The 56,819-nt window shown below is 63.1% G+C and carries 52 protein-coding genes (1 of these 52 cut by a window edge); 28 read left to right on the top strand and 24 right to left on the bottom strand.

What is annotated here, in order from left to right; genetic code table 11:
• On the top strand, positions 1-168 hold the end of the coding sequence (locus AC0L2H_RS03770) for a class II glutamine amidotransferase (protein WP_473588950.1). It extends 627 nt beyond the left edge of the window; only the last 168 of its 795 coding nucleotides appear in the window; its start codon lies off the left edge, out of view; it ends in the stop codon at positions 166-168.
• 39 nt (positions 169-207) lie between these two features.
• Here AC0L2H_RS03770 and AC0L2H_RS03765 read toward each other — a convergent pair whose 3' ends face one another.
• Both AC0L2H_RS03765 and AC0L2H_RS03760 read right to left on the bottom strand, forming a co-directional pair.
• Positions 208-1,284 carry an NAD(P)/FAD-dependent oxidoreductase gene (locus AC0L2H_RS03765; protein ID WP_473588949.1) on the bottom strand — a complete coding sequence of 359 codons (1,077 nt, stop codon included), beginning with the start codon at positions 1,282-1,284 and terminating at the stop codon, positions 208-210.
• Positions 1,285-1,434: 150 nt separating this feature from the next.
• Positions 1,435-3,249 carry a winged helix-turn-helix domain-containing protein gene (locus AC0L2H_RS03760; protein ID WP_473588948.1) on the bottom strand — a complete coding sequence of 605 codons (1,815 nt, stop codon included), beginning with the start codon at positions 3,247-3,249 and terminating at the stop codon, positions 1,435-1,437.
• A 181-nt stretch (positions 3,250-3,430) separates the two neighbouring features.
• On the opposite strand from AC0L2H_RS03760, the gene AC0L2H_RS03755 reads away from it, so the two are divergent.
• The 4 genes from AC0L2H_RS03755 (at position 3,431) to AC0L2H_RS03740 (ending at position 6,305) form a co-directional block, all read left to right on the top strand.
• The gene (locus AC0L2H_RS03755) at positions 3,431-3,718 is read left to right on the top strand and encodes a DUF4242 domain-containing protein (protein WP_473588947.1); all 288 of its coding nucleotides are present in this window, start codon (positions 3,431-3,433) and stop codon (positions 3,716-3,718) included.
• 5 nt (positions 3,719-3,723) lie between these two features.
• Positions 3,724-4,257: a hypothetical protein gene (locus AC0L2H_RS03750; RefSeq protein WP_473588946.1), complete on the top strand. Its 534-nt coding sequence runs from the start codon at positions 3,724-3,726 to the stop codon at positions 4,255-4,257.
• 82 nt (positions 4,258-4,339) lie between these two features.
• Positions 4,340-4,591 (top strand): DUF1127 domain-containing protein, encoded by a 252-nt coding sequence (locus AC0L2H_RS03745; protein WP_473588945.1) that lies wholly within the window; start codon positions 4,340-4,342, stop codon positions 4,589-4,591.
• A gap of 121 nt (positions 4,592-4,712) precedes the next feature.
• A complete protein-coding gene (locus AC0L2H_RS03740) occupies positions 4,713-6,305 on the top strand; it encodes a peptide chain release factor 3 (RefSeq protein ID WP_473588944.1) in 1,593 nt (530 codons plus the stop codon).
• Between the two features lie 70 nt (positions 6,306-6,375).
• Here the strand turns inward: AC0L2H_RS03740 and AC0L2H_RS03735 are convergent, their stop codons facing one another.
• Complete coding sequence (locus tag AC0L2H_RS03735; protein WP_473588943.1) at positions 6,376-6,846, bottom strand: VOC family protein; 471 nt, start codon at positions 6,844-6,846, stop codon at positions 6,376-6,378.
• Positions 6,847-7,094: 248 nt separating this feature from the next.
• Between AC0L2H_RS03735 and ilvD the strand changes: the two genes are divergently transcribed.
• Positions 7,095-8,939 carry a dihydroxy-acid dehydratase gene (gene ilvD, locus AC0L2H_RS03730; RefSeq protein WP_473588942.1) on the top strand — a complete coding sequence of 615 codons (1,845 nt, stop codon included), beginning with the start codon at positions 7,095-7,097 and terminating at the stop codon, positions 8,937-8,939.
• 34 nt (positions 8,940-8,973) lie between these two features.
• Here the strand turns inward: ilvD and AC0L2H_RS03725 are convergent, their stop codons facing one another.
• The gene (locus AC0L2H_RS03725) at positions 8,974-10,728 is read right to left on the bottom strand and encodes an ABC transporter ATP-binding protein (protein WP_473588941.1); all 1,755 of its coding nucleotides are present in this window, start codon (positions 10,726-10,728) and stop codon (positions 8,974-8,976) included.
• 177 nt (positions 10,729-10,905) lie between these two features.
• Here AC0L2H_RS03725 and AC0L2H_RS03720 point away from each other — a divergent pair, with 177 nt between their 5' ends.
• The 3 genes from AC0L2H_RS03720 (at position 10,906) to AC0L2H_RS03710 (ending at position 13,642) form a co-directional block, all read left to right on the top strand.
• Positions 10,906-12,189, top strand: a complete 1,284-nt coding sequence (locus AC0L2H_RS03720) for an amidohydrolase family protein (protein WP_473588940.1) — start codon at positions 10,906-10,908, stop codon at positions 12,187-12,189.
• 113 nt (positions 12,190-12,302) lie between these two features.
• Positions 12,303-12,557, top strand: a complete 255-nt coding sequence (locus AC0L2H_RS03715) for a hypothetical protein (protein ID WP_473588939.1) — start codon at positions 12,303-12,305, stop codon at positions 12,555-12,557.
• A gap of 161 nt (positions 12,558-12,718) precedes the next feature.
• A complete protein-coding gene (locus AC0L2H_RS03710; RefSeq protein WP_473588938.1) occupies positions 12,719-13,642 on the top strand; it encodes a DMT family transporter in 924 nt (307 codons plus the stop codon).
• Here the strand turns inward: AC0L2H_RS03710 and AC0L2H_RS03705 are convergent.
• Complete coding sequence (locus AC0L2H_RS03705) at positions 13,639-14,541, bottom strand: phosphotransferase (protein WP_473588937.1); 903 nt, start codon at positions 14,539-14,541, stop codon at positions 13,639-13,641. The genes AC0L2H_RS03710 and AC0L2H_RS03705 overlap by 4 nt on opposite strands.
• 115 nt (positions 14,542-14,656) lie before the next feature.
• On the opposite strand from AC0L2H_RS03705, the gene AC0L2H_RS03700 reads away from it, so the two are divergent.
• Positions 14,657-15,289 (top strand): class I SAM-dependent DNA methyltransferase, encoded by a 633-nt coding sequence (locus tag AC0L2H_RS03700; protein ID WP_473589456.1) that lies wholly within the window; start codon positions 14,657-14,659, stop codon positions 15,287-15,289.
• 2 nt (positions 15,290-15,291) lie between these two features.
• Here AC0L2H_RS03700 and AC0L2H_RS03695 read toward each other — a convergent pair whose 3' ends face one another.
• Both AC0L2H_RS03695 and AC0L2H_RS03690 read right to left on the bottom strand, forming a co-directional pair.
• A complete protein-coding gene (locus AC0L2H_RS03695; RefSeq protein WP_473588936.1) occupies positions 15,292-17,745 on the bottom strand; it encodes a GcvT family protein in 2,454 nt (817 codons plus the stop codon).
• Positions 17,742-18,629, bottom strand: a complete 888-nt coding sequence (locus AC0L2H_RS03690; RefSeq protein WP_473588935.1) for a phosphotransferase — start codon at positions 18,627-18,629, stop codon at positions 17,742-17,744. Before AC0L2H_RS03690 ends, AC0L2H_RS03695 begins: the two co-directional genes overlap by 4 nt.
• A gap of 437 nt (positions 18,630-19,066) precedes the next feature.
• Between AC0L2H_RS03690 and AC0L2H_RS03685 the strand changes: the two genes are divergently transcribed.
• The gene (locus tag AC0L2H_RS03685; RefSeq protein WP_473588934.1) at positions 19,067-19,843 is read left to right on the top strand and encodes a DeoR/GlpR family DNA-binding transcription regulator; all 777 of its coding nucleotides are present in this window, start codon (positions 19,067-19,069) and stop codon (positions 19,841-19,843) included.
• On the opposite strand, the gene AC0L2H_RS03680 is transcribed toward AC0L2H_RS03685, so the two are convergent.
• Entirely contained in the window at positions 19,840-20,757 is a 918-nt protein-coding gene (locus AC0L2H_RS03680) for an NAD(P)/FAD-dependent oxidoreductase (protein WP_473588933.1), read from the bottom strand. The two genes, AC0L2H_RS03685 and AC0L2H_RS03680, sit on opposite strands and share 4 nt — an antisense overlap.
• Complete coding sequence (locus AC0L2H_RS03675; protein WP_473588932.1) at positions 20,747-21,196, bottom strand: RrF2 family transcriptional regulator; 450 nt, start codon at positions 21,194-21,196, stop codon at positions 20,747-20,749. Before AC0L2H_RS03675 ends, AC0L2H_RS03680 begins: the two co-directional genes overlap by 11 nt.
• Before the next feature lie 88 nt (positions 21,197-21,284).
• Between AC0L2H_RS03675 and AC0L2H_RS03670 the strand changes: the two genes are divergently transcribed.
• From AC0L2H_RS03670 to AC0L2H_RS03645, 6 genes are all read left to right on the top strand, one after another.
• Positions 21,285-22,211, top strand: a complete 927-nt coding sequence (locus AC0L2H_RS03670; RefSeq protein WP_473589455.1) for a LysR family transcriptional regulator — start codon at positions 21,285-21,287, stop codon at positions 22,209-22,211.
• Positions 22,212-22,421: 210 nt separating this feature from the next.
• Entirely contained in the window at positions 22,422-23,576 is a 1,155-nt protein-coding gene (locus AC0L2H_RS03665; protein ID WP_473588931.1) for an ABC transporter substrate-binding protein, read from the top strand.
• A 195-nt stretch (positions 23,577-23,771) separates the two neighbouring features.
• Positions 23,772-24,770 (top strand): ABC transporter ATP-binding protein, encoded by a 999-nt coding sequence (locus AC0L2H_RS03660; RefSeq protein ID WP_473588930.1) that lies wholly within the window; start codon positions 23,772-23,774, stop codon positions 24,768-24,770.
• A 223-nt stretch (positions 24,771-24,993) separates the two neighbouring features.
• Positions 24,994-25,959 (top strand): ABC transporter permease, encoded by a 966-nt coding sequence (locus tag AC0L2H_RS03655; protein ID WP_473588929.1) that lies wholly within the window; start codon positions 24,994-24,996, stop codon positions 25,957-25,959.
• Positions 25,949-26,764, top strand: coding sequence for an ABC transporter permease (locus AC0L2H_RS03650; RefSeq protein ID WP_473588928.1), 816 nt, complete (start codon positions 25,949-25,951; stop codon positions 26,762-26,764). Before AC0L2H_RS03655 ends, AC0L2H_RS03650 begins: the two co-directional genes overlap by 11 nt.
• Positions 26,765-26,784: 20 nt before the next feature.
• Positions 26,785-28,212, top strand: coding sequence for a gamma-aminobutyraldehyde dehydrogenase (locus tag AC0L2H_RS03645; RefSeq protein WP_473588927.1), 1,428 nt, complete (start codon positions 26,785-26,787; stop codon positions 28,210-28,212).
• Between the two features lie 186 nt (positions 28,213-28,398).
• Here the strand turns inward: AC0L2H_RS03645 and AC0L2H_RS03640 are convergent, their stop codons facing one another.
• The 8 genes from AC0L2H_RS03640 to AC0L2H_RS03605 all read right to left on the bottom strand — a co-directional run bounded on the left by AC0L2H_RS03640 (position 28,399) and on the right by AC0L2H_RS03605 (position 36,551).
• Complete coding sequence (locus AC0L2H_RS03640) at positions 28,399-28,713, bottom strand: hypothetical protein (RefSeq protein WP_473588926.1); 315 nt, start codon at positions 28,711-28,713, stop codon at positions 28,399-28,401.
• 453 nt (positions 28,714-29,166) lie between these two features.
• Positions 29,167-29,481 carry a formate dehydrogenase subunit delta gene (locus AC0L2H_RS03635; RefSeq protein ID WP_473588925.1) on the bottom strand — a complete coding sequence of 105 codons (315 nt, stop codon included), beginning with the start codon at positions 29,479-29,481 and terminating at the stop codon, positions 29,167-29,169.
• Entirely contained in the window at positions 29,471-30,301 is an 831-nt protein-coding gene (gene fdhD, locus AC0L2H_RS03630) for a formate dehydrogenase accessory sulfurtransferase FdhD (protein WP_473588924.1), read from the bottom strand. Before fdhD ends, AC0L2H_RS03635 begins: the two co-directional genes overlap by 11 nt.
• Before the next feature lie 2 nt (positions 30,302-30,303).
• Positions 30,304-33,216: a formate dehydrogenase subunit alpha gene (gene fdhF, locus AC0L2H_RS03625; protein ID WP_473588923.1), complete on the bottom strand. Its 2,913-nt coding sequence runs from the start codon at positions 33,214-33,216 to the stop codon at positions 30,304-30,306.
• 10 nt (positions 33,217-33,226) lie between these two features.
• Positions 33,227-33,478, bottom strand: a complete 252-nt coding sequence (locus AC0L2H_RS03620; RefSeq protein ID WP_473588922.1) for a hypothetical protein — start codon at positions 33,476-33,478, stop codon at positions 33,227-33,229.
• Positions 33,479-33,483: 5 nt separating this feature from the next.
• Positions 33,484-35,040, bottom strand: a complete 1,557-nt coding sequence (locus AC0L2H_RS03615; protein WP_473588921.1) for a formate dehydrogenase beta subunit — start codon at positions 35,038-35,040, stop codon at positions 33,484-33,486.
• Entirely contained in the window at positions 35,037-35,516 is a 480-nt protein-coding gene (locus AC0L2H_RS03610) for a formate dehydrogenase subunit gamma (protein ID WP_473588920.1), read from the bottom strand. Before AC0L2H_RS03610 ends, AC0L2H_RS03615 begins: the two co-directional genes overlap by 4 nt.
• Before the next feature lie 135 nt (positions 35,517-35,651).
• Entirely contained in the window at positions 35,652-36,551 is a 900-nt protein-coding gene (locus tag AC0L2H_RS03605) for a LysR family transcriptional regulator (protein ID WP_473588919.1), read from the bottom strand.
• 158 nt (positions 36,552-36,709) lie between these two features.
• On the opposite strand from AC0L2H_RS03605, the gene AC0L2H_RS03600 reads away from it, so the two are divergent.
• Complete coding sequence (locus tag AC0L2H_RS03600) at positions 36,710-37,351, top strand: DUF47 domain-containing protein (protein ID WP_473588918.1); 642 nt, start codon at positions 36,710-36,712, stop codon at positions 37,349-37,351.
• Entirely contained in the window at positions 37,351-38,355 is a 1,005-nt protein-coding gene (locus AC0L2H_RS03595) for an anion permease (RefSeq protein WP_473588917.1), read from the top strand. The genes AC0L2H_RS03600 and AC0L2H_RS03595 overlap by 1 nt, the downstream gene beginning before the upstream one ends.
• Before the next feature lie 30 nt (positions 38,356-38,385).
• On the opposite strand, the gene AC0L2H_RS03590 is transcribed toward AC0L2H_RS03595, so the two are convergent.
• Complete coding sequence (locus AC0L2H_RS03590) at positions 38,386-38,763, bottom strand: VOC family protein (RefSeq protein WP_473588916.1); 378 nt, start codon at positions 38,761-38,763, stop codon at positions 38,386-38,388.
• A 241-nt stretch (positions 38,764-39,004) separates the two neighbouring features.
• On the opposite strand from AC0L2H_RS03590, the gene AC0L2H_RS03585 reads away from it, so the two are divergent.
• Positions 39,005-40,186 carry an Mrp/NBP35 family ATP-binding protein gene (locus AC0L2H_RS03585; RefSeq protein ID WP_473588915.1) on the top strand — a complete coding sequence of 394 codons (1,182 nt, stop codon included), beginning with the start codon at positions 39,005-39,007 and terminating at the stop codon, positions 40,184-40,186.
• A gap of 18 nt (positions 40,187-40,204) precedes the next feature.
• Here the strand turns inward: AC0L2H_RS03585 and AC0L2H_RS03580 are convergent, their stop codons facing one another.
• Positions 40,205-40,654, bottom strand: coding sequence for an SRPBCC family protein (locus AC0L2H_RS03580; protein ID WP_097574777.1), 450 nt, complete (start codon positions 40,652-40,654; stop codon positions 40,205-40,207).
• A gap of 149 nt (positions 40,655-40,803) precedes the next feature.
• Between AC0L2H_RS03580 and AC0L2H_RS03575 the strand changes: the two genes are divergently transcribed.
• Complete coding sequence (locus AC0L2H_RS03575) at positions 40,804-42,609, top strand: IlvD/Edd family dehydratase (protein WP_473588914.1); 1,806 nt, start codon at positions 40,804-40,806, stop codon at positions 42,607-42,609.
• Positions 42,610-42,679: 70 nt separating this feature from the next.
• Here AC0L2H_RS03575 and AC0L2H_RS03570 read toward each other — a convergent pair whose 3' ends face one another.
• Positions 42,680-43,099 carry a GFA family protein gene (locus AC0L2H_RS03570; protein ID WP_473588913.1) on the bottom strand — a complete coding sequence of 140 codons (420 nt, stop codon included), beginning with the start codon at positions 43,097-43,099 and terminating at the stop codon, positions 42,680-42,682.
• A 190-nt stretch (positions 43,100-43,289) separates the two neighbouring features.
• Here AC0L2H_RS03570 and AC0L2H_RS03565 point away from each other — a divergent pair, with 190 nt between their 5' ends.
• The 3 genes from AC0L2H_RS03565 (at position 43,290) to AC0L2H_RS03555 (ending at position 45,988) form a co-directional block, all read left to right on the top strand.
• Positions 43,290-44,108 carry a chromate resistance protein ChrB domain-containing protein gene (locus AC0L2H_RS03565; RefSeq protein ID WP_473588912.1) on the top strand — a complete coding sequence of 273 codons (819 nt, stop codon included), beginning with the start codon at positions 43,290-43,292 and terminating at the stop codon, positions 44,106-44,108.
• Complete coding sequence (chrA, locus tag AC0L2H_RS03560) at positions 44,105-45,511, top strand: chromate efflux transporter (protein WP_473588911.1); 1,407 nt, start codon at positions 44,105-44,107, stop codon at positions 45,509-45,511. Before AC0L2H_RS03565 ends, chrA begins: the two co-directional genes overlap by 4 nt.
• A 78-nt stretch (positions 45,512-45,589) precedes the next feature.
• Complete coding sequence (locus AC0L2H_RS03555; RefSeq protein ID WP_473588910.1) at positions 45,590-45,988, top strand: hypothetical protein; 399 nt, start codon at positions 45,590-45,592, stop codon at positions 45,986-45,988.
• Positions 45,989-46,007: 19 nt separating this feature from the next.
• On the opposite strand, the gene AC0L2H_RS03550 is transcribed toward AC0L2H_RS03555, so the two are convergent.
• Positions 46,008-47,597, bottom strand: coding sequence for a trimethylamine methyltransferase family protein (locus AC0L2H_RS03550; protein ID WP_473588909.1), 1,590 nt, complete (start codon positions 47,595-47,597; stop codon positions 46,008-46,010).
• A 196-nt stretch (positions 47,598-47,793) separates the two neighbouring features.
• Entirely contained in the window at positions 47,794-49,287 is a 1,494-nt protein-coding gene (gene pdxR, locus AC0L2H_RS03545; RefSeq protein ID WP_473588908.1) for a MocR-like pyridoxine biosynthesis transcription factor PdxR, read from the bottom strand.
• A 333-nt stretch (positions 49,288-49,620) separates the two neighbouring features.
• Here pdxR and pgi point away from each other — a divergent pair, with 333 nt between their 5' ends.
• Together pgi and AC0L2H_RS03535 are read left to right on the top strand one after the other, a co-directional pair.
• Entirely contained in the window at positions 49,621-51,264 is a 1,644-nt protein-coding gene (gene pgi / locus AC0L2H_RS03540; protein WP_473588907.1) for a glucose-6-phosphate isomerase, read from the top strand.
• Positions 51,265-51,268: 4 nt separating this feature from the next.
• Complete coding sequence (locus AC0L2H_RS03535) at positions 51,269-51,991, top strand: HAD family hydrolase (protein ID WP_473588906.1); 723 nt, start codon at positions 51,269-51,271, stop codon at positions 51,989-51,991.
• Here AC0L2H_RS03535 and AC0L2H_RS03530 read toward each other — a convergent pair.
• Positions 51,975-52,694: a class I SAM-dependent methyltransferase gene (locus AC0L2H_RS03530; RefSeq protein ID WP_473588905.1), complete on the bottom strand. Its 720-nt coding sequence runs from the start codon at positions 52,692-52,694 to the stop codon at positions 51,975-51,977. The genes AC0L2H_RS03535 and AC0L2H_RS03530 overlap by 17 nt on opposite strands.
• Positions 52,695-52,702: 8 nt before the next feature.
• Complete coding sequence (locus AC0L2H_RS03525) at positions 52,703-54,406, bottom strand: long-chain-fatty-acid--CoA ligase (protein ID WP_473588904.1); 1,704 nt, start codon at positions 54,404-54,406, stop codon at positions 52,703-52,705.
• A 4-nt stretch (positions 54,407-54,410) separates the two neighbouring features.
• Here AC0L2H_RS03525 and AC0L2H_RS03520 point away from each other — a divergent pair, with 4 nt between their 5' ends.
• Together AC0L2H_RS03520 and AC0L2H_RS03515 are read left to right on the top strand one after the other, a co-directional pair.
• The gene (locus AC0L2H_RS03520) at positions 54,411-54,917 is read left to right on the top strand and encodes a hypothetical protein (RefSeq protein ID WP_473588903.1); all 507 of its coding nucleotides are present in this window, start codon (positions 54,411-54,413) and stop codon (positions 54,915-54,917) included.
• A 194-nt stretch (positions 54,918-55,111) separates the two neighbouring features.
• Positions 55,112-56,704 carry an ABC transporter substrate-binding protein gene (locus tag AC0L2H_RS03515; protein WP_473588902.1) on the top strand — a complete coding sequence of 531 codons (1,593 nt, stop codon included), beginning with the start codon at positions 55,112-55,114 and terminating at the stop codon, positions 56,702-56,704.
• The last annotated feature ends 115 nt before the right edge of the window (positions 56,705-56,819 follow it).

Below are 56,819 nucleotides of genomic sequence, written 5' to 3'. Positions count from 1 at the left end.
TACACTGCTGCCCTGAGGGACGGTGGTCGCTGCATCGTTTCGGAGCCGTTCGACCGTGACGGCGAGTGGCAGATGATCCCACCGGCTAGCTTCGTCACCATCACGACATCAGGCATGAGAGTTCGACCCTTCGCTCCGGCCACAGCGAAACTCGCACTCGTTGGCTGAGCCCGCTAACCTTGTCATAATTGGTTCAATGCCTTCCGCCTACCGAGCAAAACGCGCCAAGCCATACGGCGTCAATAGCGGGTCGCGCTCGCCGTCGAGTATTTCGCGGGTAGCGAACAGGCCGACGGCTGGCGCCAGCGTGACACCGGAATGCATGACCGCGACGTATAGGCCGGGCACGCCCTCGGCGCGGCCGATGATCGGAAAGCCATCGATCGGCGTCGGCCGGTAGCCGACCGTATGGAAATCGAGTTCCAGTCCATCGGCGCCTCTCAACATGGCTTTCATCGCCGCGAACAGGTCGCGCGCGGTGGCTTCGGCATTCATGCCCGGATCGGCGCCGCCGAAATCCGAGCCCGCGATGATGCGGCCCTCCGCCGTCTGGCGCATATGCAACCGCTCTGCCAGAACCAGGCCGTTGAGCAATTTTTCAAAGGGGCGTGAATGGACGATCAGGCCTGGCGGGGTCTCGATCGGCAATTTTACGCCAGCCGTCGCGGCTATGTCCGGTGATCCGACACCGGCCGCGACCACCACTTCGTCGGCGGCAATCAGCCCGGAAGACGTGTCCACCCCCACAACCCTGCCGTTAGTCTGCGCCAGCGCGGTCACAGCCGCCCCGGCCAGGATGCGGGCGCCGCGCCGTTCGGCATCGGCCAGCAGGGCGCGCGTGGCGGCGACAGGTTCGGCGACACCTTCCCCAGGTACATAGAGGGCGAAATCTGGAAGTTCGGCCAGATTTGGCTCGATGCGCGCTGCCCGCGCACGGTCGACACGCTCCATGCCATAGCCCCAGGCGGAATGCTCGGTGGCATAGGCCTCGAGCTTGGCCGCTGGCAGATCCCAGCACAGGCCGCCGCACCAGGCGAGTGGCAGGCCGGGCAGGTCCTGCGCCAGCCGCGTCCATTCAGCCATCGCGCGGGTGCGCAGCCGAAAATAGGTCTCGGGATTGCCCCAACTGGCATTGATCCAGGCAAAGGAATTCGGCGTGGCGACGCCACCGGCGCCGCTGTCGGCAATCACCGTCACCTCCGCTCCGGCCACCGCCAGATGCCAGGCGATGGAAGCACCAATGATACCGGCGCCGATGACGATGATTTGTTTCGGATTGCTCATTTTTGGCCCCTGTCGGATCGGTCTTCGTCATGGCACTGCGCACGGTCGATCGCAACAGCAGCCGAGCTTTCGATGGTGGGGTTCGGCCGGCAGCCTGTCGATGGGGCTATAAGTCGTTGTCGGAAAGAAAACCCTAAGGTCTTTTACGCGCTACCCGAGCGCTTCGCTCTTCGCGCCGGAGAGCCCCTTCAGCTCATCGAGCCGCCGTATCAGCCGCGACGAGTCGACTTTCCTTGCGATCGTCAGCACGGTGCCGAGTTCCAATTCTGCTCCAGTGCTATCGCCCAATTGAATGAGCAGCGCCGCGAGCGACAGCCGCGCGTTGGCCGCATTGATTGCCGACCCGATTTCATTCCAGCGCGAACATGCAACTTGCAGTTCTCCGACAGCCTCTGCCAGACGGCCTTCCCGCATGAAGAGCTCGGCCTTGGCTTCCGAGGTAAGCGCCCGGATGGATGCCATCGGCCAGCGCTGGGGCTGCGTCTCCAATTCGGCAATGACCTCCTTCGCACGCTCCAGCCGATCCGTTCGTACCGCCACCTTGGCCAGGGTGGCGAGTATCAGACCTCGGCGCTGCAGCGTTGGCCATGCTGACCCGATCAGGGACCGCTCGAGAGCATTGAATGCTGCCTCCGCCTGTCCTTGCTCAAGTTGCAGCAGCGCGAGGCCCGGCTGTGGATCCCAGCCGACCGCATGGGCGCCACGATACGCAGCTTCCGCCTCGTTGAGGTCTCCTGCGGCAAGATGAATGTCGCCCAGTACACGCAACGCGTCGCCCGTCGCCCAAGGCGCGTCGAGCGCAAGTTGGTCGAGGGCGGCACGTACCAGTGCCTCCGCTTCCTTCAGCGTGCCGTGCACGCCGAGCACCTCGGCCCGATGCAGCCGGCACGAGCCCGACAGATCCTCTAGGCCATGGCCCCTGCACCAGTTCTCGTAGCCGAGGGTCCACTGGTTCGCTCTCGACCAGTCGCCGAAATTTCTGCAGGCCCAAAGAACGTTGCAATAGAGGATTCCGCCGACCACCGGATCGACGTCGCTGGACAAACCGAGCGCGGCGGCGAAGTCCTGGTCTTCGAGCCCGGATTGGGTCTCGCCAAGGCAAAGCTTGAAAAAACCGCGATAGATAAGGCCGAGGGACTCCACGACGGGATCTTCCAGGTGTTTGCCAACGACACAGGCCTGTTCGGCAAACGCCAGCGCCTGTTCCGGCTCCGCGTCCGCTGCCTTGATCCGCGACCCCATCCAGCACCACAGTCCGTGTTCCCGGCTATCGGTGGCGGTGCCGATCAATGCCGCCGCCCGCTGGTGCCAGCCTTTCGCGACAGCAAGCTCTCCTCGTTCCAGATGGATTCTTGCAAGTGTGATTGCCGGCGCTCCCGCCCGCGAACCCTCCCCGGCAATGCTGTATGCCCTCACCGCGCGCGTCAGCGGCGCAATGGCTTCGACCGGCCGTCCCATGCATTCCAAGGCTAGCGCCCACTCCTCGAGATCGGCCGTCAGCAACTCATCGGCGGCGTCCGCTTCGGCGAACGACGCCGAGGCTTCGTGCCATTTCCTGGCCGAAGCAGCTGCCCGCGCGGCCAGGATCCGGAGGCTAGGGGTCGAACCCACAATCGACGGATCTGGGAGATGGGACCCTCGCTCCGAAACTGCTGGGAGATCCACACACATCCGGTAGCCGAACCGGGGCAGGTTGCGTAGCGCCGCCTCCATGCCGCCCTGGCGAAGAATGCCGCGAGCCAGGCTGGCAACACGCTGCAGCGATGCCTCTGTCACCGTTACGCCTGGCCACAGTGTCTCGAGCAATTCCTCCTTGCTCAAGGCCCGGTCCTGATTGCGCAGAAGAATAGCCAGGAAATCGAACACCAGAGGCTGGACCTCGATCTCCCGGCCGGAGAGACGAAGGCTCCGGGATTCCTCGTTCAACTCGAAGTCGCCGAAGCAATAGACCCCCATCGGCAGCATTCCTCCTACGACAATAGGTAAAGATCAGAAGAAGATAAGAGCGGCGTAAGGACTGTAACCCGCCCCTCCTGCCATTCTCCATGTGCCTGGCGAGCCAAGGAGCATTCTAGCTCAGCAGCCCCGGCGATGTCACCGGCCGCGATTCCGGCAGCATCTGAACCCAACACAAGGAGATATGAAAATGCACAAATACATCATCGAACGGGAGATCCCGAAGGTCGGTACTTTCGAGCGTGAGCAGCTTCGCGAGGCATCCAAGGCCTCGAACGCCGTTCTCGCCGAACTCGGCCCGGAAATTCAATGGATCGAGTCATTCGTGGCGGACGACAAGACGTTTTGCGTCTACCTCGCGGAGGACGAAGCGATCATCCAGCGCCATGCCAAGATGAGCGGCTTCCCCGCCACAAAGATCACGCAGGTCAAGCGCCTGTTCGACCCGACCACTGCTTCCGATCGCGCTGGGGCATGAGGACCGTGAAACTCCTCGCAAACCTCATCCTCGGCATGGCGTTGTCGGGAGTCATTTGGGCCTCGGCACTCGCCTGCGGCACCACGGATGCCCATGACATGGCTGACCCGGTGCTCAATCGGTCCCGGGAAATGGCGGCGAAATACCTCAACATCGAGGTCGCCAAGGCCGACGGTTACCAGCAGCTGTTCGAATGCACCATGCATGACGAGCACGGCAACATGGGCGTGCACTTCATCCATCCTGGCCGTGCCGGCGACGGGAAGCTGGTGCTCGGCGAGCCGGACGTGCTGACCTACGAACCGGAGTCCGGCGGCTCCATGCAACTCGTTGGCATGGAATACATCGTCTTCGAGAAGGACTGGAAAGGCCAAGGCGTCCCCGAATTCCTCGGCCGCACCCTGCAGCGCAAGACGACGGTCGGCGTTCACCCCGTTGACCCCTACTACGAGCTCCACGTCTGGCACTGGCGGCACAATCCGGCCGGCATCTTCGCCGACTGGAACCCTTATGTGAGCTGCGAACACGACATGTCCTGACGGACGTGACGCGCGACACTTCCTGGGAGGTCATTTGCACGGCCCTCCCGATTTCTTAGTTCAAACAAAAGGAAACAAGACCATGCCAATCCTTCATTCGGGACCGGAATTCATCGTCCATCAGTCCGTCATCGGTCGCTTCTTCGCTGCAGCCATTGAAATATCTCGGTCGGGCCTCCGTATTCTCGCGCGTCTTCGGCGTATTTACAGGGACCGCGCATTGCTGGACGAATTGCCGGACTACCTGCTGCGCGATATCGGCATTGATCGATCCGAAATTTCGTCAGTCACCAGATTCGGTGCCAAGGGCGGTCTCCGCGGCTTACGGACTTGAAGGACGCGGTCTCTCTGCCAGCAGTCAATCTTGCAGTGGCGTTGATGCCGATGTGCCCAAAACCGTCGACAGGCCACAAAAGCGCTGCTAGAAGCCCGCGCCACAGACAGGATTCCACAAATTGGCTGAAGACATTGAAAACGCGGTATCGCGGCGCCGCACTTTCGCGATCATCGCGCACCCCGACGCCGGCAAGACGACGCTGACCGAAAAGCTGCTGCTGTTCGGTGGCGCCATCCAGCTTGCCGGCGAGGTCAAGGCCAAGAAGGACCGCATCCAGACCCGGTCCGACTGGATGAAGATCGAACGCGAGCGCGGCATTTCGGTCGTCACCTCGGTGATGACCTTCGAATATGAGGACAATGTCTTCAACTTGCTCGACACGCCCGGCCACGAGGATTTCGCCGACGATACCTATCGCACGCTCTCGGCGGTCGACTCCGCCGTGATGGTCATCGACGCCGCCAAGGGCATCGAGCCGCGCACGCTGAAACTGTTCGAGGTCTGCCGGCTGCGCGACATCCCGATCATTACCTTCGTCAACAAGATGGACCGCGAAAGCCGCGACCCGTTCGAGATCCTCGACGAGATCGAGCAAAAACTGGCGCTCGACACAGCCCCGATCACCTGGCCGATCGGCCGCGGCAAGACCTTTGCCGGCACCTACCATCTGGCGCTGAACGCCGTGCGCAGGGGCGACGCCGAAAAGGAGCGCACGCCGGTCAACGGTCCCGATTCCAACCGCGTCGCCGGTCTTTTGCCGGAAAACGAGCGCGAGGCCTTTATCGAGGAACTGGAACTCGCGCGCGAAGCTTGCCGTCCGCTCGATATCGATTCCTTCCGCGAAGGTCACCTGACGCCGGTCTATTTCGGCTCGGCGCTGCGCAATTACGGCGTGCGCGACTTGATCGAGGCGCTCGGCGCCTACGGACCACCGCCGCGCGCGCAGGAGGCCGACACCCGCAAGGTCGAGGCGACCGAAGAGAAGATGACCTCCTTCGTCTTCAAGATCCAGGCCAACATGGACCCCAATCACCGCGACCGCATCGCTTTCGTCCGCGTCTGCTCGGGCAAGCTCGAGCGCGGCATGAAGGCCAAGCTGGTGCGCACGGGAAAACCGATGAGCCTGTCGGCGCCGCAATTCTTCTTCGCCCGCACCCGCGTCACCGCCGACGAGGCCTTTGCCGGCGACGTCGTCGGCATTCCCAATCACGGCACGCTGCGCATCGGCGATACCTTGACTGAAGGCGAGGAAATCCTGTTCCGCGGCGTGCCCAACTTCGCTCCGGAAATCCTGCGCCGTGTCCGCCTTGGCGATGCCATGAAGGCCAAGAAACTCAAGGAAGCGCTGCATCAGATGGCCGAGGAAGGCGTGGTGCAGCTGTTCTCGCCGGAGGACGGCTCGCCGGCGATCGTCGGCGTTGTCGGCGCGCTGCAGCTCGACGTGCTCAAGGAGCGGCTGAACTTCGAATACACGCTGCCCGTCGATTTCGAGATGTCGCGCTTTTCCGTCTGCCGCTGGATCTCGGCCGACGACAAGGCCGAGGTGCAGCGCTTCATCGAGGCGCATCGCGGCGACATCGCCCGCGACCTCGACAACGACCCGGTGTTCCTCGCCCAGCACGCCTTCTCGCTCAACTACGAGGCCGAGCGCTGGAAGGCGATCCGTTTTGCGGCGGTCAAGGACTATCAGGTCCGTGACAAGGCGGCATGATTTTAGTCAGTAGTCAGTAGTCAGTAGTCAGTAGTCATTGGAGGCCTCACTACTCACTACTCACTTACTTTCACCCCTTCGCCGCCGCTTCGATCTTGGCGATGTCGATCTTGCTCATCTGCATCATCGCTGACATCACCCGGCCCGCCTTGGCCCGGTCCGGATCCAGAAGCAGGCGCGGCAGTTGCTCGGGCACGACTTGCCAGGAGATGCCGAATTTGTCCTTCAGCCAGCTGCATTGCGACGGTTCGCCGCCACCTTCGATGAGCCTGTCCCAGAAATAATCCACCTCTTCCTGCGTCTTGCAGTCGATCGACTGTGACATCGCCTCGTTGAACTTGAATTGCGGTCCGCCGTTGAGCGCCTGGAACTGCACGCCGTCGAGTTCGAACGTGGTCACCAGCACTTTGCCTTCATCGGCGTGGCCTTCGGGCCAGCGCATCACGCTCAGCACCTTCGAATTCTTGAAGATGGAGACGTAGAAATTCATCGCCTCTTCGGCCTGGCCGTCGAACCACAGGCAGGTGGTGATCTTTTGCATGTCTTGCTCCTCGGGCTGTTTCAGTTGGCTAGCACAATGAAACGGCTGGCTTGACGTCATTTGCCCTGCCGTTTGCCCAAGGACGCCTGGGCGGCACGCAATCCGACAATGTCATCGAATTTTCCTGGGGGAATCTGGCGCATTGCAAAATTGTGGCCAGACCAGGCTTCGGCGTCTATAACGCCTGCGGTCCGAATTCAGCGCCGCCGCGCCATGCCTCGGCGCGGCCAGCCAGCTAAGGAAAGTTCATGCCCGCCTATCGTTCCCGCACCACCACTCATGGCCGCAACATGGCCGGCGCCCGCGGCCTGTGGCGCGCCACCGGCATGAAGGACAGTGATTTCGGCAAGCCGATCATCGCCGTGGTCAATTCCTTCACCCAGTTCGTGCCGGGCCATGTCCATCTCAAGGACCTTGGCCAGTTGGTGGCGCGCGAGATCGAAAAGGCCGGCGGCGTCGCCAAGGAATTCAACACCATCGCCGTCGATGACGGCATCGCCATGGGCCATGACGGCATGCTCTATTCGCTGCCGTCGCGCGAGCTGATCGCCGACTCGGTCGAATACATGGTCAATGCGCACTGCGCCGACGCCATGGTCTGCATCTCCAATTGCGACAAGATCACGCCGGGCATGCTGATGGCCTCGCTGCGCCTCAACATCCCGACCGTCTTCGTCTCGGGCGGACCGATGGAAGCCGGCAAGGTGGTGCTCGCCGGCAAGACGCAGGCGCTCGATCTGGTCGATGCCATGGTTGCTGCCGCCGATGACAAGATCTCCGACGAGGACGTCAAGGTCATCGAGCGCTCGGCCTGCCCGACCTGCGGCTCCTGCTCGGGCATGTTCACCGCCAATTCGATGAACTGCCTGACCGAGGCGCTGGGCCTGTCGCTGCCCGGCAATGGTTCGACGCTGGCCACGCACGCCAATCGCAAGCGCCTGTTCGTCGAGGCCGGCCATCTGGTCGTCGATCTCGCCCAGCGCTATTACGAACAGGACGACGAAACCGCGCTTCCACGCAGCATTGCCTCCAAGGGCGCCTTCGAGAACGCCATGACGCTCGACATCGCCATGGGCGGCTCGACCAACACCGTGCTGCACATCCTGGCTGCCGCGCATGAGGGCGAGGTCGATTTCACCATGGAAGACATCGACCGGCTGTCGCGGCGCGTCCCGGTGCTGTGCAAGGTGGCGCCGGCGAAATCCGACGTCCATATGGAAGATGTCCATCGTGCCGGCGGCATCATGGCTATCCTCGGCCAGCTCGACAGCGCCGGGTTGATCAATCGCGATCTGCCGACCGTGCATACGGCAAGCCTCGGCGAGGCGCTCGACCATTGGGACATTTCGCGCACGACCAGCCAGAACGTCCGCGATTTCTTCCTCGCGGCGCCGGGCGGCGTGCCGACGCAGGTCGCCTTCAGCCAGGACCGCCGCTGGGATGAGCTTGATCTCGACCGCGAGAAGGGTGTCATCCGTTCGGCGCAGACGCCTTTCTCGAAAGATGGCGGCCTTGCCGTGCTGAAAGGCAATCTGGCGCTCGATGGCTGCATCGTGAAGACCGCGGGCGTCGACGAGTCGATCCTGAAATTCACCGGCCCGGCGCGTGTGTTCGAAAGCCAGGACGCCTCCGTCAAGGCGATCCTGTCCAACGAGATCAAGGCCGGCGATGTCGTCGTTATCCGCTATGAGGGGCCGCGCGGCGGCCCCGGCATGCAGGAAATGCTCTACCCGACCAGCTATCTGAAGTCGAAGGGTCTGGGCAAGGCCTGCGCGCTGGTCACCGACGGCCGCTTCTCCGGCGGCACGTCAGGCCTGTCCATCGGCCATGCCTCGCCGGAAGCGGCGGAAGGCGGATTGATCGGACTGGTGCAGGAGGGCGACACGATCGAGATCGACATCCCCAACCGCACCATCCGCCTTGCGGTCGACGACGCTGAACTTGACGCGCGTCGTGCGGCTATGGAGGCCAAGGGCGTTTTGGCCTGGAAGCCGGAGGAAAAGCGCAAGCGCAAGGTGACGACCGCCCTGCGCGCCTATGCCGCCTTCGCCACCAGCGCCGACAAGGGTGCTGTGAGGCACGTGCCGGAATAGGTTCGCGCCCAGGCTCCCACATCCGGCAACACCGTCACGGCATCAGCTGATACTCATAAAGCTTCTGATAAAGCCCACCCTGTTTGAGCAGTGCCTTGTGCGGGCCGCTTTCCACCACCTTGCCGGCCTCCAGCACCACGATCGTGTCGGCCTGGTGCACGGTCGACAGCCGGTGCGCGATGACGATTGTCGTGCGCCCGACCGTCAGTTGCTGCAGCGCGTCGCGGAACAATGCCTCGGATTCCGCGTCAAGCGCGCTGGTCGCCTCGTCGAGCAGCAGGATCTCGGCATTGCGCAGCATGGCGCGCGCGATCGAGATGCGCTGGCGCTGGCCGCCGGAAAGCAGCGCGCCGTTCTCGCCAACATCCGTCTCATAGCCTTTGGCCAACGCGGTGATGAAGTCATGCGCATTGGCCGCCCTGGCGGCGGCGATCACCTCGTCGTCGGTGGCGTCCTGACGCCCAAGCCGGATATTGTGCATGATCGTGCCGGCAAACAGGAACGTGTCCTGGCTGACATAGGCGATCTTTTCCCGGAGCGAAGCGATGGTTGCGTGGGAGATGTCCTGGCTGTCGAGCAGCACCTTGCCGCTCTGCGGGTCGTACATGCGCATGATCAGGTTGAGGATGGTCGACTTGCCGCCGCCCGATGGCCCGACCAGCGCCGTCATCTTGCCGGCCTTAAGCGTCAGGTCGAGCCCATCGAACACCGGCGGACTTTCCGGATAGGCAAAGCCGACATTGTCGAACCGGATTTCGCCCGGTCCCGGCCGCAGCGGCTTGGCGTCCGGCCTTTCGGCCAGCGTCAGCGGCCGGTCGGCGAGCTGGAACATCATACGTACACCGACGATGCCGGTTTCCAGCGAGATGCGCACGCGGGCCAGGCGTTTGGCCGGTTCATAGGCAAGCAGCAGCGCCGCGATGAAGGCCATGATGTTGCCCGGCATCTGGCCCCCCCCAAGGACCAGAAGGCCGCTGACCAGAATGGCGCCGGAGATCGCCAGTCCGGCCAGCGTTTCCATCACCGGGCTGGTGGCGGCCTCCAGTGTCGCAATGTTGTTGGCGCGGTTTTCGACATCGGACACCGCCTTGTACATGCGCTTGCGCATCGCGCCTTCGAGACCGAAGGATTTGACGACACGCACGCCGACTGCCGTTTCCTGCATCACCTGCACGATCTGGCCGAGCGAGCGGAATTCCTGCGCGGCGATCTTGCGCACGCGCTTCAGGATGCGGTTGACCCCGTAAATGGCTATTGGCCCCACGACGAAGCAGATGAGGGACAGCGCCGGCTGCTGCCAGACCATCACCCCCACCAGGACAAGCAAAGTCAGCAGGTCGCGCACATAGGACGTGACGACGAGGTCAAGCACGCTGCGTGCCGCCTGCGCGTTGTTGGTCATGCGGGTGATCAGGTCGGATGACGAGGTCGAATGGTAGAACTCGATGCCTTGCTCCAGGATACGGTCGTAGATCTTGCGTTGTCGTTCGGCGATGATGCTGTTGCCGACCCGGCTCATGAAATAGGCCTGGACGAAATTGGCGATGCCCTTGGCGACGAAGATCCCGGCAACCGCCGCGGCAATCCAGTTGACGCGCTCTACCCTCTTGTAGATCACGAACTCATTGGTGATTTCGCGCAGGATCCAGGCGCTGGCGCCCGTCATGGCGGCCACCACCAGCATCGACAGGATGGCGGCGCCATATCCGAACTTGTGCTCGTGGAAGGATTCCCTCACCAGCCTTGCGATGAGGCGCTGGTTTTCCGTCGAACGGAAGAAGCGAAACAAATGGCTGATCCCATGCCTGGCTGAGACGGATTTCGGATTCGCCACGGGGGCGAAAGGCGGCTTATAGAGCGAGTTGCGTCCGGATGGAACCTGCCACCCGCTTTGAAACAAACGGCTGCGGCAAGCTGTCTTTTGCGCCACGATGGCACGGTGATTCCTTAGAGAGGATGGCTACAGATGGATTTCGACCTTATCGTGCGAGGCGGCACGCTGCCCGACGGCACGATTGCCGACATCGGCATTATCGGCGAGACGATCGCGGCGATCGAGCCCGAACTGAACGTCACTGCAGGCATGGCGGTCGATGCCCACGGCAATCTGGTCTCGCCGCCCTTCGTCGATCCGCATTTCCATATAGACGCCACGCTCTCCTATGGCATCCCGCGCATCAATGCCTCGGGCACGTTGCTGGAAGGCATTTCGCTATGGGGCGAGTTGAAGCCGCTTTTGACCCACGAGGCGGTGCGCGACCGCGCGCTCGCCTATTGCGACTGGGCGGTATCCATGGGCCTGCTCGCCATCCGCACCCATGTCGATGTCTGCGACGACAGGCTGCTGGCGGTCGAAGCCCTGCTCGACGTGAAGAAGACGGTCGCGCCCTATATCGACCTGCAACTGGTCGCCTTTCCGCAGGACGGATTCTACCGCTCGCCGACCGCGCGCGACAACACGATCCGTGCGCTTGACCTCGGCGTCGACATCGTTGGCGGCATACCGCATTTCGAGCGCACCATGGCCGACGGCACGCGTTCGGTGACGGAACTGTGCGAAATCGCCGCCAGGCGCGGCCTGATGGTCGACCTGCATTGCGACGAAACCGATGACCCGCTGTCGCGCCATATCGAACAACTGGCCTATGAGACGCAGCGCCTCGGCTTGGGGCGCAGGGTGGCCGGCTCGCACCTCACCTCCATGCATTCGATGGACAATTACTACGTCTCCAAGCTGTTGCCGATGATCGCCGAGGCCGGCGTCTCGGCGATTCCCAATCCGCTCATCAACATCATGCTGCAGGGCCGCCACGACACGTTCCCCAAGCGCCGTGGCCTGACCCGCGTCAAGGAAATGCTGGCCATGGGCATCCGCGTCGGCTGGGGCCAGGATTGCGTGCTCGACCCCTGGTACTCGCTCGGCACTGCCGACATGCTCGACGTCGCCTTCATGGGCCTGCATGTCGCCCAGATGTCGAGCCCCGCCGACATGGCGCGCTGCTTCGACATGGTCACCAATGTCAACGCCGCCATCATGGGGCTTGATCATCTGGGTCTCGGCGTCGGCAAGCGCGCCAGCCTCGTCGTCCTCGATGCCGGCAATCCGGTCGAGGCCATACGCTTGCGCCCCGAACGTCTCTACGTCATTGCCAGGGGCAAGGTGGTTGCGGAGCGGACGAAGCAGGAGACACGGCTGTCGATCGCCGGCCGGCCGGCGCAGGTGAACCGCCGGCACAAAGCGGCTGGTTGAGCCGGGCCTGGCGGCCCCAACAGGCCCGGCCTCTCTGCATCAAGGCTCTCCGCTTCGCTTGGCCATAATTAAGTCTACATAAACCTCCATTTTAATTCGAGGGCGATTACGCGATGTGGCAAAAGACTGTGATGGTGGCCGCGCTGGGGGTGCTCTGTACGGGCTGCATGAGCGCGCAGGATCGTCGCGCCGCCGATGAGGCGAAGTGCCGGTCCTACGGCTTCACCAAGAAGAATGACGCCTTCGCCGAATGCCTGCAGCGCATCGACCTCGATCGGCGCGCGGAGTTGCGAAGCGCCTCGGCCTTCGATCCGTGGGAGAGACCGGTGATCTACCGCCCGGTCATCATTCGGCCAAGGCCAAAGTAGGCGGAATCGCGATCCGGCCGGCAAAGCGGCCATTCAAGCCGCGATCTGCGCCATAGGCCCAGCCGATTTCCGGTTCTGGTCCGGCCGGGTTTTCCGATTCCGCTCGTCAAGCCGGTTGCTAGCGGCTACGACGCGATACGTGCGGGAGGAACCATAACGGCATGGCACAGCCGATAGCCCAGAATCCGACGATCAGGAACGTGCTGCTGGCTGGCATTCTCTTGATGCTGGCCGGCGATTTCCTGTTTGCGTTGAACGATGCGATGGGCAAATGGCTGGTCGCCAGCTTTTCCGTCGGCCAGGTCGTGCTGATCCGTTCCGTCGGCGCCTTTTTCGTGCTCGGCCCGATGATCGCGCATCAGGGCACCGGCAAGCTGTTTCGCGTGGAGCGCGTCGAATTGCAGGTTTTGCGAGTCGTCATGACGACGCTCGACACCGCGCTGTTCTACGCCGCCGTCGTCTATCTGCCGCTGGCCGACGTCATGAGCTTCTACATGGCCGGGCCGATCTACGTCGCGGCGTTGTCCCACCTTCTGCTCGGTGAAAAGGTCGGCTGGCGCCGCTGGGTGGCGATCCTGGTCGGCTTCTGCGGCGTGCTGATCATGCTGAAACCATCGTCGTCGGCGTTTTCGCTGTCCTCGATCTTCGCGGTGGTCGGAAGTATTTCGTTCGCCTTCGCCATCATCCTCAACCGCCGGCTGCGTGGCACCAGCGACACATCGCTCGTCACCTGGCAGACCATCGGCACGCTGCTGGTCGGCGCGGTGCTGACCGTCGGCAACTGGCAGACGCCGTCGGCGCTCGATTTCGGCGCCATGCTGCTGCTCGGTATCGTCTCCTGCGGCGCGCATCTGATGATCACCAGGGCGCTGAAACTGGCGCCGGCCTCGACGCTGGCGCCGCTGCATTACAGCCTGCTTTTGTGGGCCGTGATCTTTGGCTTGGCCTTCTTCGGTGACGTGCCTGGTCCACGCATCCTGGTCGGCTCGGCCATCGTCGTGCTCGCCGGCCTGTTCATCTTCCACCGCCAGAAGGTGGTCGATACGACGGTGCCGCCCGAAAACGTGCCGAAGGGTGTAAATTAGCCCGCGCGCACGGCCGCCAGATGCCCTGAAAACTCCGGCGTTTCCATCAGCGCCTTGCAGCGCGAAAAACGCCCGTCGGCATAGGCGCGGAAATCGTCGACCGGGTTGTTGTTGGCAAGCTGGATCAGTCCCCACAACGTCCATAGGAGATCGCACATCGCCTTGTAGATGACGACACGGCCGCGCTCCACCGGCGTCGGCTCCCCGCCGAAATAGGCGCGCAGCATCTCCTCATCTTGCGCCGCATCGAACTTTCCTTCGACGCTGAGGTCGCCAAGATCCCAGAGCGGATCGTTCATCCCTGAATATTCCCAGTCGACGATCCACATCCGCTCGCCCGTATCGAGAAAGTTTTCGCACAGCGGATCGCAATGGCAGGCGACGATCGAAAGGGGATTGGCGGCAAGGGCCGAGCGCACCGTTTCGGCCTCGCGCACGACGTCGTGGTAGCCCGCGGGCAGGGTAACGTCCTTGGTCGACAGCACCTTCAGATAGTCGTCGATCATCGCAAACAGCTCGAAGCGAAAGGGGAAGACCGCACCCGATGTATGCAGTCTGCGTAGGGCTTCGGCGGCGCGCGCCGGGCTGCCTGGCCGGGTCTTGAACTTTTCCGGCGACATCGTCTCGGCGCCGGCGATGAAGCGCGTCACCATCACGCCCGTTCTGCCGTCGACATGCAGCACATCGGGGCTGACGCCGGCCTTGGCGGCTTCCTGGGCCGCCACCGCCTCATTGACGCGGTTGATATATTCCTCGGTGCCGTTGCCGGGGATGCGCAGGCAGGCATCTCCGGCCTTGAAGACGAGATTGGTGAGGCCGCCGAGGCGTTCAAGCGGCCCGTCATAGCTGGCCAGCACCGGAATGGCCGCAAGCCTGGCGCGCGCCTCGTCAACCTCCATCGCGTCGCCCCCTATTTACACATCGTTATTTTCTCGCGGCGACGGTTCCACAATTTTCGCCATTTGGCTATCATCCGGATGGCGTATGAGCCACGAGACGGCGGACGGGACCGGGATGACGGACAAGAAGAACGAAGGCCCGCTCGCCGCGGCCTATGCGGCAAAGCGCCCCGAGGACGTGGCGGCCCTCTATGACAGTTGGTCCGACACTTACGACGCGGACATGTCGGCGGCCGGTTATCGTCATCCGACCATCTGCCTTGCCCTGCTTGCCCGCCATCTGCCACGCGGCGCGGCGCCGCTGCTTGACGCCGGGGCCGGGACCGGCCTCATCGGCGAATGGCTTGCCATCACGGGCTACCCACGGGTCGAGGCGCTCGACATCTCCGCCGGCATGCTGGCCCAGGCCTCGCGCAAGGGCGTCTATTCGGCGCTGCATTGCCTGGCGCTCGGCGGTCCCTTGCCTTTCGCCGACGGTGCCTATGCCGGCATCGTATCGGCCGGCGTCTTCACCTCGGGCCATGTCGGCGTCGAGGGGCTGGACGAACTGATCCGCATTTGCCGGCCGGGTGGCATCATCGTGCTGACGGTCAAGAACACGCTGTGGGACGCAGGATTTGCCGCACGGATCGCCGAACTCGAGGCGAAGGGCGTCATAACGCGCGCCGAGGAAACGCCGCCCTATGTCTCGATGCCGGGTGAGGCGGATACCGTGCCCAGCCGCGGCCTCGTTCTGCGCGTGAGCTGAAGCTACGCTTTGACCCTGTCTCCGGCTGGATCGTAAAGCGGCTGAAGGTGAATCCGTGCCGGTGTCCGCTCCATTGCCACCACCAGCTCGTAGTCGCCGGAGGTGAGGAAATCGTCGCTGATGCCGCCGGCATTGCGCACATAGCCATAGCCGATGTTCTTGCCGACCGTGTAGCCATAGCCGCCGCTGGTGAGATAGCCGACCGGCTCGCCATTGCGCAGGATCGTCTCGCGTCCGAGCAGCACGGTTTCCGGGTTGTCGACCGTGAAGCCGGCGAAGCGTTTTTTGAGCGCCGCGCCGCTGCTCTTTTCAAGCGCCCGCCGGCCGACGAAATCCGTGTTCTTTCGCAGCTTCACCGCCCAGCTGAGGCCCGCTTCCTCGGGCGTGTCGTTGGGCGTGATATCGGCGCCCCAGGCCCGGTAGCCCTTTTCCAACCGCAATGATTCCAGCGCCCGATAGCCGACCGGACGAATACCGTGCCTTTTGCCAGCCGCCATCAGCGCATCGAAGACCTCGCCCGCCGCCGCGATCGGCACATGCAGTTCCCAGCCGAGTTCGCCGACATAGGTGACGCGCAACGCCCGTATAGTATGGCCAGCGACTTCAATCTCGCGCGCATGGCCGAACGGGAAGCTGGTGTTCGACACGTCCGCAGCGGTTACTGCGGCCAGCACTTCACGGGCGCGCGGCCCCATCAGCGACAACGTGCCGAAATCCTCGGTGACATCGATCAGCGTAACGTCAAGATCCTTGCCGACATGGTCGTCGATCCAGGAGAAATCATGCGTGCGGAAACCGGTGCCGGTGACGATGTAGAATTTCTCTTCGCCGAGCCGCGCCACCGTCAGGTCGGCCTCGATGCCGCCGCGCGTGTTGAGAAGCTGCGTGTAGGTCAGCCGGCCGACCGGCTTGGCGACGTCGTTGGCGCAGATCCAGTCCAGCGCCTTCTGCGCATCCGCGCCTGATATTTCGTATTTGGCGAAGGACGACTGGTCGAAGATGCCGACGCTTTCGCGCACCTGCCGGTGCTCGTCGCCGACGGCTGAGAACCAGTTCTGCCGGCCCATCGAATAGGCATCCTCAGGCTCGACGCCCTCGGGCGCGAACCAGTTCGGCCGCTCCCAGCCGAGCTTCGAGCCGAACACCGCGCGATGCTCTTGCAGCCGTGCATAGAGTGGCGAGACAATGCACGGCCGTCCCGATAGATATTCCTCGTGCGGGAAGCCAATCGTGTAGTGCTTGCCATAGGCTTCCAGCGTGCGGTCGCGGACCCATTGCCGGTCGCGGTGCAGGCCCGAAAAACGCCTGATGTCGACCACCCACAGATCGAGCGGCGCCTCGCCGTCGACCACCCATTGCGCCAGCACCCAGCCGGCGCCGCCGCCGGACGCGATGCCGAATGCGTTGAAGCCGGCGCCGACGAACATGTTGGCGCATTCGGGCGCGACGCCGAGGATGAAATTGCCGTCCGGCGTGAAGCTCTCCGGCCCGTTAATCATCTGCTTGACGCCGGCGTTTTCCAGCGCCGGGATCCGCGCGATCGCCTGGTTCATATGCTGCTCGAAATGATCGTAATCGTCATCGAACAGCCGGAATTCCCAGTCGTCAGGCACGTCGCCGCCGGGCAGGCCGGTCGTCCAGGCCTGCGGATTGGGCTCGTAGCCGCCCATCACCAGCCCGCCGACTTCCTCCTTGAAATAGGTGCGGCGGTCCGGATCGCGGATGGTTGGCGCATCGGTCGCCAGTCCCTCGATCTTCTCGGTGATGATGTACTGATGTTTCACCGGCTGCAGCGGCACGTTGATGCCGGCCAGCGCCCCAACCTGCCGCGCCCATTGCCCGGCGCAGTTCACCACCTTGTCGCAGGCGATGTCGCCCTCGGCTGTTTTCACCGCGACGATGCGGCCGTCCTTCATCTCGAAGCCGGTGACGCGGACGTTCTCGAACAGCCTGGCGCCATGCATGCGTGCGCCCTTGGCCAGCGACTGGGTGATGTCGGAAGGGCTTGCCTGGCCGTCGGTCGGCAACCAGGAGGCGCCGACGAGATCACCCGTTTCCAGGAGCGGCCACATCGTCTTGACCTCGGCCGGCGACAGCAACTGCATGTCCATGCCGAAGCTCTTCGCCGTCGTCGCCAGCCTCTTATATTCGGTCCAGCGGTCGGCATTGGTCGCCAGCCTGAGGCACCCGGTCATCTTCCAGCCGGTGGCCAGCCCGGTTTCGGCCTCCAGCCCCTTGTAGAGATCCACCGAATATTTGAGCACGCGCGTGATCGAGGCCGACGAGCGCAACTGGCCGACCAGCCCGGCGGCGTGCCAGGTCGAGCCCGAGGTCAGCTTGCCCTGCTCCAGGAGCACGACATCGGCCTTGTGGTCGCGCGCCAGATGATAGGCCGTCGAACAGCCGATGATGCCGCCGCCGATGACCACGATCTCGGCATGGCTGGGCAAGGTCATGATGTCTGCATCCCGTATTTTGTTCTGTAATTGTCCAGCGCGGCGTCCAGCCGCGTCAGGTTTTCGTCGGTATAGGCGACGTAGTCGATGCCGGGCGCATCGAGGTAAAGTTCGGAAACCATGCTCCACATCGCCTCGCGCAGCAGCGACGCGCATTGCATGGCCGCGTGCGAGCGGCGGATCGCCTCGTCCGGCTCCTTCATGAAATAGGCGGTGAGGAAGGCGAAGGATTCCTCGTCGCTCATGCTGGCGTTGGAGGCGACGCCGGCAAGGTCGAACATCGCAGTGTTGAAGCCGGCATATTCGAAATCGATCAGCCACAATCTGTGGCCATCGTCGAGGATATTGGCTGGCAGAAGATCATTATGGCCGAAGACGATCGGCAGCAGTTTCTGCGCCCGTTCGAGTTCGTCCGCCAAAGTCAGAAAGCGCGGCAGGTCGTTCAGCTTGCGGCTGCCGCCTTCCTCCAGCGTGCGCGCATAGTCGCGGATGACGTGAAACACCCAGAACATGAAGCCGGCGCCCGAGACATGATTGGGCATTTCGCGGTGGAAGCCGCGCATCAGGGCGGCGACGCGGCCGATATTGGCCCTCACATCTTCGGCGACAAAGGCCTTGGCGCCGAGAAATTCCGTCACCACGATGCCGGGCTCGTCATAGCGTACGGCCGGCCCGAAGCCGGCGGCCTGCGCCGCGCGCGCCGTCATCACCTCGCGCTCGCGAAAGACGTGGTGGAACGGAAAGTCCTGGCCGATACGTACGACATGCCGCCCGGCCGCATCCTTGACCACATAGTTGGCGTTGCTCAGGCCGCCCGGCAGCGGCTCAATGTCGATGCTGCCGGTCCAGCAGGGCAGGGCGCGGATGCGGTCTTCGGCAGTCAAGAACTCATCCCTCGTTTGGCGGAGGTTTAACAAGGCCGCGGGTGAGCCGAAGATGGCAACCGGCCGGAGGGGGAGAAGGTGAAAATCTCGTCGGTGCGGGATGCCAGGATTGGTATCCCGCGCCGCACCGACGAGCCCCTTTGCCGGGTTCTTCGACGCCGGCGTCCGCCCCCGCGGATTCCCAAAACTCCATTCCCCTGTGCCGGGCGCTTTGCAGGCGTTCGGAAAGGCGAATTCTTGTGCGGCTCAGCCATCGTTCTCCCGCAGCGGCTACGAGCCTGTCACACCGACAATCTCGCGCCATCTGGTCCGGCCTGTCAACAAGAATCTGTGGCTTTTTATGTCTTTTTGCCCGAAATAGTTCGAAATTCTCGTGAATACGTGCATGTTTGCCGTAAAAGCAGACAGTATCGCAACAACGCGAGCGGAAAAGCCTGATGGTCCATTCGAAGCGGCATGGTGAGATCCTGCGTCTCCTGCAGGAGGAGGGCACCGTCACCATCGCCAGCCTGGCCGACCGGCTGGGCGTCTCGCTGGAAACCGTGCGGCGCGACGTCAAGCCGCTCACCAATGACGGCTCCATCCTGAAGATGCACGGCGCGGTAGGCCTGTCGTCCATGATCGGCGAGGCGCCGTTCGAGCGACGCATGCGCGAAAACGCCGATGCCAAGCGGACGATCGCGCGCATGGTCGCGACGACAATCCGCGACGGCGAATCGGTCATGCTCGACACCGGCACCACGACCTCGTTCCTGGCCCGCGAATTGCTCGGCCATCGGCGGCTGACCGTCGTCACCAACTCCTCCGACATTGCCCGCACACTGGCCACCGTCAACGGCAACAAGGTCTACATGGCCGGTGGCGAGTTGCGCAGCGATTCGGGTGCGGCCTTCGGCGTCTCGGCCATCGAATTCGTCAGCCGTTTTTCCGTCAGCCACGCGGTGATCTCCACGGGCGCCGTCGATGCCGTCACGGGCGTCATGGATTACGATCTGGAGGAAGCCGAATTCGCCCGTATGGTGCTGTCGCGCGGCCAGCGCTCGCTGGTCATCACCGACCACACCAAGTTCGGCCGTCAGGGTCTCGTCCAGGTCTGCGGTTTCGACGGTTTTTCCGAGCTCGCCACCGATCGGCAGCCGCCGCGCGACATCGCCGCGGCCCTCGCCCAGTCCGGCGCGCGGCTGAGCATCGCAGGCGCGGAAACCGGGTCTTAATCAAAAACCATCGACTGGTGTGCGCATACGCCCGCGAAGGCACCGCTGGAAACGGCGAAGGCGATGTTGTGCATCGATCGTGCCGCGTCTCCGGCGGCATAGACACCGGAGACTGTCGTGCGCTGCCTGTCATCGACGGTGATCACCGGACCGAGAAGACCTTCCGTGAAAGCACAGCCAAGCTGTTCGGCAAGCGGGCTCGCCATGGTGTTGCGTGGCGCGGTGAACATCGCCTTGACGCCGACCTGACGGCTGTCTTCAAGGTGGACGATCAATCCGCCAGCGCTGTCGTTCTGCAGTTCGGCCACGGCGGCCGGCTCGAACCTCACCTTGCGTCTTTCCAATGCGTATGCCTGCTCGGCGTCAGGCTCGAACAGGCCGTTGGCGAACAGCGTGACATCGCCCCAGTCGGCGATCAACTGCTCCTGATGCATGGCCATCGGGCCGGTTGCGAGCACGCCAAGTGGTCCGCCTGCCACCTCGAAGCCATGGCAGTAGGGGCAGTGCAGCACGCTCTTGCCCCATTGCTCGGCAAGCCCGGGAACATCCGGCAGGACATCGCGCACGCCGGTGGCAAGCACCAGTCGGCCCGCGCCGAATGTCTCGCCGCGGTCCGTGGTGATCTCGAAGCCGCGGCCGGCGGCGGCGGCTTTGTCCGCCAATCCGGTGGTGACCTTGGCCGTCGGATAGGCCAGCAGTTGCTGCCTTGCGTCGTCCAGTATGGCGCCGGGCGTGCGCCCATCCTGCCCTAGGAAGCCGTGCGAATGCTGCGCGAAACGGTTGCGCGGCCGGCCCGCATCGATCACCAGGACACGGCGCCGCGCCCGCGCCGCCTGGATCGCGGCCGACAGGCCGGCAAAGCTGCCGCCGACGACAATCAGATCATACTGCGTGGCTGGCAGATCATACTGCATGGCTGGTCACTCCAATCTGCGCGTAACGGCGGCGGAAATCGGCGGCGAGGTCGGCAAGCGTGATGCGGCTGAGCTTTTCCGCCAGCAACCTTTCGGCTTCGAGCCGAAAATCATCGAGCGCCGCTATCACCGCTTGTTCGACAAGGCAGCCGGGGCTTTCCGGCTCGTTGCTGAAAGGCAGCAGCGTTTCCCCGAGGGCAGCGCTGATCTCGGCCAGCGAAATCTTCTCGGGCGCGCGGCCAAGCTGCCAGCCGCCGCCATGGCCGCGCGCCGAGGTGACGATGCCCGCGTCGCGCAAGCCGGCAATCGTCCGGCGGACGACGACCGGGTTCGTGTGGATGAAGGTGGCGAGTTGCTCGGAGGTCAGCGCGTGCTCCCGCGTCTCGGTCATGTGGACGAGAATGTGCAAGGTGGAGGACAGTCTGCTGTTTCGTTTCATGTAACTTACTTAGTTACGAATCTTATTGTGTCAAGCCTTCGCCTTCGTCCCACTTCCCAGCATGGCCTGTGCCGTGTTTAGTCCGGCGATGGCCTTCACCATCCGCCAGTTGCAGTTCTTCATCGCCGTCGCCGAGCAAGGCACGGTGTCGGGCGCCGCGCAGAACCTGTCGATCTCGCAATCGTCGGTCACCGAGGCGATCAAGGAGCTGGAAAGCGATCTCGGCGTCGAGCTGTTCGAGCGCCACCCGCGCGGCCTCAACATCACCCACAAGGGCCACCAGTTCCTGCGCCACGCGACCAAGATACTGGCGGACGTGTCCGATGCGCGCCGCGCCTTCTTCGGCGAGCAGGTGGTGGCCGGCGGCCGCCTGCAGCTCGGTGTGACCTCGCTGGTCGCCGGCTATGTGCTGTCGGATCTTCTCGCCCGCTACCGCCGCGCCTATCCCGGCGTCGAAGTGTCGGCCATCGAAGACAATGGCGACTATCTCGAACACCTCCTGATCGGCGGCAAGCTGGATATCGCGGTCATGGTCATCTCGAACCTGCGCGATCGCACCGCGCTGCAGTCGGAAATCCTCGAAGTGTCGGCCTATCGTCTTTGGCTGCCGCTCAGCCATAAGCTGGCCAGCGCCGACATCATCGGCGTCAATGATATCGTCTCGGAGCCGCTGATCATGCTCACCGTCGACGAGATCGAGGAAAATACCGGAAAATTGCTGGCCGCGATCGGCGCCAAGCCGCATGTCGCTTTCCGCACCCGTTCGGTCGAAGCGGTACGCAGCCTCGTCGCCACCGGCGCCGGCGTCGCGCTGTTGCCCGACCTCGTCTACCGGCCCTGGTCGCTGGAAGGCGATCGCATCGAATCGCGCGATATTTCCGGCGCCTTGCCGGTCGTCCAGGTCGGCATGGTCTGGCGCCGCGGCTCCGGCCTGCCCCAGGCCGCACGCGACTTCGTCGGGCTCGCCCAGTCGCAGCGAATGGTTCGTCAGCGGCCGGACAAGATCGGCCGATAGTCTATCGGTAAAACCGATATCGGCCTTCTGATAAATGAATTTGCGAAACCGGGATTTTCGCATCACTTTTCACGCAGGGAACCAAAGCCGCCGTCAACAGTGCGGCCGCCAGAGCGTCAGGACGCTCTGACGTCTTTGAGTTTGCGCATGATCCCTTTCCGAAAACCGAAACCGGTTTTCGGGGTCATGCGCCAAAATGGGAGATCGACGATGAATTCATTCCTGAAATCATGCACTGCATTGACGGTAGCACTTGCCTTCTCCGGCCAGGCCATCGCCCAGGTCAAGGAACTCGGCAAGGGCGAAGGCGAGGTCAACATCGTCGCCTGGCCGGGCTACATCGAACGCGGCGAAACCGACAAGGGCTACGACTGGGTGACGTCCTTCGAGAAGGAAAGCGGCTGCAAGGTCAACGTCAAGACCGCCAACACGTCCGACGAGATGGTCTCGCTGATGAACGAGGGCGGCTTCGACCTGGTCACGGCCTCGGGCGACGCCTCGCTGCGTCTGGTCGCCGGCAAGCGGGTGCAACCGATCAACACCGATCTGGTTCCGAGCTGGAAGACGGTCGACGACCGGCTGAAGGACGCGCCCTGGTTCACAGTCGATGGCGCCCACTACGGCGTTCCCTACCAGTGGGGACCGAACGTGCTGATGTACAACACGGAAGTCTTCAAGGAAGCGCCGAAGAGCTGGAACGTCGTCTTCGAGGAGATGAACCTGCCCGACGGCAAATCGAACAAGGGCCGCGTTCAGGCCTATGACGGTCCGATCCACATAGCCGACGCCGCCAACTATCTGATGTTCCACAAGCCGGAACTCGGCATCAAGGATCCCTACGAACTGACCGAGGACCAGTACAAGGCGGCGCTCGATCTGCTGCGCGTCCAGCGCACGCTGGTCGGCCGCTACTGGCATGACGCCGCCATCCAGGTCGACGACTTCCAGAACGAAGGCGTCGTTGCCTCGGGTTCGTGGCCTTATCAGGTCAACACGCTGGTCGCCGCCAAGAAGCCGGTTTCTTCGACCGTTCCCGAGGAAGGCGTCACCGGCTGGGCCGACACCACCATGATGGAGGCGGACGCGGCCCACCCGAACTGCGCCTATATGTGGCTGGAGCATTCGCTGTCGCCCAAGGTGCAAGGCGATGTCTCGGCCTGGTTCGGTTCGCTGCCCGTGGTGCCGGCCGCCTGCAAGGGCAATGAATTGCTTGGCGACGAGGGCTGCAAGACCAACGGCTACGACAATTTCGACAAGATCAAGTTCTGGAAGACGCCAGTGTCGAAATGCGCCACCGGGAACAACCAGTGCGTGCCCTATTACCGCTGGGTGTCGGACTATATCGGCGTCATCGGCGGGCGGTGAGTTCGTTTCGCTCATCCTGAGAACGCAGCGCTGCCCCTCACCCCCGGCCCTCTCCCCGTGAAGAACGGGGAGAGGGGGATCGCCGGCGTTCCGGCCAATGCCTTCTCCCCGTCGTTCACGGGGAGAAGGTGCCGGTAGGCGGATGAGGGGCAGCGCCATCGCCTGATTTGATGCGCCTGACAGACAGGACAGCCCATGACCTCCGCCGTCTCTTTCCAGAAAGTCTCGCGCCATTTCGGCGCAGTGCGCGCGGTCGACGCGGTCGATCTCGACATCGCACCAGGCGAATTCTTCGCCATGCTCGGCCCGTCGGGCTCCGGCAAGACGACCTGCCTGCGTCTGATCGCCGGCTTCGAGCAGCCGACAGCGGGCTCGATCTCGATCTTCAGCGAGCGCGCCGAGGGCGTCCCGCCCTACCGCCGCAACGTCAACACCGTGTTCCAGGACTACGCGCTGTTCCCGCATCTCAACGTGCTCGACAACGTCGCCTATGGGCTGATGGTCAAGGGCGTCGGCAAGCCCGAGCGGCGGAAGGCGGCGGAGGAGGCGCTGTCGCTGGTCAGGCTTCCCGGCTATGGCGCGCGTCGACCGGGCCAGCTCTCCGGCGGCCAGCGTCAGCGCGTCGCGCTTGCCCGCGCACTGGTCAACCAGCCCAAGGTGCTTCTTCTCGACGAGCCGCTTGGCGCGCTCGACCTCAAGCTGCGCGAGAACATGCAGGAAGAGCTGAAATCGCTGCAGAAGGCGCTCGGCATCACCTTCGTCTTCGTCACCCATGACCAGGGCGAGGCGCTGTCGATGGCCGACCGCGTCGCCGTCTTCAATGAAGGCAGGATCATGCAGATCGGCACGCCGGAAGACATCTACCAGCGCCCGAAAACCCGCTTCGTCGCCGATTTCGTCGGCTCCTCCAACGTCCTGCCGCCGGATTTCGTCCAGCGTTATTCCGGCCAGCACCGCTGGGGCAGCCTGCGCCCCGAATCCATCCGTATCGGCCGCGCTGCGAAAGGCGACGGCGTCGCTGCGCGCCTGGTCTCGACAAACTATCTCGGCGCCACGACAAGACTGGCGCTCGACGCCGATGGGCTGAGGCTGCACGCCATCGTGCCGGCTGGTGCGAAATTGCCCAGGGAAGGCGAGGCGGTCGTGCTCACCTTCAACCGCGAGCATTTGCACCTGATGGACGAGCCGGCATGATCAAGGTTTGCGCGCGGCACCCCCCTCTGTCCTGCCGGACATCTCCCCCGCAAGGGGGGAGATTGGCCGTCACCACTGGCCTCACCAATCTCCAGCGTTGTAGAACTGGCGGGGCGGACAAGCTGCTGATCTCCCCCCTTGCGGGGGAGATGTCCGGCAGGACAGAGGGGGGCGCGAAGGATGGCGGCCTCTCATCTGTTCTCCGTCAAGGCAGAGCAGCGTCATGACGGTCGCCGCGCTCAATACCAATCCCGCGCCGGCCATACTGCCGGGCAGCGGCGGCATGCGCGGTGCGCTCTCCGACCTCTTCTGGCGGCGGCCGCAACTCCTGCTTTTGCTGATGCTGTTGCCGCCGGTTCTGTGGCTTGGCATCGTCTATATCGGTTCACTCTTCGCCCTGCTCTTGCAAAGCTTCTTTTCGATCGACGAGTTCTCCGGCCTCATCAACCGGCAGTTCACGTTGAAGACCTATGGCGATTTGTTGCAAGCCGCCAATCTCGACATCATCCTGCGCACGGTGACGATGGCGGCCCTGGTCACCCTGGCTTCGGCGGTCATCGCCTTCCCCATCGCCTATTACGCGGCGCGCTATGCGCGCGGCCGCTGGAAGGCGCTGTTCTACCTCGGCGTCATGCTGCCGCTGTGGTCGAGCTACCTGGTCAAGATCTACGCATGGAAGCTGATCCTCGCCAAGGAAGGCATTCTCACCTGGCTGCTCGCCAAATTGCACCTGCTGTGGCTGCTCGATGGCTGGCTGTCGCTGCCTGTGGTCGGTGGCAACTCGCTGTCGGTCTCCGCCACCGGCACCTTCATCGTCTTCGTCTATGTCTGGCTGCCCTTCATGATCCTGCCCGTTCAGGCCGCGCTCGAACGCGTGCCCGGCAATCTGGTCGAGGCCTCGTCCGATCTCGGCGCTTCGCCCGGCCAGACCTTCCGCAACGTGCTGTTCCCGCTGGCGCTGCCCGGCATCGTCGCCGGCTCGATCTTCACCTTCTCGCTGACATTGGGCGACTACATCATTCCGCAGATCATCGGCACCTCGCGGCTGTTCATCGGCCAGGCCGTCTATTCGCAGCAGGGCACCGCCGGCAACATCCCGCTCGCCGCCGCCTTCACCGTGGTGCCCATCGTCATCATGGGCTTCTACCTCTGGGGAGCCAAGCGCATGGGAGCTTTCGATGCGCTCTGACCGCGGCCAGTCCGCTCCGCTCGGTCTGAAGATCGCCGCTACCGTCGGCCTGCTCTTCCTGCATTTGCCGATCCTGCTGATCTTCGTCTATGCCTTCACCACCGAGGAGAAGAGTTTCGTCTGGCCGCCGCCGGGGCTGACCACGCAGTGGTTTGCCGTCACCTGGAACCGTCCGGACGTTTGGCAGGCGCTGTCGCTGTCGGTCAGGGTCGCGGCCATCTCGACGGCGATCGCCCTGGTGCTGGGCACGCTTTGCGCCGCCGCCGTGTCGCGCACAAGATTCTTCGGCCGCGAAACCATCTCGCTGCTGGTTATCCTGCCGATCGCGCTGCCTGGCATCATCACCGGCATCGCGCTGCGTTCGGCCTTTTCTCTGGCCGAGATTCCGTTCTCCTTCTGGACGATCGTGCTCGGCCACGCCACCTTTTGCGTGGTCGTCGTCTACAACAACGCGGTCGCCCGCTTTCGCCGCACCTCGGGCTCGATGATCGAGGCCTCGATGGATCTCGGCGCCGATGGCTTCCAGACCTTCCGCCATGTCGTGTTGCCCAACATCGCCACGGCACTCCTTGCCGGCGGCATGCTGGCTTTTGCTCTTTCCTTCGATGAGGTCATCGTCACCACCTTCACCGCCGGCCAGCAGCAAACCGTGCCGATCTGGATGCTGGAGGAGCTGATCCGGCCGCGCCAGCGCCCGGTCACCAATGTCGTCGCCATGGTCGTCGTTCTGGTGACGCTGCTGCCTATCCTTCTCGCCTATTACTTGACCCGCGACGGCGACCAGATCGCCGGTTCGGGCAAATAACGGAATACGGGAGAATCCCCATGGACACTCAAATGCTGATCGGCTCGAAATTCGAGAAGGGCACCGAAACCGAGGAGCCGATCCTCAATCCGAAGACCGGGGCGACCATTCTCAACCTGCCGGAGGCCAGCCAGGCTCAGATCGAGGCGGCGGTCCTGGCCGCGGAAAAGACGTTTGCTACCTGGTCGCGCACCACGCCGGCGCAGCGCTCGGGCTATCTCCTCAAGATTGCCGATCGCATTGAGGCCGCGGCCCATGAATTCGCAGCACTCGAGGCGCTGAATTGCGGCAAGCCGATCAATGCCGTGCTCAATGACGAGATACCGGCCATCGTCGATTGCTATCGCTTCTTTGCCGGCGCCGTCCGCTCGATGCCAGGTGTGGTCGCCGGTGAATATCTGCCCGGCCACACCTCGATGGTGCGGCGCGACCCGATCGGCGTCGTCGCCTCGATCGCGCCCTGGAACTATCCGCTGATGATGATGGCCTGGAAGCTGGCGCCGGCGATCGGCGGTGGCAACACCGTCGTCTTCAAGCCATCCGAACAGACGCCGCTGACAGCGCTGAAGCTGGCGAAGATCCTGGCCGACATCCTGCCCGAGGGCGTCGTCAATGTCGTGCTCGGCCGTGGCGACAGCGTCGGCAACGCGCTGATCAACCACGCCAAGGTCAATATGATCTCGATCACCGGCGACGTCGCCACCGGCAAGAAAGTGCTGCAGGCGGCCGCCAAGTCGGTCAAGCGAACGCATCTGGAGCTTGGCGGCAAGGCGCCGGTCATCGTCTTCGACGACGCCGATCTCGGCGCGGTGGTAAACGGCTTGCGCGCCTTCGGCTTCTACAATGCCGGCCAGGACTGCACTGCCGCCTGCCGCATCTATGCCGGCAAGAAAATCTACGACAGACTGGTCGCCGACCTCTCCTCGGCCGTCTCGACCATCAAATACGACCGCCCCGACGATACCGAAAACGAGATCGGGCCGCTGATCTCGCGACGCCAGCGCGATCGTGTGTCGAGCTTCGTCGAGCGCGCCTCGGAACTGAAGCACATCGAGATCACCACAGGTGGCAAGCCGGGCGAGGGCTCCGGTTTCTTCTACCAGCCGACGGTGGTCGCCGGCGCGTTGCAGGAAGACGAGATCGTGCGCCGCGAAGTGTTCGGGCCGGTCGTCTCGGTCACACGCTTCTCGGAAATCGACGAAGCCGTGAACTGGGCCAATGACAGCGACTACGGCCTGGCCTCATCGGTGTGGACGAAGGACGTCTCGCGCGCCATGGCGACAGCAGCCCGCCTGCAATATGGCTGCACCTGGATCAACACCCATTTCATGCTGACCAACGAGATGCCGCATGGCGGGCTGAAACAATCCGGCTACGGCAAGGACATGTCGCTCTACGCGCTCGAGGACTACACCGCCGTGCGGCATGTCATGGTGGCGCACGGGTAGACCAGCGCGTTTCCTTCTCCCCCTGTGGGAGAAGGTGGATTGTCGCGAAGCGACAAGACGGATGAGGGGTGTTCCAGCTTGGCGCTAGCTTACCCCTCACCCGGATTGCCAACCGATTTGTGAAGGACAAATCGGGGCAATCCGACCTCTCCCACAAGGGGAGAGGTAAGACCGCTGCGCTAGCCGCTACTCCACAATGCGATAGATGTTCCACAGGCTGGTGCCCGACACGACGTAGGGCTCCATCTCCTTGCCCCATTTGGCGTGGGCGTCGATCTTGCCGATCTTGGCGAAAAACTCCTCCAGCTTCGCCAGGCTTTCAACCTGGTGATGCGACTCGACCGTCGCCTCCCGCGCGCCGATCGATCCGGTCATGATCTGGAACTCCAGCTCGGCGATGCCGACTTGCGAGCCGATCTCGCGCTCCCATTTTTTCAACAGTTCGAGCACGGTCTGCTTGTGTCCGAACTTGGCGTCGATCTGCCATCTGGCGCTAAACATGTTGGTTCTCCTCCCTTGTTGCGGCAGGAGCACGATCCCAAACCGAAGGTCAGTGAAGCAAAAAAGTGGAATGCGGTTTTCGGGAAAGATCGTGCTCCAGCATTTGAATGGAGCTCCATCCCGATTCGATCGGAATGGAGGGCTCCGTGGTTGATCTACTCGCCCCAGGCCTGCACGACGGTCTGCCGTGCGATGCGTCCGCCCACAGCAGATCGAGATTGGAGATGAAGCCCGGCACGAAGACGAGATCGAACGAACCCTGGCCGACCGCCTGGTAGGCGATCCGCGCATCACCGCTACGGGCATATCTGGTCTCGATCGGCCTCACGCAACCACCCCGCCCGGCCAGACGATTTCCTGTCGCCGACCATAGCAGAGCCAAGCCGTTTGCGGCAGACAAACTTTAGCGAACTCGAATATAAGACCTCTGGCGGTCGGAAGGGTGTGGCAAGGCTATTTCAGTGGGGCCGCGCTCTCGCCCTGCGCAGGCGGGGTGTAACCAAGGCTCATGTCGGCCTGTTCGGGCGTCTTTGGCCGTTTGATCCTGGCCGAAGCGGCCACCACGAGCTCGTCGAAATTCTCGGTGCCGCCGTCCAGCATCTCGAAGAACTGCTGCCGCATCCTCGGCTCCCAGAACTTGTTGATGTGCTCGGCCACGCCGGCGATGCCTTCCTCGCGCGATTTGGAATGGAAGAAGGCCGCGATCTGGTTGGCCATGCGCACCAGCTTTTCCCTGGTGCTGGTGATGTGGTCTTCGTCATGCGACATGCTTGGCAACTCCGCAAACCACCCGTTCGGAGTGGGTGAAAATATCGAAATCATCGCCGCGCACCAGCGCCACCAGCGTCATTCCGGCGGCCTCGGCCGTGCGGATGGCAAGCGCGGTCGGCGCCGAAACGGCGATGATGATGGCAGAGCCGATGGCGGCCGTCTTCTGCACCATCTCCACCGACACACGCGACGTCACCACAACGGCGCCAGACGTGCCGGCGATGCCGGCTTTCGCCAGCGCGCCGGCGAGCTTGTCCAGCGCGTTGTGGCGGCCGACATCCTCGCGCGCCATGACGATGCCTTCGCCGGGAACATAAAAGCCGGCGGCATGTACCGCTCCGGTCTCGGTGTGAAGCGGCTGCACTTTCGATAAAAGCTTGACCGAGCGGGTGATGTCCTCGGCATCAAGCGTAAGTTTCGACGAACCGACCGCGTCGACCGAACGCATCGCTTCCTCGATCGATTCGATGCCGCAAAGCCCGCAGCCTACCGGTCCGGCCAGCCGGCGCCGCCGCGCCTCAAAACGCGTGTTGGCTTGGTCCCTGAGCCTGATCTGGATATCGATGCCGGCGCCATGATCTTCGACCTCGATCGCCTCGATCTCCTCCGGCGCAGCGATAATGCCTTCGGTCAGCGAGAAGCCGAGCGCGAAATCCTCGAAATCAGCGGGGCTCGCCATCATCACCGCATGCGTGGTGCCGGCAAAGGAGAACGCCACCGGCGTCTCCTCCGGCACCATGCGGTTCGAGGCCGTGGTGCCGCTGGCGCGGTGCGCCAGCCGCGATATCTGCGTCGTTGCTTTGCGGCGCGCGGCCAAGACTACTCCGCCGCTTCCAGCGGGGCGATGCGCCGGCTCTGGCGGGCCTGCTCGTTATAGTCCTTCTGCCAGTCGGTCGGACCGTTGGACGGCGTCACCTGCACGGCGGTGACCTTGTATTCCGGACAGTTGGTCGCCCAGTCCGAGAAGTCGGTGGTGATCACGTTGGCCTGGGTGTCGGGGTGATGGAACGTCGTATAGACGACGCCCGGCGACACCCGGTCGGTGATCAGCGCGCGCAGCGTCGTCTCGCCGGAACGGCTCGCCAGCCGCACCCAGTCGCCTTCGCGGATGCCGCGGTTCTCGGCGTCGTGCGGATGGATCTCCAGCCGGTCCTCGGCATGCCACATCACATTTTCGGTGCGCCTCGTCTGCGCGCCGACATTGTACTGCGACAGAATCCGGCCGGTGGTAAGCAGCAGCGGGAAGCGCGGTCCCGTCCTTTCGTCCGTCGCCACATATTCGGTGCGGATGAACTTGCCCTTGCCGCGCACGAAACCATCGACATGCATGATCGGCGTGCCGAGCGGCGCCTTTTCGTTGCAGGGCCATTGCACCGATCCGACACGGTCGAGCAGCTCGAAGGAGACGTTGGCGAAGCTCGGCGTCGTCTTGGCGATCTCGTCCATGATCTCGGAAGGATGCTGGTAATTCCAGTCCAGCCCGATCGCGCGGGCAAGCTCCTGCGTCGCCTCCCAGTCGGCGTAGCGCGCCTTCGGCTCCAGAACCTTGCGCACCATGTTGATGCGGCGCTCGGCATTGGTGAAGGTGCCGTCCTTCTCGAGGAAGGTCGAGCCCGGCAGGAACACATGCGCATAGTTCGCGGTCTCGTTGAGGAAGAGATCGTGCACGACGACGCATTCCATCGCCGCAAGGCCGCCCGCGACATGCTTGGTATCGGGATCGGACTGCAGAATGTCCTCGCCCTGAATGTAGATGCCCTTGAAGGTACCGTCGACGGCGGCGTCCAGCATGTTGGGGATGCGCAGGCCGGGCTCGTCGTCGAGCTTCACGCCCCACAGGCTCTCATAGATGTCGCGCACGGCTTCACCGGAGATGTGGCGATAGCCCGGCAACTCATGCGGGAAGGAGCCCATGTCGCATGAGCCCTGCACGTTGTTCTGGCCGCGCAGCGGGTTCACGCCGACGCCTGGCCGGCCGATGTTGCCGGTGGCCATGGCGAGGTTGGCGATCGCCATCACCGTGGTCGAACCCTGGCTGTGTTCCGTGACGCCGAGGCCGTAGTAGATCGCACCATTGCCGCCGGTGGCGTAGAGACGCGCGGCACCCCGGATCAGTTCGGGATCGACGCCGGACAATTTGCCGACGGTTTCGGGGCTGTTTTCCGGCAAGGCGACGAAAGAGGCCCAGTCCTGGAACTCCGCCCAGTCGCAGCGCTCGCGGATGAAAGCCTCATTGAACAGACCTTCGGTGACAACGACATGCGCCAGAGCCGTCAGTACAGCCACATTGGTGCCGGGCCTCAGCGGCAGATGATAGTCCGCTTCGACATGCGCCGACTTGACCATCTCGGTGCGGCGCGGATCGAGCACGATCAGCTTTGCGCCCTGGCGCAGCCGCTTCTTCAGCCGCGAAGCAAATACCGGATGGGCTGAAACCGGATTGGCGCCGATGACCACGGCGACGTCGGTGAATTCGACGGAATCGAAATCCTGAGTGCCGGCCGAGGTGCCATAGGTCTGGCCGAGCCCATAGCCGGTCGGCGAATGGCAGACGCGCGCGCAAGTGTCGACATTGTTGTTGCGGAAGCCCTGCCGCACCAGCTTCTGCACGAGATAGGTCTCCTCGTTCGTGCAGCGCGAGGAGGTGATGCCGCCGATTGCCGTGCGTCCGTACTGATACTGGATGCGGCGGAATTCCTTGGCGGTATGGGCGATAGCCTCTTCCCAGCTTACCTCCCGCCAGGGATCGCTGATCTTTTCGCGGATCATCGGCGACAGGATGCGGTCCTTGTGGGTGGCGTAGCCATAAGCGAAACGGCCCTTCACGCAGGAATGGCCATGGTTCGCCTTGCCCTCCTTGTAGGGCAGCATGCGGATGACCTCGTCGTCCTTCACCTCGGCCTTGAACGAGCAACCGACGCCGCAATAGGCGCAGGTGGTGACGGCCGAGCGCTCCGGCGGGCCCTTCTCAAGCACCGTTTTCTCGCGCAGCGCATCGGTCGGGCAAGCCTGCACGCAGGCGCCGCAGGACACGCATTCGGAAGTGATGAAATCCTCGTGCATGCCGGCGACCATGCGCGATTCGAAACCGCGGCCCTCGATGGTCAGCGCGAAGGTGCCCTGCACCTCCTCGCAGGCCCGCACGCAGCGCGAGCAGACGATGCATTGCGCCGGATCATAGGCGAAATAGGGATTGGATTCATCGCGGGCGATGTAGTCGACGGCGAGCGAGCCGTGGCCGGGCGCCACGCCATTCACCTGCTTGACGTGGTTGCGGCCTTCGACGCCGTACCGGTTCTCGCTGAGGCCGACCGACTTCGCCACGGTATCGAATTCGCTGGCGCCGGTTCCAGCCTTTTCGTTCCAGCCGGTCGGATGGTCGGAGACATAGAGTTCCATGACGCCGCGGCGAATGGCGTCGAGCCGTTCGGACTGCGTGTTGACCACCATGCCTTCGCCGACCGGCGTCGTGCAGGACGCCGGCGTACCGCCGCGGCCTTCGATCTCGACCAGGCAGACGCGGCACGAACCGAACGAGTCCAGCATGTCGGTGGCGCAGAGTTTGGGGATTTCGACCCCGCCTTCCATCGCCGCACGCATGATCGACGTGCCTTCCAGCACGGTGATGCTGCGGCCGTCGACGGTCAGCGTGACCTGCTTTTCCGCATTGGATTGCGGAGTTCCGAAGTCGATCTCTTCGATGAGTGACGGGAAGTCGGCCTTGATGTTCATCTGCCAGCTCCTATTCTGCTGCTTCGGCGACCGGCGTCAGCGACTTTCTCGCCAACAAACCGAAATACTCGATAAGTTCAAAAGGCAGGTCTTCTTCGAAAGCCGTAAATGTAATGGATCCGTCACTTTCCAAACGCCGAATTTCGAGAACGATTCCTGATTTTCCTTCGCTTACTTCCGTCACTTCCAGATACATGCTGTCTGGTTCATTGTCGCTGCAAAGAACGACTTTAAAACGCCGGTTCTGATACTCAAGCGTCATCGATTTCACTCCGCCGCCACGCGCGTTGGCGCCGGCTTGAAATCCTCGGGGAAATGGGTGATCGAACTCATCACCGGGTAAGGCGTGAAGCCGCCCAGCGCGCACAGCGATCCGAACTTCATCGTGTTGCAGAGGTCGGCGACCAGGGCGAGGTTCTTCTCCGGCTCGATGCCGGCGGCGAGCCTGTCGATGGTCTCGACACCGCGCGTCGAGCCGATGCGGCAGGGCGTGCACTTGCCGCAGCTCTCGATGGCGCAGAACTCCATGGCGAAACGCGCCTGCTTCAGCATGTCGGCGGTGTCGTCGAACACCGTGATGCCGGCATGGCCGATCAGCCCGTCCTTGGCGGCGAAGGCTTCATAGTCGAACGGCGTGTCGAACAGGGCGCGCGGGAAATAGGCGCCGAGCGGTCCGCCGACCTGCACCGCCTTCACAGGTCGTCCGGTCGCGGTGCCACCGCCGATATCGTCGACGATCTCACCCAGCGTCATGCCGAAGGCAGCCTCGAACAGGCCGCCATGCTTGACGTTGCCGGCGATCTGGATCGGGATCGTGCCGCGTGAGCGGCCCATGCCGTAATCCTTGTAGAAGGCCGCACCTTTGTCCATGATGACGGGCACGGAGGCCAGGCTGATGACGTTGTTGATCACCGTCGGCTTGCCGAACAGACCTTGGATCGCCGGCAGCGGCGGCTTGGCGCGCACCACGCCTCGCTTGCCTTCCAGGCTGTTCAAGAGCGAGGTTTCCTCGCCACAGACATAGGCGCCGGCGCCGACGCGGATTTCCATGTCGAAAGCATTGGGCGAACCCAGCACATTGACGCCGAGCACGCCGGCCTTGCGGGCGACCTCGACAGCCTTGTTCATTGTCGCCACCGCATGCGGATATTCCGAGCGGATATAGACAAAGCCCTTGGTGGCGCCGGTGGCGATGCCGGCGATCGCCATGCCTTCGATCAGCACGAAGGGATCGCCCTCCATGATCATGCGGTCGGCGAAGGTGGCGCTGTCGCCCTCGTCGGCGTTGCAGACGATGTATTTGCGGTCGCCCGATGTATCGAGCACCGTTTTCCATTTGATGCCGGTCGGGAAACCGGCGCCGCCGCGCCCGCGCAGGCCTGAGTCTGTCACTTGCTTGACGATATCGGCCGGCGCCATGGCCACCGCGTTCTGCAACCCCTTCAGCCCGCCAAGCGACTTGTAGGCATCGAGCGACAGCGGGTCGTTGATGCCGCAGCGCGCGAAGGTCAGCCGCGTTTGCTTGGCCAGGAACGGGATCTTGTCCGGAGCGCCCAGCCAGCGCTTGTGATGGCCGCCGGTGAGAAAGCCGCAATCGAACAGGCTCTTGACGTCGGATGGCTTGACCGGTCCGTAGGCGACGCGGCCATTGGCGGTTGCCACTTCGACCATAGGTTCGAGGAAATAGGCGCCGCGCGAACCGTTGCGCACGATCTTGGCCTCGATGCCGCGGCCGGCGAGTTCCTTCGCGATCGCCTTGGCGACCTTTTCCGCGCCGAGCGCCAGCGCGCCGGAATCGCCGGGAATGTAGATGCGGGGGATCATGAGCGCACCTCCGCGACGATCTCTTCGATCTTTTCGTCATCGAGCCGCCCGATCACCTCGCCGTCCAGCATCGCCGATGGCGAACAGGCGCAAAGCCCGAGGCAATAAACCGGCTCGAGTGTCACCGAGCCATCGCGGGTGGTCTCGTGAAAACCAATGCCGAGCAACTGCTTGAATTTGGCGGCGACAGCGTCCGACCCCATCGACTGGCAGGCTTCCGCCTGGCAGAGCTTGAGCACATGCCGGCCGGCCGGGCGGGCGCGGAAATCATGATAGAAGGTGACGACCCCGTGCACCTCGGCCCTGGAGAGGTTCAGCCCATCGGCGATGACGGGTAACGCTTCCTGCGGCACATGGCCGAACTCTTCCTGGATGCCGTGGAGGATCGGCAGCAGCGGGCCCTCAAGGCCCTTCATCTCCTGGACGATCGCCGCCGTGCGCGACGCGATCTCGGTACTTGCTAGCTGCATCGTCATGCAGCGCCCTCCCTGGTCGATAGCGATTTGTCGCTAAGTCTTTACAAAATCAGAGGAAACCCGTGAAATCAATAAAGCTGTTTCGTCGTTTGATAGAAATCATCTATCAAACTGCCTCAGCACGCATTGTTTAGCCTAGTGCTGGGCGCGGAAATCGTCCGCCAGCGCCATCGCCTCGTCCAGCAGCGCCGAGACCAGCGGCGTGTGCGGCTCGCGCGGCGTCGCCACCAGCCCGACTGTGTGGCTGGCATCCGGCTCGACGATCGGGATGGCCCGGATCGGCTCGGAAAAGCCGAATGTTTCCGCGAGGTTGAGCGGCATGATCGACGACCACTTGCCGGTCCGGATATGTGAAAACAGCACGATCATCGAATTGGATTCGAGCGTCGGCCGCACCTGAACGCCGGCTTCGGCCAGATGCTGGTCGATGATGCGGCGGTTCTGCATGTCCGGCGTCAAAAGGCAGAGCGGCAGCTGGCTGAGCTCGGCCCATGTCACTTTGTCGCGGTCGGAATAGGTGTTTCCACTCGCGGTGATCAGTTGGTAGCGCTCGTCATAGAGCGGCACGCTGGTCACCCGGCCCAGCGGTTCGTTGTCGAGATAGGTGATGCCGGCGTCGATGTCGAAATTGCCGAGCAGGGTCAGCACCTCGATCGAGGTCCGCGACAGCACCGAAAAGGTGACGCCCGGATGCTTTTCGCGGAACGGCGTCGTCAGCCGCGCCACCATGGCAAGCGCGGTCGGTACGGCGGCGATGCGGATGCGGCCGGACAGGCCGTGGCGCGCCGCCCGCATCTCCTCGCGCATGGTCCTGCTATCGCCGACGATGCGGCGCGCCCACACCAGCACCTGCTTGCCTTCCGGCGTCAGCCCCTGGAAGCGTGAGCCGCGCAGCACCAGCATCACGCCGAGCTGGCCCTCCAATTGCTTGATTCCGGCCGAAAGCGTCGGCTGGGTGACGCCACACAGTTCCGCGGCCCGGCCAAAATGCTCTTCCCTGGCCAGCGCGATGAAAAATTCCAGCTTGTCGATCATGCCATTTTTCCGATCCTTTCGCCCAAGGTCGGGGAAATTATGTCCCGCCGCAAGCCGCACCTATAATCGGCCCGCATCCACATCTTTTAGCCGGCTTGCTGTTTCCCGCGGCGGAATGCGGCGCTATGTGGATGAAACGGCACGACGGGAGATCGAACATGCTGGGCTGGTTCCGCAAGCTGCTGCCGCGCGAAGATCGCTTCTTCGATCTGTTCGAGCAGCATTCCCGTACCGTGGTCGGCGGCGCCGAAGCGCTCCAGCAGCTTCTCCAGGGCAAGGACATCGACCGCTGGTGTCAGAAGATCATCGATCTCGAGGACGAGGCCGATCACATCACCGCCGAAGTCCTGCTTTCCGTCCGCCGCTCTTTCATCACGCCGTTCGATCGCGGCGACATCAAGGATCTGATTCAGTCGATGGATGACGCCATCGACATGATGCACAAGACCGTCAAGACGGTAAGATTGTTCGAGAAGAGGGAGTTCGACCCGCTGATGCAGGAGATGGGCGGCGTCATCGTCGATGCCGCCAAGCTGGTCGCCGAGGCGATCCCGCTGCTCAGCAAGGTCGGCGCACACAGCGCGCGCCTCAATTCGATTGCCGAGGAGGTCATGCGCGCCGAAGGTCGAGCCGACGATCTGCACGAACAGGGCCTGAAGGACCTGTTCAAAAAGCATGGTCGCAGCGACGCGATGGCCTACTTCATCGGCAGTGAGATCTATGGTCAGCTTGAGAAAGTGGTGGACCGTTTCGAGGACGTCGCCAACGAGATCAGCGGCATCGTCATCGAGAACGTATAGTGGAAGCGACAATCGCCTTTCCCCTGCTGGTCGGCCTTGTCGCCGTCGCGCTGTTCTTCGATTTTCTCAACGGCCTGCACGACGCCGCCAACTCCATCGCCACCATCGTCTCGACCCGGGTGCTGAGGCCGCATTATGCGGTGTTCTGGGCGGCTTTCTTCAACTTCATCGCCTTTATGTTCTTTGGCCTCCATGTCGCCGAAACAGTGGGAAAGGGCATCATCGACGCCAGCATCGTCACGCCGGCTGTGATCTTCGCTGCCCTTGTCGGCGCCATTGTCTGGAACATCGTCACCTGGATTGCCGGCATCCCTTCGAGCAGCTCGCATGCGCTGATCGGCGGCCTGGTCGGCGCCGGGGTTGCCAAGGCTGGCGCCGGCGCCATCGTCTGGTCTGGTCTTGGCAAGACCATTGCGGCCATCGTGCTGTCGCCCGCGACAGGGTTCCTGCTGGCTCTGCTCCTGGTCCTTCTCGTTTCCTGGCTGTTCGTGCGTCAGACTCCGTTTGCCGTGGACAGCACTTTCCGTGTCATGCAGTTCGTCTCCGCCTCGCTCTATTCGCTCGGCCACGGCGGCAACGACGCTCAGAAAACCATGGGCATCATCGCGGTGCTGCTCTATTCGCAAGGCATGCTGGGTGGAAGTTTCCACGTGCCGCTGTGGGTCGTGCTCACCTGCCAGTCGGCATTGGCGATGGGCACATTGTTCGGCGGCTGGCGCATCGTTCATACCATGGGCTCGAAGATCACGCGGCTAAACCCGATGCAGGGCTTCTGCGCCGAGACCGGCGGCGCGATCACGCTGTTCGCCGCCACCTGGCTCGGCATCCCGGTGTCCACCACGCATACGATCACCGGCGCCATCATCGGTGTCGGAGCGGCCCGCCGCGTCTCGGCAGTGCGCTGGGGCATCGCCAGCAACATCGTCATCGCCTGGGTGGTGACCTTGCCTGCCACCGCCGCGATTTCGGCACTCACCTACCTGGCGGTCAGCCTCGCAAGTTGACGTCGCGCCGTTGCCAGCCGAATGGACGAACTATCTGTCCACAAGGTTCAGGATATTGCCGTCCGGATCCTTGAACCAAGCAACCTTCATGCCGTCACCGACGTGGATATCGCCTTCCATCGTCGTGTGAGGCATGTCGTAGTGCTCGAAAACAACACCCTTGGATTTCAGCGCCTTGACGATATTGCCGATCTCGTCGCCGACCATCCAGGTCACTGCCGTCGCCTTGTTGGTTCCGGCGAAATCCGAGTGGTACACATTGATGCTGGTGTCGCCACTTTTGTAGACGATCAGTTCGCCACCCTCATCGTGAACCTCCGTCAAACCTAGGATGTCGTGGTAGAAGGCCTTGGCCTTGGCAAGGTTCTTCACCGCGATGTTGGCTGTTGCGTTGCTATTTGCGAGCATGACAGTCTCCTTTCCTTGTGGGACACGTCCGAAAGCCATGCAGGAAATAGGGCGGCTTCGCCTTCGGGCGACCGCTGCCTGCAGGACTGCCGGGCGTCTTCCGAAGGACGTTCGGCTTCCGCCAAACCCTACAAGCCAACGCAGGTTTTTTGGGCGCATGTCACCCGGCGTGTCGTTCCGCCGCTTGGTTCTGCCCGGGAACTGCATTATCTCATGCGCAAGTTGCGTAAGGAAAAAGCTGATGCCCGCTCTCCAGGAAAACGTCACCAAGGAAATCGTCACCGAGCGCCTGAAGACGGTCAACGGGCCGGACTTCACCGGCAACATCGTCGATCTTGGTATGGTTTCAGAGATTTTCATCGCCGATGCCAAGGTCTTTTTCTCCATTACCGTTCCTGCCGCCCGCGCCCAGGAAATGGAGCCGCTGCGCGCCGCTGCCGAACGGGTGGTGAAGGCGATTCCAGGTGTCGCCGGCGCCGTGGTTGCGCTGACGGCGGAGAAGAAGGGCGGCGGCATGGAGGCTCCCGTTCCGCAGCGATCCGCACCCAGGCCCGCGCAGCAGCCCGCACCCGCCCGGCCGCCTCAGGCGCCCGCTTCGCACAGCCACGGCAAGCGTGGCGTGCCCGGCATCGAGGCGATCATCGCTGTGGCCTCCGGCAAGGGCGGCGTCGGCAAGTCGACCACCGCCGTCAACCTCGCGCTCGGTCTCGCCGCCAACGGCTTGAAGGTCGGCGTGCTCGACGCCGACATCTACGGCCCGTCCATGCCGCGGCTGCTGAATATCCACGGCCGCCCGCAGACCGTCGACGGCAAGATCCTGAAACCCATGCAAAATTACGGCCTGAAGGTCATGTCGATGGGTTTTCTCGTCGACGAGGAGACGCCGATGATCTGGCGCGGGCCGATGGTGATGTCGGCGCTGACGCAGATGCTGCGCGAGGTCGAATGGGGTCCGCTGGACGTGCTCGTCGTCGACATGCCGCCCGGCACCGGCGACGCCCAGCTCACCATGGCCCAGCAGGTGCCGCTGGCCGGCGCCGTCATCGTTTCGACGCCGCAGGACCTGGCGCTGATCGACGCCCGCAAAGGCCTTAACATGTTCAAGAAGGTCGACGTGCCGCTGCTGGGCATCGTCGAGAATATGAGCTACTTCCTTGCTCCCGATACCGGCAAGCGCTACGACATTTTCGGCCATGGCGGCGCCCGCCGCGAGGCCGAGCGTCTCGGCGTCACCTTCCTCGGCGAAGTGCCGCTCGAAATGGGCATCCGCGAAAGCTCGGACGCTGGTACGCCGGTGGTGGTCTCGAAGCCTGATAGCGCCGAGGCGAAGATCTACCGCGACATCGCCGCGAAGGTCTGGGGCAGGGTCAACGAAGAACGCGGCGCGGCGGAAGCGGCAGTGCCCAGCATCGTGTTCGAGTAACCTCTCGACGGGAAGGGCTCAGCCGCCCACCTTCTCGCCGAAGCTCGAAAAAAATTGTCCAGCCAGTTTCTTCGAGGTCGATTCGATCAGCCGGCTGCCAAGCTGGGCGATCTTGCCGCCGACATCGGCCTTGGCCGCATATTTGAGGATTGTGGTATCCTCCCCATCTGATGTCAGGGTTACGTCGGCGCCGCCCTTGGCGAAGCCGGCAATGCCGCCCTTGCCCTCGCCCTGGATCGTGTAGGAATGCGGCGGCTTGAGGTTCTTCAAGGTCACCTCGCCGTTGAACGTCGCCTTGATCGGCCCGATCTTCAGCACCACCGTCGCCGCCATCTCTGTATCCGACTTCTTCTCGAGGCTCTGGCAGCCGGGAATGGTTTGTCTCAAAATGTCCGGATCGTTCAGCGCTTCCCACACTTTCTGCAGGGGTGCGGCGATGCGCTCCTCGCCTTCGATTACCAAAGCCATCTAAATCTCCCCGGAAAGACAGGCCTGAAGCCCTAGCGCAGGGGCGCGGTCGTGTCTATCGCACCAAAGTGCGGGTCAGGATTGCGCGAGCCCCTTGCTTGCACTCGCGCATTGTCATATCGATTTGTCCTACAAATACGGAGACCATGATGGCAGGCGCCCCCACGGACAAGAAGAAATTTCGCTCGCAGGAGTGGTTCGACAACCCCGACAATCCGGGCATGACGGCGCTTTATCTCGAGCGCTACCTGAATTACGGGCTGACGCGCGCCGAACTGATGTCGGGCAAGCCGCTGATCGGCATCGCCCAGACCGGCTCGGATCTGTCGCCCTGCAATCGCCATCATATCGAACTGGCCAAGCGCGTGCGCGAGGGTATCGTCTCGATGGGCGGCATCCCGTTCGAATTCCCGTGCCATCCGATTCAGGAGACCGGCAAGCGTCCGACCGCCGCACTCGACCGCAACCTCGCCTATCTCGGCCTGGTCGAAGTGCTCTACGGCTATCCGCTCGACGGCGTCGTGCTCACCATCGGTTGTGACAAGACCACGCCGGCGCTGCTTATGGCGGCCGCTACTGTCAACATTCCGGCGATCGCGCTCTCGGTCGGCCCGATGCTGAACGGCTGGCACAAGGGCAAGCGCACGGGATCCGGCACCATCGTCTGGGAATCGCGCCAGCGCCTGTCGGCCGGCGAGATCGACTATGACGAGTTCATGGACATTGTCGCCTCCTCGGCGCCGTCCACCGGCTATTGCAACACCATGGGCACCGCCACCACGATGAATTCGCTGGCCGAGGCGCTCGGCATGCAATTGCCGGGCTCGGCCGCGATTCCGGCACCCTATCGCGAGCGCGGCCAGATCGCCTATGAGACAGGCAAGCGCATCGTCGACATGGTGCATGAGGACCTGAAGCCGTCCGACATCATGACCCGCGAGGCCTTCGAGAACGCCATCGTCGTCAATTCGGCCATCGGCGGCTCGACCAACGCACCGATCCATCTCAATGCGATTGCCCGCCATCTCGGCGTGCCGCTCGACAATGACGACTGGCAGAAGGTCGGCCTCAAAGTGCCGCTCATCGTCAATCTGCAGCCGACGGGCGAGTATCTGGGCGAGGACTACCATCATGCCGGCGGCGTGCCCGCCGTCGTCGCCGAACTGATGAAAGCCGGATTGTTGCCTCATCCCGATGCCATGACCGTCAACGGCAAAACCATGGGCGACAATTGCAAGGGCGCGGTCAACGAGAATCTCGATGTCATCCGCACCGTCGCCGAGCCGTTGAAAGCCAATGCCGGCTTCATCAATCTCAGGGGCAATCTCTTCGATTCGGCGATCATGAAGACCAGCGGCATCTCGCCGGAGTTCCGCGAGCGCTATCTGTCCAACCCGCAAGACCCCGAGGCCTTCGAGGGCAACGCCATGGTTTTCGACGGGCCGGAAGACTACCACGCCCGCATCGACGATCCGGCGCAAGGCATCGACGAGCACACCATCCTGTTCATGCGTGGCGCCGGCCCGATCGGCTATCCCGGCGGCGCCGAGGTCGTCAACATGCAGCCGCCGGCCTATCTCATCAAGAAGGGCATCCACGCGCTGGCCTGCATCGGCGACGGCCGCCAGTCGGGCACATCGGGCTCACCGTCGATCCTCAACGCTTCGCCCGAAGCGGCAATAGGCGGCGGGCTGGCGCTGCTGAAGACGGGCGACCGCGTCCGCATCGACCTGCGCAAGGGCACCGCCGACATCCTCGTCACCGATGACGAGATCACGCGGCGCCGCGCCGAGCTGCAGAACAATGGCGGCTATCATTACCCCAAGCACCAGACGCCCTGGCAAGAGATCCAGCGCGGCATGGTCGACCAGTTCTCGGCCGGCATGGTGCTGAAGCCGGCGGTGAAATACCAGGATGTCGCGCACACCAGCGGCGTGCCGAGGGACAATCACTGAACGCTGGAGCGCCGCGGCTGCACAAACGGCGGCTTGATCCGGATCGAGCCGCCGCCGGTGCGTCCCTGCTCTACAAATAGCTGGTGATCGCAGGCGCTTCCATCTGCCGGTCGCGCTTGCCATCCTCATAGACGATTGGTGCCGCGGCGAGTTCCTCTTCGGTGACGTCGTCGAGGCAGGCGACGTTCACCGCCCAGAAGTTCCCACCCATGAAGTCGAGATAGCCGCGCGAGAGAAAATTCGCGCCGCAGTTCGGGCACATATAGTGGTTGATGTCGCCTTCCGGCCAGTTGGACGGCGTCGCCTGGTACTCCCGCATCCGGTCGCGGCCATCCGTCACCCGCACAGCCTCATAGGCTGCGAACGACTTTCGGTAGCCGAGTTTCCAGCAGAAGCTGCAATTGCATTTGCGGATGCCGTCAGTGAGGTCGATATCGGCCTCGAAATGCACCGCGCCGCAATGGCAGCTGCCGTGATAGGTCTTTTTCATCGTCTTGCCTCGCAGGAAAGTGCTCTGCCTCCGCCCAACCGTCGGAGCCCGAGCATCCTTGCTCCAGGCATGACGCTTGACAAGCACGCGCGACAAATCCACCATCATGACAAGGGGTGCATCGCGACGACCCCGTGAGGCGTCAGCCCAACGTTCGCGTCCAAGCTTCTCTTTCAAGGAGGTGGACGCCATGCCGTCAACAACCGCTATCACCGTATCGCAATTGTCCCGTCTGAGTGGTCTGCCGGGTGCGCCCGCGATCGTCGATGTTCGCGTCGATGACGATTACAACGCCGATCCGCGCCTGCTTCCGGCCTCGAGCCGGCGTGATTTCAAAACCGTCCAGGCTTGGGCGGCCGACTTCGCCGGCAGCCGGGTGGCGGTCGTCTGCCAGAAAGGGCAAAAGCTCTCGCAAGGCGTGGCCGCGTGGCTGCGGCATGAGGGCATTGCCGCCGAATCCCTCGAAGGCGGGTTCGAGGCCTGGCGCGATGCCAAGGGGCTCCTGGTCCGCACCGACAAGATGCCGCCCCGCGACCATAAAGGCCGCACCGTATGGGTGACGCGGGCCCGCCCGAAGGTCGATCGCATCGCCTGTCCTTGGCTGATCCGGCGTTTCATCGATCCGGGCGCGGTTTTTCTCTTTGTCGAGGCCGCCGAGGTGGCGGCCGCCGCGGATCGCTTCCAGGCTGTGCCTTTCGACATCGACGATGTGTTCTGGTCGCACCGGGGCGAACGCTGCACCTTCGACACCATGATCGAAGAGTTCGGGCTCGAATCCGAGCCGCTCGACCGGCTCGCAATGATTGTGCGCGCGGCCGATACGGCAAGCCTCGATCTGGTTCCCCAGGCGGCCGGTTTCCTGGCCGCCTCGCTTGGCCTGTCGCGAATGTTTCGCGACGATCTGGAACAATTACAGGCAGGCATACTGCTTTACGACGCGTTTTTTCGCTGGTGCCGCGACGCCACCGAGGAGACGCACAATTGGCCAAGCGCGAGCAAACCGTCATGAGTGTCCAAACTTCTGGCAAAACGGGGGCTTCCGAAAAAACGGGCGAGATCGCCTCGGCGCCGACGGTGCCGACCTTCAGCGAGGCCGTGAAGGTCTGGGCGAAAATCGGCCTGCTCTCCTTCGGCGGGCCGGCCGGGCAGATCGCGCTCATGCACAGGGAACTGGTCGAGGAGCGGCGCTGGATCGGCGAACAGCGTTTCCTGCATGCATTGAATTACTGCATGCTGCTGCCCGGCCCGGAGGCCCAGCAGCTTGCCGTCTACATCGGCTGGCTGCTGCACCGGACGCTCGGCGGTCTGGTCGCCGGGCTCCTTTTCGTTGTGCCGGGCGCGGTTGTGATGCTCGCTTTGAGCACCCTTTATGCGCTGTATGGCGACGCGCCGCTTGTGGAGGCGCTGTTTTTCGGGGTGAAGGCGGCCGTGCTTGCTATCGTCATCGAGGCGGTCATCCGGATCGGAAGGCGTGCCCTGAAGAACCGGGCAATGGTGTCGATCGCACTCGCCGCCTTCATCGCCATCTACGCGTTGAATGTGCCGTTTCCGCTCATCGTCCTGCTTGCGGGCCTGACAGGCTGGATCGGCAACCGCGTTGCGCCGGGCCTTTTCTCCGGTTCGGCGCATGGCAAGGGCGACGCTCCCGACATCAAGGGCGCGGTCGACCTGATGTTCGAGCGCGGTGAACTGACCCACACCAGGCCGACGAGATGGCATGCGCCGCGCACCTTGGCGATCTGGCTGCCGATCTGGCTCGGGCCTGTGCTTCTCATCTGGGCGTTCACCGGATCCGCCAGCGTTTGGAGTGAGATCGGCAGGTTCTTCAGCATCATGGCGGTCGTCACCTTCGGCGGCGCCTATGCAGTCCTTGCCTATGTCGCGCAGGCCGCGGTCGGCTCCTTTGGCTGGCTGGCGCCCCGTGAGATGGTCGATGGCCTTGGGCTGGCGGAAACGACGCCCGGTCCGCTCATTCTGGTCCTGCAGTTCGTCGGCTTCCTTGCCGCGTTCCGCCAACCCGGCGCGCTGAGCCCGCTGCTGGCCGGGTCGCTTGGAGCGTTGCTCACGCTTTGGGTCACGTTCACCCCATGCTTCCTCTGGATATTCCTCGGCGCGCCATACATCGAAGCGCTGCGCGGCAACAAGGCGCTGTCGGCGGCGCTCGGTGCGATCACCGCCGCCGTTGTCGGCGTCATCATGAATCTCGCTTTGTGGTTTGCCTTGCACGTCATCTTCGGTGAGGTGCGCAGCATGGGTGGAATGAACGTTCCCGTACTCTCATCCATCGACTGGCGCGCGGCGCTGCTGTCATGCGCCGCCATGATCGCCATCCTGAAGCTCAAGGTCGGCATGCTGCCGACGCTGGCGGGATCGGTCTTCGCCGGTGTCCTGTTGCTGGCCGTGAGCGGATAGAGGCGCTTCGCCGCGCCCAGCCTGCGCGTGCATAACAGCGATCGCGGTGCCATATGACTGGAAACGGATAGGAACATCATGGCCCGACGGCGCTCTTCCCCAGGCTTCCTCGGAATGTTCGGCCGCTCAAGCGATCTCAGGCAACTCGACGCCGCGTTGCGCGGCGTCGACCTCCATCCCGCCCTTGTGCCGGAGGGCGTAAAACTCACCATCGTCAATCTGATGAAGGATCATTGGTCCGACGAGCCGCCGCCGCAGGCCTATCCATCGGTGGCGCGGCTGTTCGGCTATTGTATTGCCGGACCGGAGGCGTTCGAACGCTCCAACGGCCGAGAAAACATGCTGGACGCGGAGCGCCGGATCGAGGCGGCGCTTGAGGCCGGCGACAGCTTCGATGCGCAGATCGTGCTAATGACGCTGCATGCCAAGCTGATCAGCGCCGAAGTCGTCGAACGCTACGGGCTGAGCGCGGGTTGACTGTCTCGGGGAGGCGGTTTCACCCGCCCATATTGCCGCGCGGCAGCTTGATCATCTCGCCAAAGCGGGCGCGCAGTTTGTCGTCGATTGTTTTCGGCACATGGCGGGGAAAGCGCTCGGCGAGGATGCGTTTCTTCTCGATGATCGCCCGCTGCAGGATGTCGGGCCTGCCTTTCTCGTTCCATTCCTTCGGCGAAAAGCGGTCGCCGACGGCCGGATAGAAATATTCGGTCTGCATCAGCCTCAGCGTCTGCTCATTGCCGAGATAGTGGCCCGGTCCATTCAGGCAAACCTCGGTGATCGTCTCGATAGACAGCGCTTCGTCGGTCACCTCGATGCCGCGCACGCAGCGCAGGCAATGGCCGAGCATGTCATTGTCGATGATCAGGCTTTCCAGGCAGAAGCCGAGCAGCGAGGCATGCATGCCTGCCGATTCATAGACGAGGTTGAGGCCGGCAAGGCCGGCCATCACGTCGGTGATGCCCTTTTCGTAGCCGGACTGGATATCGGGCAGTTTCGAATCCGTCATGCCGGCGGCCGAACCGCCGGGCAGGTCGTAAAATTGCGCCATCTGCGCGCAGGCTGCGGTCAGCACCGCCTGCTCGGCCGAGCCTCCTGACATGGCGCCGGTCCTGAGATCCGACACGAACGGCCAGGTGCCGAAGATCGCCGGATGTCCCGGTTTGATGGCGTTGACATAAACGAGGCCGACCAGCACTTCGGCCACCGCCTGCACCACCGCACCGGCAATAGCCGCGGGAGCGGTGGCGCCGGCCTGGCCGGCGGAGAGCAAAAGAATCGGAATGCCGCCTTCGACACAGGCTTCGAGCACGCCGCAGGCATCCTCGGCGAATTTCATTGGCGGCACGACGAAGCAGTTCGAGTTGGAGACGAACGGGCGCGCACGGAAATTCTCCTCGCCGCCGGCGATCGCGTAGAGCATGTCGAGCGCCGGCTTGACGTTCTCGCGCACCGTGAACGAGGTGCCGACATGTTTCGAAGTTCCCATCACGCAGGCGTAGAGCGTGTTGAAATCCATATCGAGCGGATCGGGAATGTCGCGCGGCACCATCGGCCGCTGGAAGAAATGGATATTGTCCAGCCCTTCGACGATACGAGCGGCGTCGTAGATGTCCTGCAGCAGCGACTCGCGGTATTCGCGCTTCTCGACATCCACCAGGTGCACGGCGGCCCCTGCCGTGCCGTAATGCACGCGCTTGCCCTTGATCAGCATGTCGTGTTTCGGGTCCTGGCCGTGCAGGGTAAAATGCCGTGCCGCTCGTCTGATGGTGTCGAGGACCAGCGCGCGAGGGAAGCGGATGCGGCCGTCGTCACCATAGGTGGCGCCGGCCTTGGTCAACGCCTCGATGCAGGAGGGGATGGCGTTGGCGAAGCCGACAGTCTCGAGCAGCGTCAGCACTGCCTCGTGAATGCGCTCGCGGTCGTTTTCGCTGAGCGGTCCATAGCTGCCGCCCTCTAGGCCGGCGCGCACCGGCTTGATGTCGTCGGCAAGAGGGGCTGCCCGCATGGCGCGGCGCGCTTCGCGCCCGCCTGATCGCCGCGAACGCTGGTCCGCGGGCGAATCCGGCTTCTCAAAAGCCACTGACATCTAGGCACTCCACCTTTAGCTGCGAAGCGGGAGGCGGCGGTTGGTCCACCATCGGCCTGCTTCGTCCCCTTTATCCCTCGACTATGCCGCCGGCATTGGCACAGCCTATGGGCCAGCCGGCATGGTCGCATATGCCAGAGTGCTAAAGGACCTCTCCAGGGGAATGGAGCCGGTTCCGGCTCCGTTCGGGAGAAGGTCAGGCCGCCGCTGGCCTGCGGCCTGCCGCTGTCGCCAGTTCGCGGATGCCGGGCTCGATGTGCTGCAGCGCGATCGAGGAGATGCCCAAGCGCATGAAACGCGAAGGCTTTTCGGTGCGGTCGAAGAAGCGGTCGCCGGGCTCGATGATGACGCTGCGCGAGGCGGCCGCTTCCGCCAGGCCGCGCGAATCGGTGCCGCGTGGCCCCTCGAGCCAGAGCGATGTGCCGCCGGCCGAATCGGTCGAACGCCACTCCGGCAGGAAAGCGGAAATCGCATGGACCAGGCGCTTGCGCCGCTCGTCGAAGGCGGAGGACAGCCGCCGCACCAGCGCCTCGTGATGGCCAAGCGACAGGAACAGCGCGACCGCGCGCTGGTTGTTGGCCGGCGGATGCCGCAGCATGAAACGGCGCAACGCGCGAAGCTCCGAGATCAATCCGGCCGAGGCGACGATGTAGCCGAGCCTCAGGCCAGGAGCCAGCGTCTTCGACATCGAGCCGACATAAACGACGCGGCCGGACCGATCGAGGCTCTTCAGCGCCTGCTGCGGGGCCTCGTCCAGGAGTTGGCTGTCATAGCCGTCCTCGATGATGATCTGGTTGTGGCGGTTGGCCCGCGAGAGCAAATCCTGCCGGCGCTCCGCCGACAGCGGCACCATGGTCGGGCAATGATGGCTGGGCGTCACGAAGACGAAGCCGGAATCATTGGGGATAGAAGCGGTTACGATGCCGGACTGGTCGACCGGAACCGGTTGGATATCGGCGCCTGCCAGCCGGAAGATCGAGCGCGCGTCGGGATAGCCCGGATCTTCCATCGCCACCTTGGAGCCCTTGGTCATCAGCAGGGTGGCAAGCATATAGAGCGCGTTCTGTGCGCCGAGCGTCACGATGATCTCGTCCGGATTGGCGAAGATGCCGCGCCGCGGCAACAGCCGCGCCTGGATCTGCTCGATCAAGAGCGGATCGTCGCGGTCGACCATGTCGGACGCCCAGTTGCGGATTTCGAGCACGGCCAGCGCCATGCGGTTGCACTCGCGCCATTCGGCGGTCGGGAATAGCGCCGGATCGAACTGGCCGTAGACGAAGGGGTAGGACGACTTGATCCAGTTGTCGTGCTTGGCCGGCGGCGGCATGTCGCTGGCGGCGATCTGCCGGCGCGCCTTCCAGTCGATCTCATTGGCCTGGTCGGGCGCCTTCTGGTGCGGCTTGGCCGGCGTCGCCAGCACGTCGGGATTGACGAAATGGCCGCGCCGTTCGCGCGCCACAAGAAACCCCTGGTCGACCAGCTGCTGGAAAGCCAGCACCACAGTGCCGCGGGCGACGCCGAGCTTTTCGGCCAGAATCCGGCACGACGGCAGCGGCATCGAAGCGGCAATCTGCCGGTCCAGGATGGCGGCGACGATCGCCTGACGGATCTGTGCCTGCAAGGTCTGGCCGGATTCCGCCGAAATTCGGAACAGGCCAGACCATATGGCCGTATCGTTTCGCTGTGGCATGGAAGATGTTTCCTCGATGGCCAGCTTTTTTTGCTTGGCTGGACCAGTCGAATGTAACGGTGGCACAAGGTATTGCGCCAATCAATTTTTCTGATCGCTGGGATTTATGCCAGTGATCCATCGCGCGACGCGCAGCGTCGTCGCGTAGCTGCAGCGCGTCATCCTCAGCGCAACGCGTCATCCCCGCGTGACGCAGCCGTCATCGCTCCATGCTGCAGTGCGGCATCCCCACGCATTGAAACGAATGGAATTCGGCTCGATACAGTGGCGCGACGACATGCGCCGGAAACATCCGGTCATTAGGGATGACATGTTAAGGCTCGGAGTTTGGCAGTGGATCAATCGTCCTTTCAAGAACAGCTCGTCGCGTTGCGCAATCACCGCGCGAGCGCGTCCGGCAGCATGCGCGAGGCTTTCGCCGCCGATCCCAAGCGCTTCCAGACATTCTCCGCCACCGATGGCGACCTGCTGCTCGACTGGTCTAAATGCGCGGTCGATGCGCACACCATGGACCTGCTGGGGAAACTCGCGGGGGCGGCCGACCTCGCCGGCCGGCGGACCGCGATGTTCGAAGGCAAGAAGATCAACATCACTGAGGATCGCGCCGTGCTGCACACGGCGCTGCGCAACCTCAGCGGCAAGGGCGTGGTGCTCGACGGGCAGGACGTGAAGTCCGAGGTTCTTGCCGTGCTCGACGCCATGGGCGCTTTCGCCGACGCCGTGCGTTCAGGCAAGGCGGCGGGCGCCACCGGCAAGAGGATCACCGACATCGTCAATATCGGCATCGGCGGTTCCGATCTTGGCCCGGCCATGGCGACGCTGGCGCTGGCGCCCTATCACGACGGGCCGCGCGCGCACTACGTCTCCAACATCGACGGCGCCCACATCCACGACACGCTGAAGGGCCTGTCCGCCGAAACCACCTTGTTCATCATCGCTTCGAAGACCTTCACCACGGTCGAGACGATGACCAATGCCGAGACGGCGCGCAAATGGATAGAGAAGGCGCTCGGCAAGGAAGCCGTCGGCAAGCATTTCGCCGCCGTTTCGACGGCGCTCGATCTGGTGGCGAAGTTCGGTATCGAGGCTGATCGTGTGTTCGGCTTCTGGGATTGGGTCGGCGGCCGCTATTCGGTCTGGGGCGCGATCGGCCTGCCGGTCATGATCGCTGTCGGCCCGAGGAATTTTCGCGCCTTTCTCGATGGCGCCCACGAGATGGACGAGCATTTTCGCACCGCGCCGCTGGGCAAGAACCTGCCGGCGCTGCTGGGGCTGATCGGCTGGTGGCATCGGGTGATCTGCAAATATCCCGCTCGCGCGGTCATCCCCTACGATCAGCGGCTGTCCAGGCTGCCGGCCTATCTGCAACAGCTCGACATGGAATCGAACGGCAAGAGCGTTACCCTCGACGGCGGCGCGGTAACGACGCCGACCGGCCCGCTGGTCTGGGGCGAGCCCGGCACCAATGGCCAGCACGCCTTCTTCCAGTTGCTGCACCAGGGCACCGATTTCATTCCGGTCGAATTCCTCGCCGCCGCGATCGGCCATGAGCCCGATCTCAAGCATCACCACGATCTGCTGCTCGCCAACTGCCTGGCGCAGTCGGAAGCCTTCATGAAGGGCCGCACGCTCGAGGAAGCGCGCGCGCAGATGCTGGCCAAGGGCATGAAGCCTGCCGATGTCGACAGGATCGCTCCGCATCGCGTCTTCTCCGGCAATCGTCCTTCGGTGACGATCCTCTACAAGAAGCTCGATCCGCATACGTTCGGCCGGCTGATCGCGCTCTATGAGCATCGCGTCTTCGTCGAAGGCACGCTGTTCGATATCAATTCCTTCGACCAGTGGGGCGTCGAACTCGGCAAGGAACTGGCGACCGGACTGCTGCCTGTCGTGGAGGGCAAGGAGAGTGCCGCCAAGCGAGACGCTTCGACGGCAGGTCTGGTGGGGCATATCCACCATTTGCGTGCATCGGAGTAAAAGCTTGGGCGACATCAAGGGAATTTTGTTCGACAAGGATGGAACGCTTGTCGACTTCAACGCAACGTGGCTCAGCATCGCGGATTTCATGGCGTTGGAAGCGGCCGAGGGCGACCGCTGGAAGGCCGACAGGCTGCTCGCCGCGGCGGGGTTCGATTTCGCCGCCAAGCGCTTCAAGCCCGACTCGATCTTCGCATCCGGCTCAAACCTCGACGTCGTTGAACTGTGGTTTCCCAGGCTGTCCGACGAAGACCAGATGAGCGCCGTTGCGCATTTCAACGAGATTACCTCGATGAAGGGTTCGGCATTGGCCGTGGCGCTGCCAGGCATTGTCGAGACGCTTCGCGTTCTTCACAAGAAAGACTACCGGCTCGGCGTCGCCACCAACGATTCGACCAGCGGCGCGGAAAAGACGCTGGCTACGCTCGGCGTCGCACAGCTTTTCGACGCCGCCTATGGCTACGACGCGGTGGCCAATCCGAAGCCGGCGCCGGATGCGATCCTCGCCTTTTGTGACCTGACCGGCTTGAGGCCGACCGAGATCGCCATGATCGGCGACAATCGTCACGATCTGGAGATGGCGCGGGCCGGCGGCTGCGGGCTGGCGATCGGCGTCCTCTCCGGCACCGGTACGCGTGAATCGCTGTCACTGATCGCCGACGTCATTCTGGATTCGGTTGCCGATCTGCCCGATTTTCTTTCGGCGAGGGTCAAGGAAACGATTTGACCGGCTGGAGCGAGAAGACGCCGCTCGGTTTCGTCGCGGCGTGCCTGGCCTCCCCGAAATCCGGCACGATATATTCGGCGAGCAGGCGAAGCCGTGACCGGGGCAGCCACGCGCGGCCAGGGTCGCCAACCAGCACATCGATGCCGGCCGCCAGGCAGCGGTCGAGGAAGGGCATGACCCGTTCAGCGACACTCTGGCCGTAAAAAACGTCGCCGGCCAAAATGAGGTCGACCGCGGGCGGTGGTCCACCGGTGATGTCTTCGCCGATGACCGTAATCATAACGCCGTTCGCCACGGCGTTGAGGCCGAGCGCGGCAACGCCGTTGCGATCGATCTCGGCGGCGATCACCTCGCTTGCGCCGGCCTTTGCCGCGGCGATGCCGACGAGGCCCGAACCGGCGCCGAGGTCGAGCACGCGGCGACCCGCCACTGTCCGCGGCCGATCGACAATGTAGCGGGCGAGCACCGCGCCGCCGGCCCAGGCATAGGCCCAATAGGGTGGCTGCGGTTCCTTCTCGTCGGCTTCGGTTTCTTTTTCCGGATCGGTGAGCCGTCTGAGACCGCTTCCCGGATGGGCCGTGTAAAGCCGGATTTCGGGAAGCGAAGGCACTGGCATCAGGCGCATGTTCGCCCTGATGAATGCGACCGGGTCAGGGCCGGAACGCGGGTCGACCGCTTCGCCGCCGGCAAGGCAATCGTTCAAGATAGCGCCTATCCCCGCAGCGCCCGCCGCAGGATCTTGCCCACCGGCGTCTTCGGCAGTTCGGTGCGGAACTCGATATATTTGGGCCGCTTGTAGCCGGTCAGGTTCTCGCGGCAATAGGCGGCCAGCGCCTCGGTCGTCAGCGTCGGATCCTTCTTGACCACGAACAGCTTCGGCGCTTCGCCTGAATGTTCGTCCGGCACGCCGATCGCGGCCACTTCGAGCACACCCGGATGCATAGCCACGACCTCCTCGAGTTCGTTCGGGTAGACGTTGAAGCCGGACACGAGGATCATGTCCTTCTTGCGGTCGACGATCTTGGTGTAGCCGCCCTCGTTCATGAAGCCCATGTCGCCCGATTTGAAGAAGCCGTCCTTGGTCATCACCTTGGCTGTCTCGTCCGGCCGGTTCCAGTAACCGGCCATCACTTGCGGTCCGCGAATGCAGATCTCGCCGACCTCGCCGAGCGGCAGATTGTTGCCGTCGTCGTCGCGGATGGCGATCTCGGTCGAGGGTAGCGGCAGGCCGATCGTGCCAGTGAAATTACCGTCGCTGAATTTGTTGGCGGTGGCCACTGGTGAGGTTTCCGAAAGTCCATAGCCCTCGGTGACCGGGCAGCCGGTCAGCGCTTTCCAGCGCTCCGCGACCCCCTTCTGCACCGCCATGCCGCCGCCCAGCGTCAGGATCAGTGGCTTGAAGTCGAGCTTGCGGAAATCCTCATTGTTGAGCAACGCGTTGAACAGCGTGTTGAGGCCAGGAAAGATGTGGACCGGGTATTTCTGCAGCTCCTTCACAAAGCCGGGAATGTCGCGCGGGTTGGGGATGAGAATGTTCTGGCCACCCATTTGCATGCCCATCAGCGCGTTCACCGTCAGCGCGAAGATGTGATAGAGCGGCAATGCGCAGACCAGGTTGAGATGCGCCGGTTTCGGCTTGATCGCGTAGGCGTCTTCGATCCAGAGCGCATTTTGCGCGACATTGGCCAGCACATTGCTGTGCAGCAGCGTCGCGCCCTTCGAAATGCCGGTGGTGCCGCCCGTATATTGCAGGAAGGCGACATCATCGGCCGCGACCCTGGCGGGCTTGAATGCTACACCGCCCCCCGTCTTCAATGCCGCGTTGAATTTGATGTGGTCTGGCAATGACCATGCCGGCACCATCTTCTTCACCCGGCGTACGACGAAATTGACGATCGTTCCTTTCAGCGTGCCAAGCATGTCGCCCATTGAGGCCACCACGACATGCTTGACCGCCGTCCTGGCGATGACCGCTTGCAAGGTGCTGGCGAAGTTCTCGAGAATGACGATGGCTTGCGCGCCGGAATCCTTGAGCTGGTGCTCCAGTTCGCGCGGCGTGTAAAGCGGGTTGACATTGACCACGACATAGCCGGCGCGCAGCACCGCCATCATCGCCACCGGATATTGCAGCACGTTCGGCATCATCAGCGCCACGCGTGCGCCCTTCTGCAATCCAGTCGATTGCAGATAGGCGCCGAAGGCCGCCGATTGCCGCTCGAGCTCGGCGTAGGTGATGGTCTTGCCCATGCAGGTGAAGGCCGGCTGACCGGCGAACTGTTTGCAGGCGGCGACAAGAAAGTCGCCGATCGAACTGTGGGGCAGTGGACCGATCTCGGCCGGAACGATTTTCGGATAGTTCTTGAGCCATGGCTTTTCCGGCAGTCCGGCGGCAAGCGCCGTCAGCGCCTTGGGCAATCTCTTGACCGGCGCTGATTTTGCCGGCGTCGTTTGTTTGGCGGCGACGGGCTTCGCCGCCGCGGTCTTTCCGGCCGCTGCCTTGGCCGCACCTTTCGCGGCGGGCTTTGCGATTGTTTTGGCAGTCCCTTTGGCGGCAGCTTTGGCAGATGGCGCTTTTGGCGTGTCGGCGCCGGTCTGTTTTGCTCCGGCTTTGGCCTTCGCCGGAGTCTTTGCGGATTTTGCCATCTGTCCCTCCCTCGTCGTTCTTCTTGTTGTCTCAGCTTGCCTGATGTCGCGTCACCTCCCGGATGACAGAGACGGCGGCGTTGCGGATTCCCCAAGAAATCCGGTGTGCCATCTATGTATTGCGACTATCGGCGGCCGTGCAAGTCTTGCCCCTGCGGCAAGACGGGAAAGATTTGCCGTCAAAATCTTTCCCCGACAACGTCTTGGGAAGCTGCTTCCTGCTCTGCTGGCGGCGAGATCGAAGTCAGGGGATTATTGTATCGGCGAGATCGGCGATCAATAAAAAAATGCGGTCGTTAATAATAGTGTGATTAGCAGGTTTTGCTATTTTTTTTTGAGATTTAGCAAAACCAGAGAATTATTTTCTGCTTACGGTGGGTTAGGCAAACAGGGAGTTCCAAAGCCGGAGAAACGGTGCTTATATGCGCGCTTCGCGAGCCTGATAGAGGGGCTTGGAAGAACATCAGGGAGTGCTCAATGAAAAAGAAACTGACTTTTGCGGCCGCGCTGCTGGCCGCAAGCGTCATCGGCGGCATGGCTAACGCCAAGCAGCTGGTCTATTGCTCGGAGGCGGCGCCGGCCGGTTTCGACCCGTCGCCATGGAGCGGTGGCAACGACTTCGACGCGTCGTCACGCACCATCTATTCGCGCCTGGTCGAGTTCGAACATGGCAAGACCACCATCTCGCCCGGCCTCGCCGAGAGCTGGACGGTTTCCGACGACGGTCTCGAATACACGTTCAAGCTTCGGCCCGGCGTGAAGTTCCAGACCACCGACTATTTCACGCCGACGCGCGACCTCAATGCCGACGACGTGATCTTCTCCTTCGAACGGCAGTGGAAGAAGGAAAACCCGTGGTACAGCTATCTGGAAGGCACCGGCTGGGAATATTTCACCGGCATGGGTTTCCCGGATCTCCTGAAGGAAATCGTCAAGGTCGACGACCTGACGGTGAAGTTCGTGCTGAACAAGCCTGAAGTCGCCTTCCTGCCCGACCTCGGCATGGATTTCGCATCGATCGTCTCCAAGGAATATGCCGACCAGCTCGACAAGGCCGGCACAAGGCAGCAATTCACCCAGAAGCCGATCGGCACCGGTCCGTTCCAGTTCGTTGACTATCAGGTCGACGCGGTCGTGCGCTATGCGGCTTGGGACGGCTACTATGGCGGCCGCCAGAAGATCGACGATCTGATCTTCGCCATCACGACCGATCCGGCCGTGCGCGCGCAGAAGCTGAAGGCAGGCGAGTGCGATATCATGTCGTATCCGGCGCCGGCCGACATTGCCGGCCTGCAGGCGGACACGAACCTCAAGGTCGACGAGCAGGAAGGCCTCAACATCGGCTACCTGGCCTACAACACCACGGTGCCGCCCTTCGACAAGGTCGAGGTCCGCAAGGCTCTCAACATGGCGGTCAACAAGAAGGCGATCATCGACGCCGTCTATCAGGGCGCCGGCCAGCCGGCCACCAACCCGATCCCGCCGACCATGTGGTCCTATAACAAGGACATCAAGGACGATCCCTATGATCCCGAAGCGGCCAAGAAGATGCTGGCCGACGCGGGCGTCAAGGATCTGTCGATGAAGATCTGGGCAATGCCCGTCAGCCGTCCGTACAACCCGAACGCCCAGCGCGTCGCTGAAATGATCCAGGCCGACTACGCCGCCGTCGGTGTCAAGGCCGAGATCGTCAGCTACGAATGGACCGAGTATCGCGAGCGCGGCAAGCAGAAGGATCGTGACGGCGCCTTCCAGCTCGGCTGGACCGGCGACAATGGCGATCCGGACAACTTCCTGTTCCTGCTCGGCTGCGACGCCATCGGCCAGTCCAACTACGCGATATGGTGCAACAAGGAGTTCGAGGATCTGCTCAAGAAGGGCAAGGCCACCACGGACGTTGCCGAACGAACCAAGATCTACGAAGAAGCTCAGGTCGTGTTCAAGCGTGAGGCCCCGTGGCTGACCATCGCCCATTCCAAGGTCTTCATGCCGATGAACAAGAGGGTCTCGGGCTTCGTCATGGATCCGCTCGGCATTCACCGGTTTGACGGCGTCGACGTCACCGAATAAGCCAACGAGAAATTGGGCGGGGGGGGGGGGGGGGGGGGGGGGGGGCGGGGCGGCGGGGGGGGGGGATTAAAATAAAAAAAAAAAAAAAAAGAAGAAAGCAAGAAAAGGACGCAGA

Source organism: Mesorhizobium sp. WSM4871 (assembly GCF_055811295.1).
This window is presented reverse-complemented; position numbering and strand designations above follow the sequence as displayed.

Bases quoted from the DNA above. Each gene is read 5' to 3' on its own strand.
- AC0L2H_RS03765 (WP_473588949.1), bottom strand. From the start codon at position 1,284: ATGAGCAATCCGAAACAAATCATCGTCATCGGCGCCGGTATCATTGGT.
- AC0L2H_RS03760 (WP_473588948.1), bottom strand. From the start codon at position 3,249: ATGCTGCCGATGGGGGTCTATTGCTTCGGCGACTTCGAGTTGAACGAG.
- AC0L2H_RS03755 (WP_473588947.1), top strand. From the start codon at position 3,431: ATGCACAAATACATCATCGAACGGGAGATCCCGAAGGTCGGTACTTTC.
- AC0L2H_RS03745 (WP_473588945.1), top strand. From the start codon at position 4,340: ATGCCAATCCTTCATTCGGGACCGGAATTCATCGTCCATCAGTCCGTC.
- AC0L2H_RS03735 (WP_473588943.1), bottom strand. From the start codon at position 6,846: ATGCAAAAGATCACCACCTGCCTGTGGTTCGACGGCCAGGCCGAAGAG.
- ilvD (WP_473588942.1), top strand. From the start codon at position 7,095: ATGCCCGCCTATCGTTCCCGCACCACCACTCATGGCCGCAACATGGCC.
- AC0L2H_RS03720 (WP_473588940.1), top strand. From the start codon at position 10,906: ATGGATTTCGACCTTATCGTGCGAGGCGGCACGCTGCCCGACGGCACG.
- AC0L2H_RS03715 (WP_473588939.1), top strand. From the start codon at position 12,303: ATGTGGCAAAAGACTGTGATGGTGGCCGCGCTGGGGGTGCTCTGTACG.
- AC0L2H_RS03710 (WP_473588938.1), top strand. From the start codon at position 12,719: ATGGCACAGCCGATAGCCCAGAATCCGACGATCAGGAACGTGCTGCTG.
- AC0L2H_RS03705 (WP_473588937.1), bottom strand. From the start codon at position 14,541: ATGGAGGTTGACGAGGCGCGCGCCAGGCTTGCGGCCATTCCGGTGCTG.
- AC0L2H_RS03700 (WP_473589456.1), top strand. From the start codon at position 14,657: ATGACGGACAAGAAGAACGAAGGCCCGCTCGCCGCGGCCTATGCGGCA.
- AC0L2H_RS03695 (WP_473588936.1), bottom strand. From the start codon at position 17,745: ATGACCTTGCCCAGCCATGCCGAGATCGTGGTCATCGGCGGCGGCATC.
- AC0L2H_RS03685 (WP_473588934.1), top strand. From the start codon at position 19,067: ATGGTCCATTCGAAGCGGCATGGTGAGATCCTGCGTCTCCTGCAGGAG.
- AC0L2H_RS03680 (WP_473588933.1), bottom strand. From the start codon at position 20,757: ATGCAGTATGATCTGCCAGCCACGCAGTATGATCTGATTGTCGTCGGC.
- AC0L2H_RS03675 (WP_473588932.1), bottom strand. From the start codon at position 21,196: ATGAAACGAAACAGCAGACTGTCCTCCACCTTGCACATTCTCGTCCAC.
- AC0L2H_RS03670 (WP_473589455.1), top strand. From the start codon at position 21,285: ATGGCCTTCACCATCCGCCAGTTGCAGTTCTTCATCGCCGTCGCCGAG.
- AC0L2H_RS03665 (WP_473588931.1), top strand. From the start codon at position 22,422: ATGAATTCATTCCTGAAATCATGCACTGCATTGACGGTAGCACTTGCC.
- AC0L2H_RS03660 (WP_473588930.1), top strand. From the start codon at position 23,772: ATGACCTCCGCCGTCTCTTTCCAGAAAGTCTCGCGCCATTTCGGCGCA.
- AC0L2H_RS03655 (WP_473588929.1), top strand. From the start codon at position 24,994: ATGACGGTCGCCGCGCTCAATACCAATCCCGCGCCGGCCATACTGCCG.
- AC0L2H_RS03650 (WP_473588928.1), top strand. From the start codon at position 25,949: ATGCGCTCTGACCGCGGCCAGTCCGCTCCGCTCGGTCTGAAGATCGCC.
- AC0L2H_RS03645 (WP_473588927.1), top strand. From the start codon at position 26,785: ATGGACACTCAAATGCTGATCGGCTCGAAATTCGAGAAGGGCACCGAA.
- AC0L2H_RS03640 (WP_473588926.1), bottom strand. From the start codon at position 28,713: ATGTTTAGCGCCAGATGGCAGATCGACGCCAAGTTCGGACACAAGCAG.
- AC0L2H_RS03635 (WP_473588925.1), bottom strand. From the start codon at position 29,481: ATGTCGCATGACGAAGACCACATCACCAGCACCAGGGAAAAGCTGGTG.
- fdhF (WP_473588923.1), bottom strand. From the start codon at position 33,216: ATGAACATCAAGGCCGACTTCCCGTCACTCATCGAAGAGATCGACTTC.
- AC0L2H_RS03620 (WP_473588922.1), bottom strand. From the start codon at position 33,478: ATGACGCTTGAGTATCAGAACCGGCGTTTTAAAGTCGTTCTTTGCAGC.
- AC0L2H_RS03615 (WP_473588921.1), bottom strand. From the start codon at position 35,040: ATGATCCCCCGCATCTACATTCCCGGCGATTCCGGCGCGCTGGCGCTC.
- AC0L2H_RS03610 (WP_473588920.1), bottom strand. From the start codon at position 35,516: ATGACGATGCAGCTAGCAAGTACCGAGATCGCGTCGCGCACGGCGGCG.
- AC0L2H_RS03605 (WP_473588919.1), bottom strand. From the start codon at position 36,551: ATGATCGACAAGCTGGAATTTTTCATCGCGCTGGCCAGGGAAGAGCAT.
- AC0L2H_RS03600 (WP_473588918.1), top strand. From the start codon at position 36,710: ATGCTGGGCTGGTTCCGCAAGCTGCTGCCGCGCGAAGATCGCTTCTTC.
- AC0L2H_RS03590 (WP_473588916.1), bottom strand. From the start codon at position 38,763: ATGCTCGCAAATAGCAACGCAACAGCCAACATCGCGGTGAAGAACCTT.
- AC0L2H_RS03585 (WP_473588915.1), top strand. From the start codon at position 39,005: ATGCCCGCTCTCCAGGAAAACGTCACCAAGGAAATCGTCACCGAGCGC.
- AC0L2H_RS03580 (WP_097574777.1), bottom strand. From the start codon at position 40,654: ATGGCTTTGGTAATCGAAGGCGAGGAGCGCATCGCCGCACCCCTGCAG.
- AC0L2H_RS03575 (WP_473588914.1), top strand. From the start codon at position 40,804: ATGGCAGGCGCCCCCACGGACAAGAAGAAATTTCGCTCGCAGGAGTGG.
- AC0L2H_RS03570 (WP_473588913.1), bottom strand. From the start codon at position 43,099: ATGAAAAAGACCTATCACGGCAGCTGCCATTGCGGCGCGGTGCATTTC.
- AC0L2H_RS03565 (WP_473588912.1), top strand. From the start codon at position 43,290: ATGCCGTCAACAACCGCTATCACCGTATCGCAATTGTCCCGTCTGAGT.
- chrA (WP_473588911.1), top strand. From the start codon at position 44,105: ATGAGTGTCCAAACTTCTGGCAAAACGGGGGCTTCCGAAAAAACGGGC.
- AC0L2H_RS03555 (WP_473588910.1), top strand. From the start codon at position 45,590: ATGGCCCGACGGCGCTCTTCCCCAGGCTTCCTCGGAATGTTCGGCCGC.
- AC0L2H_RS03550 (WP_473588909.1), bottom strand. From the start codon at position 47,597: ATGTCAGTGGCTTTTGAGAAGCCGGATTCGCCCGCGGACCAGCGTTCG.
- pdxR (WP_473588908.1), bottom strand. From the start codon at position 49,287: ATGCCACAGCGAAACGATACGGCCATATGGTCTGGCCTGTTCCGAATT.
- AC0L2H_RS03515 (WP_473588902.1), top strand. From the start codon at position 55,112: ATGAAAAAGAAACTGACTTTTGCGGCCGCGCTGCTGGCCGCAAGCGTC.